Origin of the sequence: Mycobacterium gordonae (assembly GCF_002101675.1) — a bacterium.
Lineage (GTDB): Bacteria > Actinomycetota > Actinomycetes > Mycobacteriales > Mycobacteriaceae > Mycobacterium > Mycobacterium gordonae.
In genome coordinates, this window is record NZ_LQOY01000070.1 from 1 (window position 1) to 57,231 (window position 57,231).

At 71.7% G+C, this 57,231-nt stretch carries 32 protein-coding genes and 1 pseudogene; 18 read left to right on the forward strand and 15 right to left on the reverse strand.

What is annotated here, in order from left to right; genetic code table 11:
* Together AWC08_RS10995 and ilvD are read right to left on the reverse strand one after the other, a co-directional pair.
* Nucleotides 1-746: PE family protein (locus AWC08_RS10995; protein WP_142283518.1), on the reverse strand; the 746-nt coding region annotated here is incomplete at its 3' end.
* 133 nt (nt 747-879) lie between these two features.
* A complete protein-coding gene (ilvD, locus tag AWC08_RS11000) occupies nt 880-2,586 on the reverse strand; it encodes a dihydroxy-acid dehydratase (protein WP_065134303.1) in 1,707 nt (568 codons plus the stop codon).
* Nucleotides 2,587-2,681: 95 nt separating this feature from the next.
* On the opposite strand from ilvD, the gene ricR reads away from it, so the two are divergent.
* The 7 genes from ricR (at nt 2,682) to AWC08_RS11035 (ending at nt 10,928) form a co-directional block, all read left to right on the forward strand.
* Nucleotides 2,682-2,972 (forward strand): copper-sensing transcriptional repressor RicR, encoded by a 291-nt coding sequence (ricR, locus tag AWC08_RS11005; RefSeq protein WP_065134309.1) that lies wholly within the window; start codon nt 2,682-2,684, stop codon nt 2,970-2,972.
* 93 nt (nt 2,973-3,065) lie between these two features.
* A complete protein-coding gene (locus AWC08_RS11010) occupies nt 3,066-4,313 on the forward strand; it encodes an MFS transporter (protein ID WP_065134304.1) in 1,248 nt (415 codons plus the stop codon).
* 132 nt (nt 4,314-4,445) lie between these two features.
* Nucleotides 4,446-5,441, forward strand: coding sequence for a L,D-transpeptidase (locus AWC08_RS11015; RefSeq protein WP_065134305.1), 996 nt, complete (start codon nt 4,446-4,448; stop codon nt 5,439-5,441).
* Between the two features lie 121 nt (nt 5,442-5,562).
* Nucleotides 5,563-6,477 (forward strand): short-chain dehydrogenase/reductase, encoded by a 915-nt coding sequence (locus tag AWC08_RS11020; RefSeq protein ID WP_083271140.1) that lies wholly within the window; start codon nt 5,563-5,565, stop codon nt 6,475-6,477.
* An 80-nt stretch (nt 6,478-6,557) separates the two neighbouring features.
* Entirely contained in the window at nt 6,558-8,006 is a 1,449-nt protein-coding gene (locus AWC08_RS11025; RefSeq protein ID WP_065134306.1) for a WS/DGAT/MGAT family O-acyltransferase, read from the forward strand.
* Between the two features lie 92 nt (nt 8,007-8,098).
* On the forward strand, nt 8,099-8,680 hold the full coding sequence (locus AWC08_RS11030; protein ID WP_065134307.1) for an LmrA/YxaF family transcription factor: 582 nt from the start codon (nt 8,099-8,101) through the stop codon (nt 8,678-8,680).
* Nucleotides 8,673-10,928 (forward strand): molybdopterin-dependent oxidoreductase, encoded by a 2,256-nt coding sequence (locus AWC08_RS11035; protein WP_069433661.1) that lies wholly within the window; start codon nt 8,673-8,675, stop codon nt 10,926-10,928. The genes AWC08_RS11030 and AWC08_RS11035 overlap by 8 nt, the downstream gene beginning before the upstream one ends.
* Nucleotides 10,929-10,965: 37 nt before the next feature.
* On the opposite strand, the gene AWC08_RS11040 is transcribed toward AWC08_RS11035, so the two are convergent.
* Nucleotides 10,966-12,948: a M13 family metallopeptidase gene (locus tag AWC08_RS11040; RefSeq protein ID WP_069433662.1), complete on the reverse strand. Its 1,983-nt coding sequence runs from the start codon at nt 12,946-12,948 to the stop codon at nt 10,966-10,968.
* Between the two features lie 42 nt (nt 12,949-12,990).
* On the opposite strand from AWC08_RS11040, the gene AWC08_RS11045 reads away from it, so the two are divergent.
* On the forward strand, nt 12,991-13,620 hold the full coding sequence (locus tag AWC08_RS11045) for a hypothetical protein (RefSeq protein ID WP_065136273.1): 630 nt from the start codon (nt 12,991-12,993) through the stop codon (nt 13,618-13,620).
* Nucleotides 13,617-14,306, forward strand: coding sequence for a hypothetical protein (locus AWC08_RS11050; protein ID WP_065136274.1), 690 nt, complete (start codon nt 13,617-13,619; stop codon nt 14,304-14,306). The genes AWC08_RS11045 and AWC08_RS11050 overlap by 4 nt, the downstream gene beginning before the upstream one ends.
* A gap of 3 nt (nt 14,307-14,309) precedes the next feature.
* Here AWC08_RS11050 and AWC08_RS11055 read toward each other — a convergent pair whose 3' ends face one another.
* A complete protein-coding gene (locus AWC08_RS11055) occupies nt 14,310-14,801 on the reverse strand; it encodes a hypothetical protein (RefSeq protein WP_065136275.1) in 492 nt (163 codons plus the stop codon).
* Complete coding sequence (locus AWC08_RS11060) at nt 14,798-17,731, reverse strand: MMPL family transporter (RefSeq protein WP_069433663.1); 2,934 nt, start codon at nt 17,729-17,731, stop codon at nt 14,798-14,800. Before AWC08_RS11060 ends, AWC08_RS11055 begins: the two co-directional genes overlap by 4 nt.
* A gap of 249 nt (nt 17,732-17,980) precedes the next feature.
* Here AWC08_RS11060 and AWC08_RS11065 point away from each other — a divergent pair, with 249 nt between their 5' ends.
* Nucleotides 17,981-18,484 carry a hemophore gene (locus AWC08_RS11065; protein WP_069433664.1) on the forward strand — a complete coding sequence of 168 codons (504 nt, stop codon included), beginning with the start codon at nt 17,981-17,983 and terminating at the stop codon, nt 18,482-18,484.
* On the opposite strand, the gene AWC08_RS11070 is transcribed toward AWC08_RS11065, so the two are convergent.
* Nucleotides 18,481-19,656, reverse strand: coding sequence for a lysylphosphatidylglycerol synthase transmembrane domain-containing protein (locus AWC08_RS11070; protein ID WP_069433665.1), 1,176 nt, complete (start codon nt 19,654-19,656; stop codon nt 18,481-18,483). The genes AWC08_RS11065 and AWC08_RS11070 overlap by 4 nt on opposite strands.
* 126 nt (nt 19,657-19,782) lie before the next feature.
* Here AWC08_RS11070 and AWC08_RS11075 point away from each other — a divergent pair, with 126 nt between their 5' ends.
* Nucleotides 19,783-20,919 carry an AI-2E family transporter gene (locus AWC08_RS11075; RefSeq protein WP_069433666.1) on the forward strand — a complete coding sequence of 379 codons (1,137 nt, stop codon included), beginning with the start codon at nt 19,783-19,785 and terminating at the stop codon, nt 20,917-20,919.
* On the opposite strand, the gene AWC08_RS11080 is transcribed toward AWC08_RS11075, so the two are convergent.
* The 4 genes from AWC08_RS11080 to trmB form a co-directional block, all read right to left on the reverse strand.
* Nucleotides 20,916-21,371, reverse strand: a complete 456-nt coding sequence (locus AWC08_RS11080) for an Rv1419 family lectin (RefSeq protein ID WP_065136280.1) — start codon at nt 21,369-21,371, stop codon at nt 20,916-20,918. The genes AWC08_RS11075 and AWC08_RS11080 overlap by 4 nt on opposite strands.
* A gap of 146 nt (nt 21,372-21,517) precedes the next feature.
* Complete coding sequence (gene mmpL3, locus AWC08_RS11085) at nt 21,518-24,334, reverse strand: trehalose monomycolate exporter MmpL3 (RefSeq protein ID WP_069433667.1); 2,817 nt, start codon at nt 24,332-24,334, stop codon at nt 21,518-21,520.
* Between the two features lie 60 nt (nt 24,335-24,394).
* Nucleotides 24,395-25,138 carry an NYN domain-containing protein gene (locus tag AWC08_RS11090; protein WP_065136282.1) on the reverse strand — a complete coding sequence of 248 codons (744 nt, stop codon included), beginning with the start codon at nt 25,136-25,138 and terminating at the stop codon, nt 24,395-24,397.
* Between the two features lie 4 nt (nt 25,139-25,142).
* Nucleotides 25,143-25,898 (reverse strand): tRNA (guanosine(46)-N7)-methyltransferase TrmB, encoded by a 756-nt coding sequence (gene trmB, locus AWC08_RS11095; protein WP_069433668.1) that lies wholly within the window; start codon nt 25,896-25,898, stop codon nt 25,143-25,145.
* A gap of 122 nt (nt 25,899-26,020) precedes the next feature.
* Here trmB and AWC08_RS11100 point away from each other — a divergent pair, with 122 nt between their 5' ends.
* The 3 genes from AWC08_RS11100 (at nt 26,021) to AWC08_RS11110 (ending at nt 30,466) form a co-directional block, all read left to right on the forward strand.
* Nucleotides 26,021-26,977 (forward strand): hypothetical protein, encoded by a 957-nt coding sequence (locus AWC08_RS11100; RefSeq protein ID WP_069433669.1) that lies wholly within the window; start codon nt 26,021-26,023, stop codon nt 26,975-26,977.
* Nucleotides 26,974-28,491 (forward strand): hypothetical protein, encoded by a 1,518-nt coding sequence (locus tag AWC08_RS11105; RefSeq protein WP_174900766.1) that lies wholly within the window; start codon nt 26,974-26,976, stop codon nt 28,489-28,491. The genes AWC08_RS11100 and AWC08_RS11105 overlap by 4 nt, the downstream gene beginning before the upstream one ends.
* Before the next feature lie 145 nt (nt 28,492-28,636).
* Nucleotides 28,637-30,466, forward strand: a complete 1,830-nt coding sequence (locus AWC08_RS11110) for a phosphoenolpyruvate carboxykinase (GTP) (RefSeq protein WP_065136285.1) — start codon at nt 28,637-28,639, stop codon at nt 30,464-30,466.
* Nucleotides 30,467-30,499: 33 nt separating this feature from the next.
* Here AWC08_RS11110 and AWC08_RS35125 read toward each other — a convergent pair whose 3' ends face one another.
* Nucleotides 30,500-30,682 (reverse strand): hypothetical protein, encoded by a 183-nt coding sequence (locus tag AWC08_RS35125; RefSeq protein WP_142283519.1) that lies wholly within the window; start codon nt 30,680-30,682, stop codon nt 30,500-30,502.
* 378 nt (nt 30,683-31,060) lie between these two features.
* Here AWC08_RS35125 and AWC08_RS11120 point away from each other — a divergent pair, with 378 nt between their 5' ends.
* The 3 genes from AWC08_RS11120 to AWC08_RS35135 are packed head-to-tail and all read left to right on the forward strand — an operon-like array spanning nt 31,061 to nt 34,762.
* On the forward strand, nt 31,061-32,281 hold the full coding sequence (locus AWC08_RS11120) for a sodium:proton exchanger (protein WP_069433672.1): 1,221 nt from the start codon (nt 31,061-31,063) through the stop codon (nt 32,279-32,281).
* Nucleotides 32,282-32,297: 16 nt separating this feature from the next.
* Entirely contained in the window at nt 32,298-33,821 is a 1,524-nt protein-coding gene (gene fadD4 / locus AWC08_RS35130; protein WP_069433673.1) for a fatty-acid--CoA ligase FadD4, read from the forward strand.
* The gene (locus AWC08_RS35135) at nt 33,818-34,762 is read left to right on the forward strand and encodes an enoyl-CoA hydratase/isomerase family protein (protein ID WP_372513497.1); all 945 of its coding nucleotides are present in this window, start codon (nt 33,818-33,820) and stop codon (nt 34,760-34,762) included. The genes fadD4 and AWC08_RS35135 overlap by 4 nt, the downstream gene beginning before the upstream one ends.
* Here AWC08_RS35135 and AWC08_RS11130 read toward each other — a convergent pair.
* Both AWC08_RS11130 and AWC08_RS11135 read right to left on the reverse strand, forming a co-directional pair.
* Nucleotides 34,756-35,142, reverse strand: coding sequence for a CD225/dispanin family protein (locus AWC08_RS11130; RefSeq protein WP_065136288.1), 387 nt, complete (start codon nt 35,140-35,142; stop codon nt 34,756-34,758). The two genes, AWC08_RS35135 and AWC08_RS11130, sit on opposite strands and share 7 nt — an antisense overlap.
* Before the next feature lie 104 nt (nt 35,143-35,246).
* A complete protein-coding gene (locus tag AWC08_RS11135; protein ID WP_065136293.1) occupies nt 35,247-36,410 on the reverse strand; it encodes an acyl-CoA dehydrogenase family protein in 1,164 nt (387 codons plus the stop codon).
* A gap of 127 nt (nt 36,411-36,537) precedes the next feature.
* Here AWC08_RS11135 and AWC08_RS11140 point away from each other — a divergent pair, with 127 nt between their 5' ends.
* Nucleotides 36,538-37,533: a MaoC family dehydratase gene (locus AWC08_RS11140; protein WP_069433674.1), complete on the forward strand. Its 996-nt coding sequence runs from the start codon at nt 36,538-36,540 to the stop codon at nt 37,531-37,533.
* Between the two features lie 14 nt (nt 37,534-37,547).
* On the opposite strand, the gene AWC08_RS36410 is transcribed toward AWC08_RS11140, so the two are convergent.
* Nucleotides 37,548-55,460 carry a PE family protein gene (locus AWC08_RS36410; protein WP_159459981.1) on the reverse strand — a complete coding sequence of 5,971 codons (17,913 nt, stop codon included), beginning with the start codon at nt 55,458-55,460 and terminating at the stop codon, nt 37,548-37,550.
* 299 nt (nt 55,461-55,759) lie between these two features.
* A pseudogene (locus AWC08_RS36415) lies at nt 55,760-57,231 on the reverse strand (PE family protein); the annotation flags it as partial.

The following is a 57,231-nucleotide window of genomic DNA, read 5'->3' on the forward strand; positions in this document are numbered from 1 at the left end:
ACCCCGCCTTGCTGACCGGCCAGGCCCTGGCCCCCGTCTCCGCCGCTCCCGCCGGCGCCACCCGCGCCGGCGTAGCCGTGCGTTCCCGCGTTTCCGCCGGCCCCGCCGTTGCCTCCGGCCCCGCCGTTGCCGCCGGCCATGCCGGTGATGCCGGCCCCGCCCATCCCGCCGGCGCCGCCATTGCCGAGCCACGTTCCGCCGCTGCCGCCGGCGCCTCCGGTGCCGCCCGGTCCACCCACACCGCCCACGCCGCCGTTGCCGATGAACCCGGCGGATCCGCCGGAACCGCCCACCGCTCCGGGGTTGGTGCTGGCCCCGCCGCTGCCGCCGTTGCCGTAGAGGAGGCCGCCAGCCCCGCCCGCCGTGCCGACACCGTTGACGGTGGTGCCGTTGGCGCCGTTGCCGATCAGGGGGCGATTGAGCAGCAGCCTGGTGGGTGCGTTGACGAGTCCCAGCAACCCGGTGTTGGCCGCTTCGGCCGACAGATAGGTATCGGAGGCGGCTGTGAGGGCGGCCGTGAACTGGTCATGGAAGGCCGCCGCCTGACCGGCGATCACCTGGTAGCCCTGAGCATGCTGGGAGAACAGCGCCGCGATCGCGGCGGACACCTCGTCGGCCGCCGCGCTGGCCACCGTGGTGGTGGTGGCGGCCGCCGCCGCGTTCTGGTGAGCCAGTTGGGCGCCGATGTTGTGCACGTCGGCGGCCACCGAGGCCACGATCTCCGGTGTGATGGCTACGTACGACATCGGGCACCTCGCTGTGCTCAGGAAGCATGGGGTCGCACGATGTTAACGTCCAGGGCCGACCCTGGTGGCCGATTGGCGATATCGAAAGGCGCACGGCCGCAATTGATCTGGCCGCGCCTGACCGAATGGGATTCTAATTGCAGACGGCGCCGTTTGCGGCCGAGCCGACCAGCTTGACGTATTTCGCCAGCACACCGGTCTTGTAACGCGGCGGCGGGGGAGTGAAACCCGTTCGGCGCGCCGCGAACTCGTCCGGGTCGACCAGCACGTCCAGGGTGTGGTTGGCCACGTCGAGACGGATTTTGTCGCCGTCGCACACGAAGGCGATCGGGCCGGCGTCGACGGCCTCGGGCGCCACATGCCCCACGCACAACCCCGTCGTCCCGCCGGAGAACCGGCCGTCGGTCAGCAGCAGCACGTCCTTACCCAGCCCGGCGCCCTTGATGGCGCCGGTAATGGCGAGCATCTCGCGCATCCCGGGACCACCCTTGGGGCCTTCGTAGCGGATCACCACCGCGTCGCCGTGGGTGATGGTGCCGTCCTCCAGTGCGTCCAGCGCGGCCCGCTCACCGTCGAAAACCCTTGCGGTGCCTTCGAACACGTCGGAATCGAATCCGGCCGACTTGACCACCGCGCCCTCTGGCGCCAGCGATCCGCGCAGGATGGTGATGCCGCCGGTCGGGTGGATCGGGTTGTTCAGCGCGCGTAACACCTTGCCGTCCGGGTCCGGCGGGTCGATGTCGGCCAGGTTCTCCGCAAGGGTCTTGCCGGTCACGGTCAGGCACTGACCGTGCAGCAGGCCGGCATCCAGCAAAGCCTTCATCACCACCGGCACCCCGCCGATGTGGTCGACGTGCGACATCACGTGTCGGCCGAACGGCTTGACGTCGGCCAGGTGCGGCACCCGCTTGCCGATCCGGGTGAAGTCGTCGAGGGATAGTTCGACCTCGGCCTCGCGGGCGATGGCGAGCAGGTGCAGCACCGCGTTGGTCGAACCGCCGAACGCCATCACCACCGCGATGGCGTTCTCGAACGCCTCCCGGGTGAGGATGTCGCGGGCGGTGATGCCCTGGCGGAGCAGTTCGATGACGGCCTGGCCGCTGCGGCGGGCGAAGCCGTCGCGGCGGCGGTCGGTCGCCGGGGGCGCGGCGCTGCCCGGCAGGGACATGCCCAGGGCCTCGGCGGCGCTGGCCATGGTGTTGGCGGTGTACATGCCGCCGCAGGCGCCCTCGCCGGGGCAGATCGCCCGCTCGATGGCGTCGACGTCCTCCCGCGGCATCAGACCGCGGGCGCAGGCGCCCACCGCCTCGAACGCGTCGATGATGGTGACTTCGCGCTCACTGCCGTCCGACAGCTTGGCGACCCCCGGCAGGATCGACCCCGCGTAGAGGAACACCGCGGCCAGATCCAGCCGGGCGGCGGCCATCAGCATGCCGGGCAGCGACTTGTCGCAGCCGGCCAACAGCACCGAGCCGTCCAGGCGCTCGGCCTGCATCACCGTCTCCACGCTGTCCGCGATCACCTCCCGGGACACCAAGGAAAAGTGCATCCCCTCGTGTCCCATCGAGATGCCGTCGGACACCGAGATCGTGCCGAACTCCAGCGGGTATCCGCCGGCGGCGAACACGCCCTCCTTGACGGCCTTGGCCAACCGGTCCAGTGACAGGTTGCACGGGGTGATCTCGTTCCAGGACGAGGCGACCCCGATCTGCGCCTTGGCGAAATCCTCGTCCCCCATCCCTACCGCGCGGAGCATTCCGCGGGCGGCGGCCTTCTCCAGGCCGTCGGTGACGTCGCGGCTGCGTGGCTTGATGTCGGGTGCGTCAGGGGCTGAAACCATGCTGCAAGTATGCGGTGCGACGCGATCCCGCCAAAATCGTTTATCATCCTTGGGAGATACCCCGTCGGGGTATGGCATGGCGTTTGGGAGACTACATGACGGCGGCACAGGGATACGCGCAGCAGAAGGACAACTACGCCAAGCGGCTGCGTCGCATCGAGGGTCAGGTGCGCGGCATCGCGCGGATGATCGAAGAGGACAAGTACTGCATCGACGTGCTCACCCAGATCAGTGCCGTCAACAGCGCGATGCGGTCAGTGGCGCTCAATCTGCTCGACGAGCACTTGAACCATTGCGTCACCCGCGCCGTGACCGAGGGCGGCCCGGAGGCCGAGCAGAAACTGGCCGAAGCGTCGGCCGCCATCGCACGCCTCGTTCGTTCCTGACCCGGGCGTGTTGACACGCGATGTTTGGGTAAAGCCCCGATACGTTGCGTACGGTTGTCACGGCGCACCGCACGATGTGCCACCTCCAACACCATGACCGCCGAATCGGGAACCATCGCCGCAACCGCACGAACGTGGACGCCACGGATCGCGGTTCAACTTGCAGTGCTCGCCGCGGCGGCCTTCATCTATGTGACCGCCGAACTGCTGCCGGTGGGGGCGCTCTCGGCGATCGCGCGCAACCTCGATGTCAGCGTGGTGCTGGTCGGCACGCTGCTGTCGTGGTACGCGTTCGTCGCGGCCCTGACCACCGTCCCGCTGGTGCGCTGGACCGCGCACTGGCCGCGGCGCCGGACGCTGTTGCTCAGCCTGGTGTGTCTGACGATCTCGCAGTTGATCTCGGCGCTGGCGCCCAGCTTCGCGGTGCTCGCCGCCGGCCGGGTGCTGTGCGCCGTGACGCACGGCCTGTTGTGGTCGGTGATCGCCCCGATCGCGACTCGCCTGGTCCCGCCCAGCCACGCCGGACGTGCCACCATGTCGATCTACGTCGGAACCAGCCTGGCGCTGGTCGTCGGGAGCCCACTCACCGCGGCGCTGAGCCTGATGTGGGGCTGGCGTCTGGCGGCGGTGTGTGTCACCGTCGCGGCCGCCGTGGTGACCGTGGCGGCGCGGGTGGTGCTGCCCACCATGACGCTGACCACCGACCAGTTGCAGTACGTGGGCCGACGCTCCACGCATCACCGCAACCGGGCCCTGATCATCGTGAGCCTGATCACCATGGTCGGCGTCACGGGGCACTTCGTCTCCTACACCTACATCGTGGTCATCGTCCGTCAGGTGGTCGGCGTGCACGGGCCCAACGTCGCCTGGCTGCTGGCTGCCTACGGAATTGCTGGAGTGCTGTCGGTCGCGCTGGTGGCACGACCGCTGGACCGCCGCCCCAAGGGCGCGATCATCGTCTGCATGGCGGGCCTGACGGCCGCCCTGGCGCTGCTCAGCGCGTTGGCCTTCGGCTGGCACCGTTCGGGGGTGGCGGCGCTGGTGGTCGGGACCGGGGCGATCGTGCTGTGGGGCGCCATGGCCACGGCGGTGTCGCCGATGCTGCAGTCGGCGGCGATGCGGGCCGGGGCCGACGACCCCGACGGCGCCTCGGGGTTGTATGTGACGGCTTTTCAGGTGGGCATCATGGCCGGCTCGCTGGCGGGCGGATTGTTGTACGAGCGCAGTGTGGCGATGATGCTCACCGCGTCGGCGGGTCTGATGGGCGCCGCCTTGTTGGCGATGGCAGCGATACGCCCGATCGTCGATACGGCAGATTCGGCAATTTCACAGGCCGACTAACGTCGCAGGTCAGCGCCCTGAACTGGGCTCGGTAACGGCCGCGGGAAGTTCCTCGAATGGCAAAGCAGGGGTTCTGCTGTGCCACACTGGGGCCAGTTTGGGTCTTGAGGTATGTGACCGAAGGGAAACAGTATGTCGCGCTCGAAAAGGGGCCGCACGAGGGTTGGCCTCGCCGCCGCTCTCAACGCATTCGGACTGGTCGCGGTGCTCGTGCTGGGTGCCGGCCCCGCGTTGGCCGACCCGGACGAGGCGCCCGGCGACCCCGGCCCGGTGGTCGCGCCTGCCGACCCGCCCGCGCCCGAGCCGGTGGCTCTGCCGCCGTTGACCGACCCGTTCGGTGTGCCCCCGACCGACCCGGCGGCGGTGCCGGTGGCCTCCGGGCCGGTGGCCGGACAGGACCCGACACCGTTCACCGGCGAGCCGCCGTTCCGGCCGCCGTCATTCAACCCGGTCAACGGGGCCATGGTCGGCGTGGCCAAGCCCATCATCATCAACTTCCAGGTGCCGATCGCCGACCAGGCGATGGCCGAACGGGCCGTCCACATCTCGTCGATCCCGCCGGTGCCGGGCAAGTTCTACTGGATGACTCCGTCGCAGTTGCGTTGGCGGCCGCTGAGCTTCTGGCCGGCCAACACTGCGGTGAACATCGACGCGGCCGGCACCAAGTCGAGTTTTCGCACCGGCGATTCGCTGATCGCGACGGCCGACGACGCCACGCACCAGATGACGATCACCCGCAACGGCGTGGTGCAGCAGACCTTCCCGATGTCGATGGGGATGGCCTCCGGCGGCCACCAGACGCCCAACGGCACCTACTACGTGCTGGAGAAGATGCCGACGGTGGTGATGGACTCCTCGACCTACGGGGTGCCGGTCAACTCGCCCAACGGCTACAAGGTGACCGTCTCGGACGCCGTCCGCATCGACAACAGCGGCAACTTCGTGCACAGCGCGCCGTGGTCGGTGGCCGACCAGGGCAAGCGCGATGTCAGCCACGGCTGCATCAACCTGAGTCCGGCCAATGCGAAGTGGTTCTTCGACAACTTCGGCAGCGGTGACCCGATCGTGGTCAAGAACTCCGTCGGCACCTACAACAAGCCCGACGGCGCCTCGGACTGGCAGCTGTAGCTTTTCCACGCCGAGCAGACGCAAAGGCCCCCTTTTCGGTCCCGAAAAGGGGGCCTTTGCGTCTGCTCGCGGGCGGACGGACGGGCCGCTTAGCGCTCGGCAATCCGGCAATACACCGGGGATGATCACCGACACCATTCGGGCTCTGGCCCGAGCGACCTCGCGGCTGCCGAAGGCGCTGCCGCTGGCCAACCGCTTCTTCGGCGGCGGTTCGCGCCAAGACATCGACGGACGCGTCGTCTTCATCACCGGCGCTGCCCGCGGACTCGGCGCCGAAATCGCCCGCCAGGCTTACGCCCGCGGTGCCCAGGTCGCGCTGGTGGGCCGCCGGCTGGATCCGTTGCAGCAGCTGGCCGACGAACTCGGTGAACGCGCCGCCGCTTTTGAGGCCGACGTGACCGATGTCGAGAAGTTGCAGCGCGCCGCCCAAGACGCCGTGTCCACCTTCGGCGGGATCGACGTGGTGGTGGCGAACGCGGGCATCGCGCCACCGTCGGAAACGGTCGCCACCATCGCACCGTCGGAGTTCGAGCGCACCGTCGAGGTGGATCTGCTCGGCCAATGGCGCACCGTCCGCGCCACCCTTCCGGCCCTGGTCCAGCGGCAGGGACACATCCTGTTCGTGGGGTCGATTTATGCGTTCTTCAATGGGGTGCTCGCCGCTCCGTACGCCGTCAGCAAGGCCGGCGTCGAGCAATTGGCTCGTGCGTTGCGTGTCGAGCTGGCACCGCAGGGGCTGACGACCGGCATCGCCTACCTGGGTTTCATCGAGACGGACCTGGCTGCCGACGTCTTCGCCCAGCAGCGCGCAACCCAAGTGCGCCAAGCGATTCCGAGCTTCGTCACGCGGCCGATCCCGGTCGCCGAGGCGGCGCGCGTGGTGCTGGACGGCATCGAGCGGCGAGCGGCACGGATCACCGCGCCCGCCTGGGTGGCACCGATGCTGGCGATGCGCGGCATCACCACGACGGTGATGGACGACCTGCTGCTGAACAATCGTGCCGTCGCAGCGGCAGTGAGTAGCGCGGACGAATGAATCGGTTTCGCCCCGAGCAAACCGGCTAACCTCTCGACGCCCCAGCCCAGCACACTCACGCGGCAAGGATGGCGTCGCTTATGAAACAACTCAGCAGCCTGGACACCCAGTTTCTGGCCATCGAAGACCGGCGCCGCACGGGTCACGTTGCCGGTCTGGCGATACATGATCCGAGCACCGCTCCGGACGGCACCCTGACCTGCGCCTCGATGAGCAAGCTGCTGCGGGAACGAATGCATCTGCTGCCGCCGCTGCGATGGCGACTGATCGAGGTTCCCCTCGGACTGGACTATCCGTACTGGGTCGAGGACGACCGGTTCGACCTGAGCTACCACGTGCGAGAGGCGGCGCTGCCCGCCCCGGGCGATGATAATCAGCTGGCCGAGTTGGTGTCACGGCTGCACGCCCGCCCGTTGGACCGCGACCGGCCGCTGTGGGAGATGTACGTCATCAGCGGCCTGAAGAACAATTACGTCGCGGTGTACACGAAGATCCACCACGCCGTCATCGACGGCGTGTCCGGCGCCGAGATCACCGGCCTGCTGCTGGACGTCAGTCCGGAGTCCCGCCCGCTGTCACCCGCCGACCCTTCGGTGCCCGAGCGGCCGCCGGGCAGCGTCGAGTTGTGGGGCCGCGCCCTGGCCGGAATCCCGCGCTCCTCGGTACGGATGCTGCGGTCGCTACCGCGGGCGCTACCCAACCTCGAGGAGACGACCTTTTCGACAATTCCGTTGGTGGGCCGGACGAGTCGGATGGTCGGGCGCGTGCAAGGCCTGGCCCGGCGAGACCGCGGACGGGTGACTCGCCGCGCGATGACCGCCCCCAGGACGTCGTTCAACCGGCGGGTGTCGCCCCATCGGCGCTTCGCGTTCGGAAGCCTGGAGCTGCAGCGCGTCAAGGACGTCAAGAATGCGTACGGGGTGACCGTCAACGACGTCGTGGTGTCACTTTGTGCGGGCGCGGTGCGCCGGTGGCTGGTGGACCACAACGAACTACCTGATGAGCCGTTGGTGGTGCAGATCCCCGTCTCGGTCCGCACCGAGGACCAGGCGGGGACCTACGGCAATCGCGTATTGATGATGGCCGCGCCGCTGCACACACAGCTCGCCGATCCGGTCGAGCGGCTCAAGGCGACCTCGGCCAGCATGAGTGAGCTCAAGGAACGCCACCGCGCGCTCCCGGCCGACCTGCTCTCGGACGTCAATCACTTCATTCCGCCTGCTCTGTTCAGCCGGGCGGCCCGGGCGACGTTCGCGCTGGCGACCTCGTCGGTCGGCCGCCCGACCTGGAACCTGGTGGTGTCCAACGTCCCCGGACCGCAGTTTCCGCTGTATTGCGGCGGCGCCCGGTTGGTCGCCAACTATCCGGTCTCGGTCATCACCGACGGCATCGGCCTCAATATCACCGTGATGAGCTATGACGGCCGCGTGGACATCGGCATCATCGTCGACCGGGAACAGATTCGAGACGTGTGGAGCTTGCTGGACGGCATCGACGTGTCGCTTGCAGAGCTGGAGGGTGCCCCGTAGTCGCTGAGCAGACGCATAAGCCCCCTTTTCTGCCCTGAAAAGGGGGCTTATGCGTCTGTTCGCGCCGGGAAGTTATGTATAACATCATACATATGCGAAGTCCCCGGGATCGGATGGTGATGTCTGCCGCCCTGTTGATCAGGGAGCGCGGCGCACGGGCCACCGCGATAGCCGACGTGCTGGCGCACAGCGGAGCTCCGCGCGGCTCGGCCTACCACCACTTTCCGGGCGGGCGCACCCAGCTGCTGTGCGAGGCGGTCGATCTGGCCGGTGAGCACATCGCCGCCCTGATCGCCGAAGCGCACAGCGGACTGGAGCTGCTGGACACGCTGATCGACAAGTACCGGGAACAGCTGCTGGCCACCGAGTTCCGCGCGGGTTGCCCGATCGCCGCGGTGTCAGTGGAAGCGGGCTTCGACCAGGACGACCGCGACCGGATGGCGCCGGTGGTGCAGCGGGCGGCCGCGGCGTTCGACCGGTGGTCGGAACTGATCACCCAGCGCTTCGTCGCCGACGGCATCGATTCACAGCGCGCGGGGGAGCTCGCCGAACTGGCGACGGCCACGCTCGAGGGGGCGCTATTGCTGGCGCGGGTACGACGCGACCTGGCGCCGCTGGATCTCGTTCACCGCCAATTGCGTGAGTTGCTGGAAAGGAACCTGCCCCATGAATGACTGGCAGCCCACGGCATGCATCCTGTGCGAGTGCAACTGCGGCATCGTCGTACAGACCGAAGGCCGCACCCTTGCCCGCATCCGGGGCGACAAGGCGCATCCGGCGTCACAGGGGTACACCTGCAACAAGGCGTTGCGGCTGGATCACTACCAGAACGGCCGGGGTCGGCTCACCGCACCGCTGCGCCGGCGCGCCGACGGTAGCTACGAAGAGATCGACTGGGACACAGCGATCGTCGAGATCGCCGAGGGCTTCAAACACATCCGAGACACCTACGGCGGCGACAAGATCTTTTACTACGGCGGCGGCGGGCAGGGCAACCACCTCGGCGGCGCCTACAGTGGCGCGTTCCTCAAGGCGTTGGGCTCGAAGTACCGGTCAAATGCGTTGGCGCAGGAGAAGACCGGCGAAGCCTGGGTTGATGCGCAACTCTACGGCGGCCACACCCGCGGCGAGTTCGAGCATGCCGAGGTATCGGTTTTCGTCGGCAAGAACCCGTGGATGTCGCACAGCTTCCCCCGCGCCCGGGTGGTGCTCAACGAGATCGCGAAGGATCCGCTGCGGTCGATGATCGTGATCGACCCGGTGGTCACCGATACCGCCAAGATGGCCGACTTCCACCTGCGGGTGCGACCGGGAACCGACGCTTGGTGCCTGGCGGCACTGGCTGGCGTGCTGGTACAGGAAAACCTCTGCGACGAAGCATTTCTCGCCGAGCACGTGCACGGTGTGGAAGCCGTTCGGGAGGTGCTGCAGCAAGTCCCGGTCGGCGAGTATGCCGGGCGCTGCGGAGTGGACGAGGAACTGTTGCGCGCGGCGGCGCGCCGCGTCGGGACAGCCGGCAGTGTCGCGGTGTTCGAGGACCTCGGGGTGCAGCAGGCGCCCAACAGCACGGTGTGTTCCTACCTGAACAAGATGTTGTGGATCCTCACCGGCAACTTCGCGAAAAAGGGCGGCCAGCACCTGCATTCGTCGTTCGTGCCGCTGTTCAGCACCGTCTCGGGGCGCACCCCGGTCACCGGCGCACCCATTATCGCCGGGCTGGTTCCGGGCAACGTGGTGCCCGAAGAAATCCTGACCGACCACCCAGACCGGTTCCGGGCGATGATCGTCGAAAGCAGCAACCCGGCACACTCGCTGGCCGACTCGGCCGCGTGTCGCGAGGCGTTCGGGTCGCTGGAACTGCTGGTGGTCGTCGACGTCGCGATGACCGAAACCGCCCGGCTGGCGCACTACGTGTTGCCGGCGGCGACGCAGTTCGAGAAGTGCGAGGCGACCTTCTTCAACCTCGAATTCCCGCACAATGCAATGCAATTGCGCCACCCCCTGTTCGCGCCGTTGCCCGGCACGTTGCCCGAACCCGAGATCTGGGCGAGGCTGGTTCGCGCACTGGGCGTCGTCTCGGATGAGGATCTGCGCCCGCTGCACGAGGCCGCCGCCCAGGGGCGTCAGGCGTATACCGCGGCATTTCTGGGGGCGGTCGCCGGCAATCCGACGCTGGCCCGGGTGCTGCCCTACGTGCTCTATGAGACTCTGGGCCCGACCTTGCCGGACGGGCTGGCCGGGGCGGCAGCGCTGTGGGGGCAGGCGCAGAAGACGGCGATGACATACCCCGACGCCGTGCGGCGCGCCGGGCACGCCGACGGCAACGCGCTGTTCGACGCGATCCTCAACGGTCGATCGGGGATCACGTTCACCGTGCACAACTACGAGGACGACTTCGCGCTGATCGGTCACAGTGACCACAAGATCGCACTGGAAATACCGGAGATGTTAAGCGAGATAAGGGCTTTGGTTACCGGTCCAGATCGGCTTACCAGCGACGAGCTGCCGATCGTGCTGTCGGTGGGGGAGCGGCGCGCCTACACCGCCAACGACATCTTCCGCGATCCGTCCTGGCGTAAACGCGACACCGACGGGGCGCTGCGGGTCAGCGTCGAGGACGCCCAGGCGCTCGGCCTGCGCGACGGCGGCCGGGCGCGGATCACCACGGCGGCGGGTAGCGCGGAAGCCACCGTCGAGATCACCGAGACCATGCTGCCCGGACATGCGGCGCTGCCCAACGGTTTCGGGCTCGACTACATCGGCGAGGACGGTCGCACGGTGGTGCCGGGTGTGGCGCCCAACGCGTTGACGTCGACGAAGTGGCGCGACCGCTACGCGGGTACGCCGTGGCACAAGCACGTGCCCGCCCGGATCGAAGCGTGCCCCGCACCCTCGCGAGCAGACGCGCAGGTACCCGCGTAAGGCCTGTTTCAGGGGCCTTTGCGTCTGCTCGCGAGTGTCAGTTCCAGATGCGGACGCGGCGGTGGGGGTCCAGGAACAGCTCGTCCGACTCGGCCACGTCGAACGCCTCGTAGAAGGCGTCCACGTTGCGGATCACGCCGTTGCAGCGGAACTCCGGCGGCGAGTGCGGGTCCACCGCCAGGCGCCGGATCGCTTCAGCGTCACGGGATTTCGTGCGCCACACCTGGGCCCAGCCGAAGAACACCCGCTGCACGCCGGTGAGGCCGTCGATCACCGGGGCGGGTTCGCCGTTCAGTGACAACTGGTAGGCCAGCAGCGCGATCGACAGACCACCCAGATCGCCGATGTTCTCACCGACGGTGAAGGCACCGTTCACGTGATGACCGTTGTCCAACCCGCGTGGCGTGTAAGCCTCGTACTGTTCGATCAGCGCCTTGGTCCGGGCGCCGAACTCGGTCCGGTCGTCGTCGGTCCACCAGTCGACCAGGTTGCCGTCGCCGTCGTACTTGGCGCCTTGATCGTCGAAGCCGTGCCCGATCTCGTGTCCGATCACCGCGCCGATACCGCCGTAGTTGGCGGCGTCGTCGGCTTCGGCGTCGAAGAACGGCGGCTGCAAAATGGCTGCGGGGAAGACGATTTCGTTCATCCCCGGGTTGTAGTAGGCGTTGACGGTCTGCGGTGTCATGAACCATTCGTCGCGGTCGACGGGTCCGCCGAGCTTGGCAAGTTCCCGGTCGTGGTTGACGGCGTAGCCCCGCTGGAAGTTGCCGTACAGGTCGTCGCGGTCGATGACCAGCGCCGAGTAGTCCCGCCAGGTGACCGGGTAGCCGACCTTGGCGGTGAACTTGTCGAGCTTGGTCAGCGCGCGCCGGCGCGTGTCCGGGGTCATCCAGTCCAGGTCGCTGATGCTGATCCGGTACGCCTCGCGCAAGTTGGTGACCAGCGCATCGATCCGGTCCTTGGCGTCCGGCGGGAAATGCCGTTCCACATAGAGCTTTCCGACGGCGTCGCCCATTAGTGTCTCCACCAGTGCGACCGCCCGCTTCCAGCGGTCCCGGATCTGCTCGGTGCCGGTGAGCCGGCGGCCGTAGAAGTCGAAGTCGGCCTCCACCATCTCGCTGGTCAGCCACGGCGACCGGGCGCGGATCAACCGCCACCGGGCCCAACTCTTCCAGTCGTCGAGGTCTTCACTGCTCCACAGTTCGGCGAACGCGGTGAGGTAATCCGGTTGCCGGACAACCAGTTCCGCGACGGCCTCCGGCGTGGTCCCGAGCCCGGTGACCCAACCCGACCAGTCGAAGCCCGAGGTGCTTTCCAATTCGACGAACGTGCGCAGGTTGTAGGTGAGCTCGGCGTCACGGCGCTTGACGACGTCCCAGTGGGCGGCAGCCAGCTTCGTCTCCAGCGCCACGATCCGGGCGGCGGTGTCGGCGTGGTCGTCGGCGCTGCCACCGAAGACCAGGCTGAACATCGTCGCGATGTGGCCTGGATAGGCGGCGAGCACGGCGGCGTGCTGCTCGTCACGGAAATAGGACTCGTCGGGCAGGCCGATGCCTGATTGCGAGAAGTGCACCAGGTACCGGCTGGAGTTCTTGGAATCGGTGTCGACGTACAGTCCGACGCCGCCGCCCACCCCCGTGCGTTGCAGGGCGCCGACGACGGTGGCCAGCGCGCTGCGATCGGCGGCGCCGTCGATCACGGTCAGTTCGTCGAGCAGCGGTTGCAGGCCGCGGCGCTCCACGGCGGCTTCATCCAGGAAGCTGGCGTACAGGTCGCCGATGCGCTGCTCGTCGGTGCCCGGTGCGCCCTGGCCCTGGCTGGCCTGCACGATCAGGTCGCGCACCTGCTCTTCGGCCCGGTCGAACAGGGTGCGGAAGGCGCCGTCGGTCGCGCGGTCGGCGGGAATTTCGTACTCGGTCAGCCAGCGGCCGTTGACATGCCCGAAGAGGTCGTCTTGGGGGCGGGCGGCTGGGTCGACGTAGCTCAGGTCGATCCCCGAGCGGATGGCCTCTACTGTCACCCCGCCATCCTTCCATCTCTTTTCGGGTGCAACGATCGCACCATGGCTGACCAGGACGCCGAAGACATCCAAGACGTAGAAGACGCTGCCGACACCGACGACACCGACGACGACGAGGCCCGGGTGTTCTCCACCTACGGCATCGCCTCGACCGTGCTGGGGCTGATCTCGGTCGCGGCGCTCGTGCTCGGCGGGCTGATCTGGTTCGGGCATCGCGACGACTCCGCCGAGCGTGTCTACCTGTCCCGGGTGATGGCCGCGGCGGCCGACTGGACGCAAATCCTGATCAACATGAACGTCGGCAACATCGACGCCAGCCTGCAGCGGCTGCACGACGGTACCGTCGGACAGCTCAACACCGACTTCGAGGCCGCGGTCATGGACTACCGGAAAGTGGTGGAGAAGCTGCAGGCCAAGAGCATCGGTCAGATCGAGGCGGTGGCCATCGACAGCGTGCACCGCGACCTGGACACCGTGCCCGGTTCCCCCCGGCCGGTGGTGACGACGAAACTGCCGGCTTTCGCCACCCGGACCGACTCGGTGATGCTGGTGGCGACCTCGGTCAGCGAGAACGCCGGCGCCAAACCGCAGGTGGTGCACTGGAATCTGCGCCTGGACGTGTCCAATGTGGACAACAAGATGATGATCTCCAGGTTGGAGTCCATCCGATGAGAAACGCATGGCGGCTCGCCGCGTTCGATGTGCTGGCGCCGCTGGCGGCGCTGGTCGCGTTGTTCGGGATCGGCGCGGTACTGGATTGGCCGCGCTGGTGGGTGGCGGTGGCCGCCGCGCTGGCGCTGCTGATCGTCGAGGGCGTGGCGATCAACTTCTGGCTGCTGCGCCGCGACCGGGTCACCGTGGGTACCGACGACGACGCGCCCGGGCTGCGGCTGGCGGTGGCGTTCCTGGCGGCGGTGGCCCTGTGTGCGGCGGTGCTGACCGGCTACACGCACTGGACCACCAAGGACGAGGACTTCAAGCGCGACTCGGTGGCCGTGGTGCAGGTCGCCACCGGAGTGGCCGAGGCGGTCGCATCGTTTTCGCCGACCGCGCCGGGGGCCTCCATCGACCGCGCCGCCTCGATGATGGTGCCGGACAAAGCGGGCAAGTTCAAAGAGGAGTACACCAAGACCAGCGCCGACCTGCTGCAGCGCAAGATCACCGCGCAGGCCTCCACGCTGGCGGCCGGTGTGGAGGCGATCGGGCCATCGGCGGCCAGCGTGGCGGTGATCATGCGGGTGACCCAGAACGCCCCCGGCCAGCCCACCAGTCAGGCCGCTCCGGCGGTGCGCGTCACGTTGAGCAAACGCGGCAGCGACTGGCTGGTGCAGGACATCGTCCCGATCAACTCGCGCTGAGGTTTAGTTGGAGTTGGCTGACCGCTCGTTCTTAACCCGGACGAACCGGTCGGACAACCTGCGCATCCGGATCATCAGCGATGCCGACGGGCTGACGCTGCCATCGAGGTAGGTCGCGAGGTCCTCCGGAGCTACCCCGATCCGGGAGGCGAACTCCTGTTGCGCCAGTCCCGACCGGTCCATCAGTAGCTTCACGTGCCGCGCCACCTCGGCGCGCTCATTGGACTCGAGGTGGGTGCGGGCCCGCTCGAGCACCTCCCACAGCGCTTTGGCGATGCCGATCGGGCGCGAGCCCCGCAAGATCTCCTCCACCTGACGTGCGGTCCGGCCGTAGGGGTCGCGTTTGAGGGCGGCCGCGATGCGCTTCCAGGTGGCGATGTCGCCACCCTGCAGGGCGGCGTGGATCGCGGCGGTGGACCAGAATTCCACCGGTTGGTCAGGGTCGGGCCGCCGCACAGCGGAGGCAGCAGGCCGTCGGTCGGCAGCCAACGTCACCTCGCCTCCTCCAGCATTGCTACGGCCACAGCCAGGCAGCGCTGCCTGACCTGCTCCCAGTCTGCCCTCCCGTCGGGTTCGGGCCAATCGTCGTCGAGGTCGGACGGATCGGGATCCGCAAGCCGGCGAAGCAACTGGGTAGCCATCCACTGCGATCGCGAAGACGACCCGGGAGGCTGACAACAGTAATACCTGTCCATCCCGGCCAGCACCACCGCGACGGTCTCCGGATCCATTGCGTCGACCATGTCAGCAAAATCGGCATAATCGCGGCTGCTGTTACGGCTCATGATCAAGTAGCCCTTGAACCGCAGCGTTTCCGCCCCCGTCGGGATCAGCAGCCGGTCACCGGTCGGCAGTTGCACGTTGGTGGTCTCCACCGGGCTGCTGCGCCGGAAGCCGTTCCTGGTGCCTCTGCTGTCCAGCGCGTCCAGCGCGACGGCCAGGCGTCCGCGCCACAGCGTCACGGGATGGATCGGGCGGTCGGCCCATGACATGGCCCGGGCGATGCCGCTGCGGTAGGCGAGGCTGGCCTTCCCGACCGGGCCGGTGGCCAGCGCCACGGTGTCGGCCTCCGCTGATTCCGGCTCGTCCTTGCGCGCGCAGCCGCTGAACGCCAGCGGGTCGGTCACGCAAATGGCATCGGGGGCAAGGTGTTTGAGCTTGGCGGCGGACTTGATCACCACCCGCAGATCGGCGCTGGGGGCGATGGCGGCGGTGATGTCCTCGGGGATGACGACGACGCCGCCGAGATCGACATCGGGCAGCGGCCGGTCGAAGTCGACCGAAGGCAGGAGCCGGCCCAACCAGCCCGGCAGCCACCAGTTCCACTTCGAGAACATCGCCATCAACGCCGGCACCAGCACCAGGCGCACCACCGTGGCGTCGACCGCGATCGCGACGGCGCACGCCACGCCGATCTCGGCCACCAGCGGCATGCCGGCGAAGGCGAATCCGCAGAACACCGCGATCATGATCAGCGCAGCGCTGGTGATGGTGCGCGCACTGGTGCTGACGCCGTAGGCCACCGCGTCGCGGGTGTGACCGGTCTGCAGGAACCGTTCCCGGATGCGGGTGAGCAGGAAGATCTCGTAGTCCATGGACAGCCCGAACGTCATCGCCAGGACCAGCGGGGGCACGGTGCTGTCGATCGACGTCAGGTGCGGGAAGCCGAGCTTCTCGGCCCAGCCCCATTGAAAGACCATCACCAGGCTGCCGTAGGCGGCCGCCACCGAAAGCAGCGTCATCAGCACGCCCTTGAGGGCCAGCAGCACCGAGTGCACCGAGAGCAACAGCATCCCGAAGGCGATCAGCGCGACGAAGCCCAGCACGATGGGCTGAGTCTGCGACACGCGGTCGTCGAAGTCCTTGATCAGCGCGGTCGAGCCGCCGACCGAAACCTGTGCGTCGCCGCCGACCCTGGGTAGCTGGCTGCGCATCCAGTCGACGGTGTGCCGTGCGCGCAGGTCCTCCGGATCAACCGACAGCACCGCGTTGAGCAACGCGCTGGTGTTGTCTGCGGCGTACTGCGGCGGCCCGACGGACGCGACGTTGGGCCCCTGGGCCATCTTCTCGCGGATCGCGGCGAGCTTCTGCGCACGGACCGGGACCGCGTCCTGTCCCTGCGGCCAGTCGGGGAACGTCACCAGAACCTGAACGGGACCCAGCGCCCCCGGGCCGAGCGCCTGTGACGCCGAGGCCACCCCGGCCCGGATTTCGTGGGAGGAGTCGAACTGCCGCAGCAGGCTGTTGCCTAACACCATCGACAACGCCGGTGCGGCCATCAGCAGCAGCACCGCGGAGGCCGCCAGCGCGGAGATCCAGGGCCGGCGCATCACCCAGGTGACCCAGCGTGTCCAGAACCGCGACACCGTACTTTCCGGCCGGCGTGACCAGTGCAGCAGCGGCGACCTCTTGGCGGCAGCCCGGGAGAACGTCGCCAGCAACGCCGGCGTCAACGTCGCCGAGGTCAGCATGGCGACGGCAACCGCGAGGATGGCACCGGTGGCCATGGACCGCAGCGCCGGGGTGTTGATCAGGTAGATGCCGGTCAGCGAGGCGATGACGGTCAAGCCGGACAGCACCACCGCCAGGCCCGAGGTGGCCATCGCCGCGTCGACGGCCTCCTGCGGTTGCCGGCCGGTGCGCAGCTCCTCCCGGAAGCGCATCAGGATGAACAGCGAATAGTCGACGGCCAGCGCGATGCCGAACATCGACACCGTCGAGGTGACGAACACCGACATGGGCGTGTGCATGGACAGCGCATAGACCAGCCCCATGGTCACCACGACCGTGCAGACGCCCAGAGCGAGCGGGATCGCCGCGGCGGCCAGCGAACCGAACACCGCGAGCAGCACGACCAGGATGATCGGCAGGTTCCATTCCTCGGCCTTGGCGATGTCGTGTTTGGTGTTTGCCGCGGCGGCCGCGCTCAGCGCCCCCTGCCCGATGACGTAGAGCCGGACGTGGCCGTTGGGGGTCTGCCCGGACTGGTCGCCCTTGACGCCGACCCGTTCGCGCAGCTTCTTGGCGACGTCGCTGGTGCCGGGATTGCGGGCGTCCAGGCGCAACGTCACCACGTACGGCCGGTCCGGCTGGGGCGGTCGCTGGGTGGGGTTGGGCGCCTCGGCGACGCCCGGCAGCTCGCCGGCGATCCGTTTCAGCTCGGCGACGGCGTCGTTGATGTCCTGATACGTGGCGTCGGCGCGGGGAGCGGCGACCAGCGCCAACGGCGACGCGCCCAGCTCGGGGTATTGCGCGACGAGTTGGTCGTGGACGGCCAGGGACTGCGAGCCGGCAACCTCGAATCCGCCGCCGGTAAGGTTCCCCGACTGCGTCATAGCCAGATAGATCGCCGGAACGAGGGCGAGCAACCAGCCTGCGAAGACGAACCAGCGGAATCTGCGCAGGTTGCGGCTCAGCCGCATCATGAACTGCTGGATTTTCTATCTCCCCGTGTTTCTTGCGCCGCGCGTGTTTGCGAGCCTACCGGAGTGTGCTGTGCCCTACGGCCTGCTTATCGGTTCCTGAGCTGGGACGACACGGGTTTGGCGGGATCGTTGTTAAGTCGTGATCGCCGGTGGCGCTCCATTTCGGTTGGCGACCCGGCTGGGCGGGATGGCAGGATGTCTGTGGCCGCCGAGCGGGGGAGTTCGGGCGGCGAATCGTGAGGAGTCGTTATGCCAAGTACGCCGTTCCTGCGCCGAGGGTTGTTCGCCCTCGTGGCCGCTACCGGGCTGTCGTGCGCCGGGAGCGCCGTTCTGGGGGCGCCTGCGGCGACGGGTTCGACGGACCCGTGCGCGGCTAGCGAGGTGGCCCGCACGATCGGTTCGGTCGCCAAGTCGACCGGGGACTACCTGGACTCCCACCCGGAGACCAACCAGGTGATGACCAGCGCCTTGCAGCAGCAGGCCGGGCCGCAGTCGCTGGGTTCGGTCAAGGCCTACTTCGAGGCGAACCCGAAGGTGGCGCTCGACATGCAGGGGCTGGCCAACCCGCTGAACAAGCTGGGCACCCAGTGCAAGCTGCCGATCTCGCTGCCGCAGGCGCTGAGCATGGTGCAAGCAGCGCAAGGTGGTGGACTGCCGGGGCTGCCGGCCGGGGGGCTGCCCGCGGCGGGAACGCCGGCCGGCCAGCCCAACGGCACCGGGCCGCTGCCGGGGCCGAAACCGGCCAACGGCTAGTCCGGCCGGTCCAGTGGCGGCAGGGGTCCCTGCAACGCCGAGTCGGCCGGGTCGGCCATGGCGCGAAGATCCGGCACCCGTAGTTCGGGATCGGTGGGCGGGTCCTCGTCCTCGCTAGCCCCACTGAGTCTGTCGGTGCGGAACATGAAGAAGAACACCACCCAGCCGATCGCGGCGATGAACAACCAGCTGATCAGCCGGTAGATCAGCATCGCCGAGATCGCATTGGGCAGCCCCATGCCGCTGGACACCAGGCCAGGGACCAGCACCGCTTCCACGACCAGCAGCCCGCCCGGCATCAGCGGGATCGTGCCGACCGCGCGGGCCGCCGCGTAGGCGACCGTCAGCCCGGCGACCGAGGCATGGTCGCCCGCGGCGTAGGCCGCGAAGCCCAGGCATGCGACATCGGCGATCCAGTTGAACAGCGACCAGCTGAACGCCACGGCGAGGTCGCGTCGGCTCAGGCTCACCGACTCGAGCTGCATCAGGATTTCGCGCCACTTGTCCAGACCGGTGTCGGCGGGTTTGCCGCGAATGGAATTCACCCAGGACAAGACCTTGCTGCCGATTCCTTCGATCAGCTCCGGGCGCGACGCCACCGCCTGCGCCAACAGCAGCAGCGCGACGAAACCGCCGAGGGTGAACAGCAACGAGAACGGGTTGTTCTTGGCGCCCAGGAAGAATGCGCCCCCCAAGCCGAGGACGGCCAGACCCACCGCCTGCAGTGCGCCCGACATCACCAGCTGCCACGACGCCACCACCGTGGAGGCGCCCCAGATGCGCTGCTGACGCAGCAGGAACGTTGCCGAGATCACCGGACCGCCGGGCAGGGTGGTGCTCAGCGAATTGGCCGCGTAGAAGGCGGCTTCCGAGCGCAGTTGTTTGACGTGCACGCCCGCGGATCGCAGCAGCGTGCGCTGAATCTGGGCGAAGCTGTGCATCGACGCCGCGGCGGCCGCCATCGCAGCGACCAGCCACCACCAGTTGGCCTCGAACAGACTCGTCCACGCCTTGGCCAGCTGGTCGCGCACCAGAATCACCTCGACGGCGAGCACGATCGCGACGACCGACAGCACCACCCACCGCAGCCACCAGTGCTTGCCGCGCGCCGGCTTCTCGCCCCGGGTGAGGCGTATCCCCGCAAACTTGCGGGCGCCGGCGTCAGACGACATCGCATTAGGGTAGCCGCGCCGGTGTCCGGTGCATCGTTGCACGTCGCCGACGTGTCGGCGTTGTTCTGAGGTCGTGACCGGATCGTGGCGGCCAGGTTTGCCGGGGCCGCCCGCTAGGCTTACTGAATGTCGGCAACTCTGGACGACGAAGCGGTCAGCCCCCTGGTTCGCAAGACTGCGGCGTGGTCCTGGCGACTGCTGGTGATCGTGGCCGCGGCCGTCGCGCTGCTGTGGGTGGTCGACAGGCTTGAAGTGATCGTGGTGCCGGTGTTGCTGGCGCTGATGCTCAGCGCTTTGCTCGTACCGGCGGTCGACTGGTTGGACGAGCACGGTCTGCCGCGCGGCGCCGCGGTGACGGTGGTGTTGCTCAGTGGATTCGCGATCCTGGGCGGCATCTTGGCCTTCGTCATCAGCCAATTCATCGTGGGCGTGCCCGACCTGGTCAAACAGGTGGAGCACAGCATCGACAGCAGCCGTAAATGGCTGATCGAGGGGCCGGCGCACCTGCGCCGCGAGCAGATCGACAACGCGGGTAACGCCGCGATCGAGGCGCTGCGCAACAACCAGGCGAAGTTGACCAGCGGCGCGCTGTCCACCGCCGCGACCATCACCGAACTGGTCACTGCCGCCGTGTTGGTGCTGTTCACGCTGATCTTCTTCTTGTACGGCGGCCGCAATATCTGGCACTACGTGCAGAAGATCTTCCCCGCGCACGTCCGCGACCGGGTGCACCAGGCCGGTCACGCCGGGTACGGCGCGCTGACGGGCTACATCCGGGCCACCTTTCTGGTCGCGCTGACCGACGCCGCCGGCGTCGGCGCCGGATTGGCGATCATGGGTGTCCCGCTGGCATTGCCGCTGGCCTCCATCGTCTTCCTCGGTGCGTTCGTGCCGCTGATCGGTGCCCTGGTGTCGGGTTTGCTGGCGGTGGTGGTGGCCCTGCTGGCCAAGGGCATGCTCTACGCGCTGCTGACACTCGGTCTGCTGATCGTGGTCAATCAACTCGAGGCGCATATCCTGCAGCCACTGGTGATGGGCCGTGCGGTGTCGATCCACCCGCTGGCGGTGGTGCTGGCGATCTCGACGGGCGGCGTGCTGGCCGGCATCGTAGGTGCTTTGCTGGCGGTGCCGACGGTGGCATTTCTCAACAACGCGATGCAGGTGCTGCTGGCCGATGATCCGGAATCGGAGGCGGACGAGCAGGCCAACGACGAAGAGGTGTCGGCGATCCTGCAGGCGAAACCGGACAAGCCCGACGATTAGGGGACCAGATCCCAGCCCTGATCAACCCCGCCACCGCAGAAGCGAGTCGACACCCAAGTGCCGGGATTCGGGCCGCCGAGAACAGTGAGGCACCCGTCGAGCCCGATCGTGATGTGGCCGTTGGGCTGGGCGTTCCATTGCTGGTTAAACCAGTTCAGGCAGGGCCCGAGGTGCGCCGTCCACCGGTCCTCGTTCGGCGAAGTCAGGCAGTTCCCGGGAAAGGCCACGCTCTCCAACTGCGCGCCGTTCTGATTCCAGCGCTGGGAGTCCGTGCCATTGCAGGGGTTGACCACCACCGCGGTCACCCAGCTGCCATCTGGCGCATCCAGGCAGACGTCGCCCATGCGGCTCTTCACCTGTACTGGGCCGTCGGCGTTCGCCGGGCTCGCGCTGAGCAGGGCGATACCCAACGCCGCGACGAGGACACCGCTGAACGATCGAAAGCTGCGCATGGCTAACGATTCTCATCTACCTGAGCGGCGAGGGCGCGCAAATGTACGCCGAACACGGCGTGTCATCGACAACATGCGGACGCTCGCCGCGAGCGAGGAGCGTCCCTGTGCCGAAGTGCACGCTCGGCGCAGGGGACTACAGCCAGCTAGAGCCGGCCCTCACGACGCAGCAGGTCCTGGGCGGACAGACCACCGCCGCCAGTACGCCGCCGACGGGAGGTGTCCACGCTGTCGTCCTGGATCCCGCGGGCGTTGAGCTTCTCGGTGGCCGTTTCGGAGTCGTCGCCCTCAGCCCGCTGAACAGGCAGGGCGGCGGTCTTGTCGGCAATGTCGGATTCCGGCGCAGGTTCTGGGCGGCTGCCCGCAGCCGGCATCTTGTTGGTCTCCCCGGCCGAGGGCGGCGTGGCGTTCTTGGGCGCCGGGCCGCGGCTCGGCGGGCGCGGCGTCGGTCCGTTGCGGGTGGCGCCGGGCGCCGAGAGGCGCGTGGTGGGCGCCTCGGTCGAGGGGGTGGCCCGCACCGGCACCTGCGGAGATGACGTCGCGGGCGCGGGTGCCAGCTCCGGTTGCGCCGCCCGCGTCAACGCGGCCGGGTGCGTCGGGTCGTGCGGTTTGCGCGGGGCTCCCGCGCCGGCGGCAACCAGACCGGCCGTCACCGGCGGCCGTGTCTTGGTGGCGGGCCGCTTGCGCTCGTCGGGAAGTTGGATCTCGCCCAGGCCGATGCGGTTCTGCAGTCGCCGCATCCAGCGCGGCGCCCACCAACAATCGTCACCGAGCAGCTTCATCACCGACGGGACCAGGAACATCCGGACCACGGTCGCGTCCAGCAGCAACGCTGCCATCAGACCGAAGGCCAGATACTTCATCATCACCAGGTCGGAGAACACGAACGAACCCGCTACCACGGCGAGGACCAGCGCGGCCGCGGTGATCAAGCGTCCGGTGGTGGCCGTACCGATCCGGATCGATTCCTGCGTGGACATGCCGTTCTCCCGGGCCTCGACCATGCGGGAGACCAGGAACACCTCATAGTCGGTCGCCAGGCCGTAACCGACAGCGACCACCAGGGCGATGATCACCACCATCAACGGCGTGGGCGTGAAATTGAGCAGTCCGGCGCCGTGGCCTTCGATGAATATCCACGTCAGGATCCCCATGGTGGACCCGAGCGTCAGCACGCTCATCACCGCCGCCTTGATCGGCAACACCACCGACCCGAAGGCCAGGAACATCAGGATCATGGTCGTGCTGATCAGCACCAACACCATCAGCGGTGCCTTGTCCACCAAGCTGTGAATCGAGTCCTGTTCCAGCGCCGGCGTACCGCCCACGAGTATCTCGATGCCCTTGGGTGGCGTGATCGCGCGTAACTCTTCGAGCTTCTTGGACGAGTCGGCGGGATTTTGCAACCCGTTCTGCAGCACCCGAACCGACGGGTCCTTCGAGCCGCCGGGTGCCTGCGGGCGTTCCTGCCACATGTTCGCCGGGTCGTTGTCCTGCTCGATGAACCCGCTGATCTGCATCGCTTTGCTACGGACGTCCGCGACCTGTTGGTCGGTGACGGGCTGATGGTTGGTCGACTCGATCACCAGTGTCAGCGGATTCGTCCGGTAGCCGGGGAACAGCTTGTCGAAGTGTTCCTGCGACTGGCGCGCCGCGTTGTTCGGCGGCAGATACTTTTCGCTCATCCCGCCCAGCGACATGTTCCCCAGCGGGATGATCAGCAAGATCATTCCTACGACGATCGGGATCGCGAATGCCAGCGGGCGCTTCATCACGAAGTTCGTCAGCTTGCCCCAGAAGCCGGCCTCGACCTCTTCGCGGGTCTTGGTCTTCTGCAGGCGGTCGGCCAGCCAGTTCAGGTAAGCGCGCGACACCTTCCAGTTGCGCAGGAAGGGAACCCGGAAGGCGGTCCGGACACCCAGCGCGTCCACGTGCTTGCCGAGAACGCCCAGGCAGGCCGGCAGCAGCGTGATGGACAGGATCGCGGCCAACGAGACAGCCGTGATCAGGGCGTAGGTCAGCGACTTCACAAAACCTTGCGGCAGCAGCAGCAGGCTGGCGCCCGAGGCGGCGATCAATACCGCAGAAAACACCACCGTCCGGCCCGCCGTCATCACCGTGCGTCGTACCGCGGCCTCGGTGTCATAGCCCTCGGCGATCTCCTCCCGGAACCGGCTCACCACGAACAACCCGTAGTCCACCGCGATGCCGAGACCGATCAGCGAGACCACCGGCTGGGCGAAGAAGTGCACCGGTCCGAACATCGCGATCAAGCGCAGGATGCCCAGCGAACCGGCGATGCTCAGACCGCCGACCATGACCGGAAGGCAGGCCGCGACCGCGCCGCCGAACACCAGGAATAGGACGACCGCCACCAGCGGCAGCGCCAGCACCTCCATGCGGCGCTGATCGGTGGCGATGGTGCCGGTCAGCGCGCTGGCGACCGGTTGCAGGCCGGCCAGCTGGACGGTGCCACCGTCGAGCTTCTGCAGTGCCGGCTCGATGTTCTTGTAGTTGGTCAGGATGGTGTCGTCGTCATCGCCCTTGAGCGGGATCGAGACGAACGTGTACTTCTTGTCGTCGGTGGCCATGCCCTTGATGACCGGGCTGGTGCTGTCCGGCGCCCGCAGGTAGCCGGCCCACCCGAAAACCTCTTTGGGATGGTCGGACACGAACTGGTTGAGCTCGTCGCTGATCTTTTTCGACCACGCCGGGTCGGTGACGCTCTTGCCGTCGGGCGCTTTGAAGATCGCCACGACGTGGCCGGTACGGTCGCGGCCGTATACCTGGTCGCCGAGCACCGATGCTTTGACCGATTGGCTGCCGTCGTCGTAGAAACCGCTCTGCGTCACGTGCTTGCCCAGGCTGAGCCCGAAGATGCCACCGCCCAGGCACAGAGCCACCGTGACCCCGATTACGATGTACCGGATCCGGTACACAGTTCGACCCCACCAGGCGAACACTTAAGCTCCTTACTGGATCTTCAAAGCCCTTCTAAAGACCCGCGTTTAGCTGTTTGGTTGTCACACACGCGAGGTCAACAGCGATGACAGCGGCCGGAACGGCTGCAGCCAAGCCCCCTGCTCAGGTAGCGAATCTAGGCCGATTCGCGGCAGTGGCTCCCGGAAAACACCTGCAATGTCTTCCAGGTCGACGAACTCCAAGGTATCCGACGCTAGCGCCCAACTGGCGTGTTCACGAAATCCGAGCACTTGAACTGGGGTTCCGGCGCGGGCCACCGCTTCCAGCGGAAGCCGGAACGCCTGACCGTCGGCCGAGGCCACCACCAGACCCGCGAGCCCTTCGTGAAACCGCTGGTCGATGTGTTCGAGCATGTCGCGGTCGACGTCGCTGTCCTCGTCGATCTTGGGCTTGGCGAAGACGGCGAATCCCACGTTGCGCAACGCGTCCACCCAGGGCCGCACGACTTCGGCGCTGCCCGGCGCGATGTTGGTGAACACCGTCGCCTCCGGCTCCACCCGGACCTCGTCAGGTGCCCCGGTACCGGCGGCGACCTCGGCGGTACGCGCCAGCAGCCAGCGACCCAGCGCGTCGAACCGGGGCCGTTCCACCCCCGTCGGGCGGCGGCCCAGGATTGAGCCCAGCCCCATGTCGAGGTTCGGGGCGTCCCAGACCAGCAACATGCGCTTGACCTGCTTCTGGATCGGCCCGGCGAGGCCGGCCAGCCCGTCTTGCGGCAGGTCGGGCACCAACATGGGCGCCAGCGACTCGGAATCCTGCGCGGCTACTTCTTCGGTAATGCTCATGTGCTCAGATCCGCTTCCATACGAACTCGCAGACGGTGCTGCCCGCTTCTTGAGCCTTCGTCTCGTACTTGGTGGTGGGACGACTGACGGAGATCGGTAGTGATTCGGACTCAGGGTCGACACGGACGAACCGGGAATCTGCGTCCCCGACCGCGCCGATGTGCTCGGCGTAGCCGGGATGGTCGGTCGCGGCGTGCAGCACACCTCCCGGGAGTAGCCGATCGGCGATAAGGGAAACAGTGCCCGGCTGGATGAGCCTTCGTTTGTGGTGGCGCGCCTTCGGCCACGGATCAGGGAAGAAGATCCGCACTCCGGTCAGCGACTGCGACGGCATCAGATCCCGGAGCACGTCGACCCCGTTGCCCCTGATCAGCCGGATGTTGCCGACCTGCTCGGCGTCGATGGCGCACAACAGTTGTGCCAGTCCGCGCCGATAGATCTCCACCGCGATCACGTCGATATCCGGCTCCGCCTGGGCCATGGCCAGTGTCGAGGTGCCGCTGCCGCATCCGATCTCCACCACGAGCGGCGCACTGCGGCCGAACCACGCGTGGGTGTCCAGAGGAGCGTCCCCGGGCTCACCCGGCGGGGTGTCGGCCTGACGGCCGAGCTGGGGCCACAGCCGCTCCCAGGTCTTTCGCTGAGCTTCGGACAGGGCCGAACGACGGGACCGGAAACTCGTGGCAGGCAGATAGCCCCAGGGCGTGTCGGGCCGTAACCCAACCCCGGGTTGCGCATGCATCCGTCCATGGTGGCCCATGAAGGCCGGGTGTAGCCGCCTCTGGTCCAGATTGATACCCAACAGTTGCCTTTGGCTGGTATCAGGGAACACCTGGCTCGCGCGCGGGCGGCGCAGATGCCACCATTCGTTGCGGGGTTCACATCACAGCGAGGGGGCAGCTGATTTTCGCGGACGAGCTGACGCGATTCGCCCGGGGGGCCGGTGACCAGCGGCTGGTGGCGGTAGCCGAACGGGTTGCCGCGCCGCTGCGGGTCGCGGTCCACGGACGCCCGGGGGCCGGCAGCAGCACGGTCGCACGCGCCTTGAGCCGGTGGTTCACGGTGGTGGAACGTGATGCGGAGCTCGATCTGCAGGTGATCGTCGAGGTCGTCAAACCCGAGGACTCCCCGGGCGCACACCTGGTGATCCTTAACAAGGCCGACCTGGCCGGCTTCGGCGGTGACGGACCGATGGCGGCGGCGAGGGCGCGCTGTCCTGAGTTTTCGCGGCTGCTGGGAGCGCCGGTCGTGCCGATGAGCGGATTGCTGGCCGCGGCCGCGTCCGGCGGTGTGGATGCGCGGTGCTGGGCGGCGTTGCGGGTATTGGCCGCCGAGCCCGACTGTCTGGACGGATTTCTCGCGGCGGAAGTGCCGGTCGGACTGCAGGTGCGCCGGCAGCTGATGGCCACCGTGGATCTGTTCGGTATCGCGCTGGCCGTCGCGGCGCTGCGACAGGGGAGCGGGCCTGCCCAGGTGCGGGCACTGTGGCGGCGGGTGAGCGGCGTCGACGACGTGGTCGAGCGTCTCGTGGCCGCCGGCGCCCAGGCGCGCTACCGCCGGGTGCTCGACGCCGTCGCCGAACTGGAGGCGATGGCCATCGGAAACCCGGCCATCGGCAGCTTTCTCGCCGGCGACGACGTCGTGATCGCGCGAATGGCCGCCGCGCTGGACGCCGCACGGGCCGACGGGCTGGAACCCGGGCCCTCAGGGCCGCTGCAGCGGGCGGTGCACTGGCAGCGCTACAGCCGCTGCGCGCCGAACGGTTTGCACCGCGCCTGCGGTGCCGACATCGCCCGTGGTGCGCTGCGCCTGTGGTCGGCCGGTCAGGAGGCAAGGTGACCAGCGGAACCCGGGATGATCCGGTGGCCCGGGTCGACGCCCTGGTGGCGTCCCGGGGGCCGAAGGTGGGTCCGCCGGTCATCGGTCGGCGCGACGTGGTGCTGGTGACGGGACCATGGCTGGCCGGGGTCAGCAGTGTCGCGGCCGCACTGCGGCAACGAATCCCGCAACACACGTTCGTCGAGTCCGGTGAGCTGCGCGCCGGCGACGCCCCGACGGGAGTGGTCTTCGTGGTGTCGGCCGCGGCGCCGATGACGGCATCGGACTGCCTGTTGCTGGACGCCGCGGCCGAGAACACCGACGCCGTGGTGGCGGTGGTGGCCAAGGTCGACGTGCACTTCGGCTGGCGCGACGTGCTCGATACCAACCGCAGGCTGCTCACCGCGCACGCGCCGCGCTACGGCAAGGTGTCGTGGGTCGGTGTCGCCGCCGCACCCGAAGTCGGTGCCCCGCAGGTCGACGACCTGGTGGTCACCGTCGCCGCCCAGCTTGCCGATTCCGACCTGGCCCGCCGCAACCGGCTGCGTGCCTGGGAATCACGGCTGCGGACGGCCGCGCAACGGTTCGACCGGGACGCCGACGGCGCCGGCCGGCGAGCCCGGGTCGAGGCACTGCGCGAGGAGCGCAGCACGACCTTGCGGCAGCGCCGTCAATCGCGCTCCGAGCGGACGATCACGCTGCGCGGCCAGATCCAGCAGGCCCGGGTGCAGCTCTCATACGCGGCGCGCACTCGGGTGGCGGAGCTGCGCGGCGAATTGCAGGAAGACGTCGCGCGGCTGTCGCGCCGGCAGCTGCCCGGGTTCCCGGCCGCCGCCCAGGCTCGGCTCGACGAGGTGGCCGGCGAGATCGCCGCGGGCTGCGACGTGCACCTCGGCGAGGTCGCCGCGGCCATGGGCGTGCCGCTGGACCTGCCCGCGATCACCGCACCGAGCGTGCCGGTGTCAGTCCCCGCCCTGAAATCGCGCCAGCTGGAGATGCGGCTGATGATGGTCTTCGGCGCGGTGTTCGGGCTCGGGGTGGCGCTGACGCTGAGCCGGGTGGTCGCCGGACTGGCTCCAGACCTGCATCCGGGGCTGACGGCTGCCGGGATCGCAGCATGCGTGGGTCTGGGGCTGGCGACGACGGCGTGGGTGGTCTCCGTGCGCAGTCTGCTCAGCGATCGCGCCGTACTGGACCGCTGGGTGGAGGACGCGACGTCGTCGCTGCGCTCGGCCGCCGAGCAGACGGTGGCCAGCCGCGTGCTGGCTGCCGAATCGCTGCTGAGCACGGCGGCCAGCACGCACGACGAAGCGGAGAGCGTCCGGGTGGCCGACCAGGTCAGCGCCATCGACGGCGAATTGCGGGAACACGGCCTCGCCGCGGCGCGGGCAGCGGCGGTGCGCGACCGGGAGATGCCGACGATCCAGGCCGCGCTCGACGCGATACGTGCAGAACTGGGTGAACCGGGTATGCCCGGGCAGGGAGGAATCGCCCGGGCCGAGACCTCGATGCGTTACGACGGCAGATCTTTCTGAATCGGTCTTGTGAGCAGGCTTATACCCTCCTGGGACTTACGCGACAACTGATGCGCGATAATCTGAATAAGAAAGCGTTAAGTGTGCTGAATACGACATGCACTGGAACCGACGACGACCTCGCAGCAGAATTCAGGAGAGTTCGATGACCTCAGCGACCATCCCCGGCCTGGACACCGCACCCACCAACCATCAAGGGCTGCTGTCCTGGGTGCAGGAGGTTGCCGAGCTCACCCAGCCTGAGCGGGTGGTCTTCACCGATGGCTCCGAGGAGGAGTTCCAACGGTTGGCCGACCAATTGGTCGAGGCCGGCACGTTCACCCGGCTGAACCCGGAGAAGCACCACAACTCCTACCTCGCGCTGTCCGACCCGTCCGACGTCGCTCGAGTGGAGTCACGCACCTTCATCTGCTCTGAGCGCGAGATCGACGCCGGGCCGACCAACAACTGGAAAGACCCGAGCGAGATGCGCTCGCTCATGACCGACCTGTACCGCGGCTGCATGCGCGGCCGCACCATGTATGTGGTGCCGTTCTGCATGGGCCCCCTGGGTGCCGAGGACCCCAAGCTCGGTGTCGAGATCACCGACTCGGAGTACGTCGTGGTCTCCATGCGCACCATGACCCGGATGGGCAAGGCCGCCCTGGAGAAGATCGGCGACGACGGCTTCTTCGTGAAGGCGTTGCACTCGGTGGGTGCCCCGCTCGACGAGGGCCAGCAGGACGTTCCGTGGCCCTGCAACGACACCAAATACATCACCCACTTCCCGGAGACCCGCGAGATCTGGAGCTACGGGTCCGGCTACGGCGGCAACGCGCTGCTGGGCAAGAAGTGCTACTCGCTGCGGATCGCCTCGGCGATGGCCCACGACGAGGGCTGGCTGGCCGAGCACATGCTGATCCTCAAGCTGATCTCGCCGGAGAACAAGGCTTACTACTTCGCCGCGGCGTTCCCCTCGGCGTGCGGCAAGACCAACCTGGCGATGCTGCAGCCCACCATCCCCGGCTGGCGCGCCGAGACCCTCGGCGACGACATCGCCTGGATGCGATTCGGCAAGGACGGCCGCCTGTACGCCGTCAACCCCGAGTTCGGTTTCTTCGGGGTGGCACCGGGCACCAACTGGAAGTCCAACCCCAACGCCATGCGCACCATCGCCGGCGGCAACACCGTGTTCACCAACGTCGCGCTGACCGATGACGGCGACGTCTGGTGGGAGGGCCTGGAGGGCGACCCGCAGCACCTGATCGACTGGAAGGGCAACGACTGGTACTTCCGCGAGACGGAGACCAACGCCGCCCACCCCAACTCCCGCTACTGCACCCCGATGTCGCAGTGCCCGATCCTGGCTCCCGAGTGGGACGACCCGCAGGGTGTGCCGATCTCCGGCATCCTGTTCGGCGGTCGCCGCAAGACCACCGTTCCGCTGGTCACCGAGGCCCGCGACTGGCAGCACGGCGTGTTCATCGGCGCCACCCTGGGCAGTGAGCAGACCGCCGCGGCCGAGGGCAAGGTCGGCAACGTGCGCCGCGACCCGATGGCCATGCTGCCGTTCCTGGGCTACAACGTGGGCGACTACTTCCAGCATTGGATCAACCTGGGCAAGAACGCCGACGAGTCCAAGCTGCCGAAGGTGTTCTTCGTCAACTGGTTCCGCCGCAGCCACGACGGCCACTTCCTGTGGCCCGGGTTCGGCGAGAACAGCCGCGTGCTGAAGTGGATCGTCGACCGGATCGAGCATAAGGCCGGCGGGGTGACCACCCCGATCGGCACGGTCCCGAGCGCCGAGGATCTGGATCTGGACGGGTTGGACGTCGAGGTCGCTGATGTGGCAGCGGCGCTGGAAGTCAAGACCGAGGAGTGGCGCGCGGAGCTGCCGCTGATCGAGGAGTGGCTGGAGTTCGTCGGCGAGAAGCTGCCCACGGGCATCCGCGACGAGTTCGACGCGCTCAAGGAGCGGTTGCGCGACGCGGAGTAGCCTGCCGGACGGAGGATTTCGCCCAAACAAGGGTTAGCCGGGGCCGCCGGGGCCGCCGCTACCTCCGGCACCGCCGGTCGTCCCGGTGACATGCTCTCCGGGACCGCCCGCGCCGCCAGCGCCGCCTGCGCCGCTGCCGCCGTGGCCACCATCGCCGATGGTGCCGTTACCGCCGATGCCGGCGAGAAGGGCTTTAAAGTCCGCAAGGTCAACCACGCCGCCTGGGACACCGGCTGCACCCGGGCGGGCGGATGGGGTTTGCCGAATCCATAAATTCGCGCAACCGAAACTTTATTTTCAGCTTGCTGACCAGCAAATATCGGGCGTTGACATTGGAAAACTCGTAGCTTCGCTAAGTTGCCAGGGCCCGCAAATAAGGTTAGCCTCGGTGTAGCGAAGGGGAGTAGTTCCAGATCGTCGGTCCGAAGCCGGCGGCTGCGGATGGTCGACATACTGGCGATTCCGGACTTGGTTCGGACGCCCGGTCATCCACCGGGAAGTTTCCGGCGAGCGAGACCTTCGGCCGACAAGAGTCGGTCCGAAGTCTCGCCGCTGTCGGCGAAACCTCGGATCGCAGGAACCGAAGGACGCTAAATGGCTTTAATTGCCGAACGCCGTCGGACCCGGACCCCCGCGGACGTGCTGCTGCGCTCGCTGCTGACCACCCTGATGTTCATCGCGCCGGCAGTGGTGGTGCGCAGCGTCGGGCTGCACCCCGCGCCCGTGGTGTCGCTCGTCGTCTACGGCGCGGCCGTGGTCGCGGCGAGTTTCCTGCTCGCCTGGGCGGCCGAGACGGCGCAACTTGACGTGTCCGGCGGTCTGGCGATCGCTGTCCTGGCCCTCATCGCCGTGCTGCCCGAATACGCAGTCGACCTCTATTACGCCTACCAGTCCGGCTCGCACGCCGAGTACACCCAGTACGCCGCGGCGAACATGACCGGCTCGAATCGGCTGTTGATGGGCCTCGGCTGGCCGGTGGTGGTGCTGATGGCGCTGTGGGTGGCCCGCAAGACCGGTGGGCCCGGGGCTGCGCTGAAGCTCGAGCCCGGCAACCGGGTGGAGCTGGGCTTCTTGCTGACCGCGGGGATCGTCGCGTTCCTGGTGCCGGCTACGGGCCGCATCCACATCACGCTGGGTGTCGCCCTGCTGGCCTGGTTCGGGTTCTACCTCTACAAACTCAGCCGCGGCGCCGTGGAGGAACCCGAGCTGATCGGTACCGCCGCGGCGCTGGGCGCGCTGCCCGACCGGGCCCGGCGGGTCGCCGTCGTCACGCTGTTCGCCGTCGCTGCCGGGGTGGTGCTGGCCTGCGCAAAACCTTTCGCGGAGAGCCTGATCGGCGCCGGCACCGAGCTGGGTGTCGACCGGTTTCTGCTGGTTCAGTGGCTGGCGCCGCTGGCGTCGGAAGCGCCCGAGTTCGTGATCGCGATCATCTTCGCCAGCCGAGGCAAGGGCACCGCGGCGATCGCGACGCTGATCTCCTCGAAGGTGAATCAGTGGACGCTGCTGGTGGGCTCGTTGCCGATCGCCCACCTGGCCGGCGGCGGCGGCACCGCGCTGGTGCTGGACGGCCGGCAGATCGAGGAGATGCTGCTGACCGCGGCCCAGACCCTGATGGGTGTTGCCCTGATCCTGGCGCTGCGTTTCGACCGCTACACGGCCTGGGCACTGCTGGCGCTGTTCACCGTGCAGTTCCCGATCGCCTCGACCGAGGGGCGGCTGGCGCTGAGCGGGGTGTACGGGGTGCTGGCCGTCGGCGCGCTGCTGGTGCACCGCCGGCATGTGTTGCCCACGCTGCGTGCGCCTTTCATTCGCTGACTCGTAGAGTTCAGCCATGCAGATTCGCCCGCATGCGCTAGCTCACCCCGACAAGCCCGCCGTCATCCTGTACCCGTCGGGCACCGTGGTGACCTTCGGCGAACTGGAGGCGCGCGCCAACCGCCTGGCGCACTACTTCCGCCGGGCGGGGCTGCGGGAGGGCGACGCCGTCGCCATCCTGATGGAGAACAACGAGCACATGCACGCGGTGATGTGGGCGGCCCGGCGCGCCGGCCTGTACTACGTGCCGATCAACACCCATCTGACGGCGGCCGAAGCGGCCTACATCATCGACAACAGCAACGCCAAGGCCATCGTGGGATCGGCCGCCTTGAGCGGCACCTGCGCGGAACTCGGTGAGCACCTTCCGAATGGGTTGCCGCAAGTGTTGCTGCTGGCCGATGGTGACCTGGCGGGCTGGCAGCGGTACCCGCAATGCGTTGCGGATCAACCGGATACCCCGATCGCCGACGAGATCGAGGGCGACTTGCTGCAGTACTCGTCGGGCACCACTGGGCGCCCCAAGGGCATCAAACGCGAATTGCCGCATGTGCCACCGGAAGATGCGCCGGGCATGATGTCGGCGCTGGTGGGTTTCTGGATGGATCCCGACACGGTGTATCTGAGCCCGGCACCGCTCTATCACACCGCGCCGTCGGTGTGGTCGTTGACTGTGCAGGCGGCCGGTCTCACCACGGTGGTGATGGAGAAGTTCGATCCCGAGGGGACGCTGGACGCGATCCAGCGCTACCGGGTCACCCACGGCCAATTCGTTCCGGCCATGTTCGTGCGGATGCTCAAACTCCCCGAAGCCGTACGCAATTCGTACGACGTGTCCAGCTTGAAGCGGGTGATGCACGCGGCCGCGCCGTGCCCGGTGCTGATCAAGAAGCAGATGATCGAGTGGTGGGGGCCGATCGTCGACGAGTATTACGCCTCCTCGGAGGCGATCGGTTCGACGTTGATCACCGCCGAGGACTGGCTTGCCCATCCGGGATCGGTCGGCAAACCGATGATGGGTGCGGTGCACATCCTGGATCGGGACGGCAAGGAGCTGCCGCCTGGTCACCCGGGCGAGATCTACTTCGAGGGCGGGTACTCGTTCGAGTATCTCAACGACCCGTCGAAGACCGCCGCCTCGCGCGACGCGCACGGCTGGATGACGGTGGGGGACATCGGATTTCTCGACGAGGAGGGCTACCTCTACCTCACCGACCGGCGCCACCACATGATCATCTCCGGCGGGGTGAACATCTATCCGCAGGAGACCGAGAACCTCCTGGTCACCCACCCGAAAGTGTTGGATGCGGCCGTTTTCGGCGTTCCGGACGACGAGATGGGCCAGCGGGTGGTGGCGGCCGTGCAGACCGTCGACCCGGCCGACGCCACCGAGGAGTTCGCCGAGGAACTTTCGAGCTGGTTGCGAGAACGTCTGTCGCACTTGAAGTGTCCGCGCTCGATCGCCTTCGAGGCGCAGTTGCCGCGGACCGACACGGGCAAGCTCTACAAGAACGAGTTGATCGAGAAGTATTCGGTGTGACCCTGCGGGTGGTCGATCTGTCCAGCGCGCCGGAGCCCGACGTGGCCGTGCCGCCGGGGGTGATCGTCGCGCACGGCGCACCGCTCGACGAATACTGGCTCGAAGCGGCGACTTTCACGCTCACTGAGGAACCTTGCGCCGATCGCCGGGTGGTCACCGTGGATTCGGTGCCACGTGTGCTGGAGGAGCTGACGCGACGTTGCCGGCAATGGCCGGTCGCCAGCGCGGTCTGTGACGACGTGCTGCGCAGCCTGGACCCCGCCGGTGCCACCCTGGCCGGCCTGGTCACCGAATCACTGGCTTATTCGACGTTGCAGGCCGGGCCGGAGTTCGCCCGCTGGCTCTCGCAGCGCGGGCCCGCCCGAGTTCCGGACAGCGTCAATCCCGTTGCGGTGCAGCGTGACGACCACGTCCTGCGGATCAGTTTCAACCGGCCGGAGCGGCACAACGCCTTCTGCACCGGCACCCGCGCGGCCTTGCTGGAGGCGCTGGCAGTCGCGCAGCTGGATTCGTCGGTGACCGCAATCGTGTTGAGTGGCAACGGTCCGTCGTTCTGCAGCGGGGGAGACCTGGCCGAGTTCGGCACCTTCGCCGACCCGGCCAGCGCTCACCTAGCGCGCACCCGGCACAGCCCGGCCCTGGTGCTCGACGAGCTCACTGCACGCCTGGGGCCGGCGTGCCTGGCGCAGGTGCACGGGCGGGTGCTCGGCAGCGGACTGGAGATGGCCGCGTTCTGCGGGCGCGTGGCGGCGGCGCCGGATTGCGTGCTCGGCCTGCCCGAACTGAGCTTGGGATTGCTACCCGGTGCGGGCGGCACGGTGAGCGTCACCCGGCGGATAGGCCGTTGGCGCACCGCATATCTCGTGCTGTCCGGTCACACCGTCGATGCGGGGACCGCCCTGGCGTGGGGCCTGCTGGACGCGATCGGCTTTGCTCAGTAACCGGAATACGTCGTGTAGGTCGTCTGGATGTGATTGTCGATCGAGACGGCCGCCGCAATCAGAACCACGTAGAGGATGATGCCGATGACCGCGCCGACCGCACCGACGATCGCGCTGATGATGGCCCACTTCTTCGCGTTGGCCGAGGCGGCCTGAGCCTCGCCGTAGCGGCCCTGTGCCCACAAGCCGGAGACTTTGGTGGAGTAGACGATCGACACGATGCCGGCGGGGAGACAGCACAGCACGGTGCTCAGGATCGCCCACACCAGGTAGTTGTCCGGCTCCGGCTGACCCCCGTAGGCCGGCTGCGCGCCGTAGCTCGGCGGCGGCTGGCCCTGCCAACCCGGGTTGGCGCCGTACGGGTCCGACGGGTAACTCATGGCCGCTGCCTTCCCTTGGTCGCCACTTGGCTGGTGTCTCGCGGCGAAAGTCAGGCAAATATAGCGCACCCGACGGCGTGCGGGCAGGCCGAAGCAGACCCCCGTCAAATCCCGCCGCGCGACACCAATTGTGCGGCGATGACGTTGCGCTGGATCTCGTTGGTGCCCTCGCCGACGATCATCAGCGGTGCGTCCCGGAAATACCGTTCCACGTCGTATTCGGTGGAGTAGCCGTAGCCGCCATGGATCCGCACCGCGTTCAGCGCGATCTCCATGGCCACCTCGGAGGCGAACAGCTTGGCCATGCCGGCCTCCATGTCACAGCGCTCCCCGCTGTCGTAACGCTGCGCGGCATAGCGGGTGAGCTGGCGTGCCGCGGTGAGTTTCGTTGCCATGTCGGCCAAGTAGTGGCCCACGGCCTGGTGCTTCCAGATCGGCTGCCCGAAACTCTCGCGCTGCTGCGCGTATTCCAGCGCGTCCGCTAAGGCCGCGGTGGCCACGCCCAGCGCGCGGGCGGCCACCTGTATCCGGCCAGTCTCCAATCCCTTCATCATCTGCGAAAAACCTTGGCCCGTAACGCCTCCCAGCACGGCCGAGACCGGAACCCGGAAGCCGTCGAAGGCCAGCTCGCACGATTCGACGCCCTTGTAGCCCAGCTTGGGCAGATCGCGCGACACCGTCAGGCCCGGTCCGTGCTCGACCAGCAACACCGAGATGCCCTGATGCCGGGGCGTGGCGTTGGGGTCGGTCTTGGCCAGCAGCGCGATGAGCCCGGAGCGGCGCGCATTGCTGATCCAGGTCTTGGAACCGTTCACCACCAACGTATCTGGGTCATCGCGGTTCGGCAGCGCGGTGGTGGTCATGCTCTGCAGATCGGAGCCGCCGCCGGGTTCGGTGAGGGCCATCGTGGCCCGCAATTCGCCGGTAGCCATGGGTGGCAGGTACTTTCGCTTCTGTTCCGGGGTGCCGAACAATGTCAGCAACTTGGCGACGACGGTGTGCCCGCCCATCGCGCCGGCCAGACTCATCCAGCCGCGGGCGAGTTCCTGGGTCACCTCCACGTAGCACGGCATCGAGACCGGTGAACCGCCGTACTCCTCGTCGATGGCCAGGCCATAGATGCCGATGCGCTTCATCTGCTCGATCCACGCCTGCGGATAGGTGTTGGCGTGCTCGACCTCGCGCACGGTGGGCCGCACGTCGCGATCGATGAACGCCCGCACGGTGGCCACCAGCATCGCTTCGTCCTCGCTGAGTGCAGTGCTCATCGTGGCTCCTTCCCGTCGGCCGAGCGTGAACCTGACGACGTCGAACCGGCGTGTCACGTCGTCAAATTCACTTTCGGCGAGGCGCGTGTTTGACCCTCGCTGAGACAGCCTGCCAGCATGACATTCCGTGACTGACGGGTATACGGCGGTGCGTGCGGGCGGGCCCTACTTCGACGACCTGGCCGTGGGGCAGGTATTCGACTGGGCGCCCTCGGTCACCCTGTCGCCCGGTCTGGCCGCGGCCCACCAGGCGATCATCGGCGACCGGCTGCGGTTGGCGCTGGACGCCGATCTGTGTGCCGCCGTGACGGGCGCGCCGGCCGCCCTGGCCCACCCCAGCCTGGTGTGCGACGTGGCGATCGGGCAGTCGACGCTGGCCACCCAGCGGGTCAAGGCCAACCTGTTCTACCGCGGGCTGACGTTCCACCGGTTCCCCGTGATCGGTGACACCCTCTACACCCGAACCGAAGTCGTGGGTCTGCGCGCCAACACGGCCAAGCCCGGCCGGGCGCCCACCGGACTGGCGGCGCTGCGCATGACGACTATCGACCAGGCCGATCGATTGGTGCTGGACTTTCACCGCTGCGCGATGCTGCCCGCCAGCCCCGACTCGGTGGCGGGATCCGGCCGCGATGACGACCTGTCGGTCCTCGAAGCGCCACCTGCGGCGGTGAACCCCACCCAGACGTGGGACGGCGAGGCGTTCCGCGCCAAGGTGCCGGGCCCGCATTTCGACCCCGGCCTGGCGGGTGCGGTGCTGCACAGCACCGGCGACGTCGTCACCAGTGCCCCCGAGCTAGCCCGTCTCACCCTGAATATCGCTGCCACGCACCATGACTCGCGGGTCGGCGGCCAGCGGCTGGTGTACGGGGGACACACCATCGGGCTGGCGTTCGCGCAGGCCAACCGGCTGCTGCCCAACCTGGCCGCGGTGCTGGGCTGGGAATCCTGCGATCACACCGGCCCGGTGTACGAGGGGGACACCCTCTACAGCGAGCTGCACGTCGAGTCGGCCACCCCGAGCTCCAACGGGGGGGTGCTGGGGCTACGGTCGCTGGTCTACGCGGCCGGCGAGCCGGACCGGCAGGTGCTGGACTGGCGTTACCGGGCGCTGCAGTTCTAGACCCGCTGGGCCGGTCAGTTGCCGGCCTTGCCCGTCGACCCGATCGCGCCGGTGAGGCCGTCGGTGCCGGTGCCGTCGCCCTTGCCCCCGGTCCCGCCGCTGCCCGCGCTACCGCCAGCGCCGCCGGTGCCGGCGGTTCCGTTGCCTCCGCCGATGCCGCCGGTGCCGGCCGCGCCGCCGGTGCCCAGGACGCCACCGTCGCCGCCGTCGCCGCCGCTGGGACCCTTGCCGCCGTTGCCGCCGTTGCCGTTGGTTCCGACTGCGGCGTTCCCGCCGACACCGCCGGTCTGCAGCGCCAACGCGCTGCCACCGTTGCCGCCCTTGCCGCCGTTGCCGCCCAGGCCGCCGTTGCCGGAGGTGGCCCCGCCGCTGCCGCCGGCGCCGCCGGCGCCCCCGGCGCCACCTTTGCCTCCGGTGCCGCTGTCGCCGCCGTTGCCGCCGTCGGGGTGCGCCAGGGTTCCGGCCGCCCCGTTGCCGCCGGTGCCGGGTGCGCCGCCGTTGCCGCCGATGCCGCCGTTGCCGCCGATGCCGCCGTTGCCGGCACCGAGGGCGTTGCCGCCCGCTCCGGCCGCGCCGCCGGCTCCGCCGGCGCCGCCGTCGGCGCCCTTGCCGCCTGCACCGTTGGTCACGCCCCCGAAGGTCGGGTCACCGGCCGCGCCGTTGCCACCCGCCCCACCGGTGCCGCCGGTGCCGCCGTTGCCGCCGGCGCCGCCGTTGCCGGCGACGGTGCCGCCCAGACCGCCGGCCCCGCCCTTACCACCGGCTCCACCGGCCTGACCGGTCGAGCCGTTGCCGCCCGGGCTGCTGCCGGCCGCGCCGGCCGTGCCCGCGGTGCCGTTGCCGCCGTTGCCGCCCGCGCCGCCGGTGCCGTACTGGCCGGCGTTGCCGCCGGCTCCGCCGTTACCGCCCGCCTTGCCGGGGTCGGTGGCCGCGTTGTAGCTGAAGCCGGCGCCGCCGTTGCCGCCGTTGCCGGTCTGGGTGGTGGGGGTGGTGCCGGCCGCGCCATCGGCACCGGAGCCGATGCCGCTGCCGTTTAGACCGCCCTTGCCGGCGGCCCCCACGGTGCCCGTGTTGCCGCCGTTGCCGCCCTTGCCGCCGTCGGGGTTGGCGAACGTGCCCGCAGCGCCGTTGCCCCCCGCGCCGCCGGTCCCGGCGGCCCCGCCGTTGCCGCCGTTGCCGCCGTTGCCGTCGGGGCCGTTGGTCCCGGTGCCCAGCGCCGTGCCGCCCTTGCCGCCGGCGCCGCCGTTGCCGCCCGCGCCGCCGTTCGCGCCGTTGTTGCCGTTGGTGCCCGCACCACCGTTCACACCTTGGACGCCGGTGGTGCCGTTCGCGCCGCCGCCGCCGTTGCCGCCGTTGGCACCGGTGCCGCCGGTGCCGCCCGCGCCGCCGTTTCCGGAGATGGTGCCGCCGTTACCGCCTGCTCCGGCATTGCCTCCGCTACCGCCGGCCTGACCGTTGACGCCTGCGCCGCCGTTCGACCCGGCGAAGCCGTTACCGCCGTTGCCGCCCGTGCCGCCGTTGCCGTAGGTCCCGCCGTTGCCGCCGGCCCCGCCGCTGCCGCCGCTGGCGCCAGCCGTGCTGGTCTGGGTGAAGCCGTTGCCACCGTTGCCGCCGTTGCCGACCGGGCCGGCGAAGCCGGCGCCGTCGCTGCCGTTGCTGCCGGTGGTGCCGGTGCCGCCGCTGTTGGAGCCGCCGGTACCGCCCTTGCCGACGATCGCGGTGCCGCCGTCGCCACCCTTGCCACCGTTGGGGTTGGTGGAGGTGCCGTCGGCGCCCTTGCCGCCATCGCCCGGAGTTCCGGCCTTGCCGCCGTTACCGGCGTTGCCGCCGTTGCCGTCGGCACCGTCGGTGCCGGTGCCGAGGGCTTTGCCGCCGAGCCCGGCGTTGCCGCCGTTGCCGCCGGCGCCACCGGTGCCGCCGTTGCCGCCGTTCTGTCCGGCGCCGCCGTTCGTGCCGGCCGTCCCGGCCGAACCGGCCACGCCGTCACCGCCGTTGCCGCCGTTGGCGCCGATACCGCCGGTGCCGCCGTTGCCGCCGTTGCCGAAGCCGCTGCCGCCGGTGCCGCCGGTGCCGCCGTTACCGCCGGCGCCACCGGCCATGCCGTCGGTGCCGCTCGCTCCGGCGCCGACGCCGCCGAGGCCGGCCGTGCCGGCCGAGCCGTTGCCGCCGTTGCCGCCGGCGCCGCCGTTGCCGTGGTTGCCGCCGTTGCCGCCGGCGCCACCGCTGCCGCCGGCCGTGCCGGGGTTGGCCGCGGTCTGGCTGTAGCCGTTGCCGCCGGATCCGCCGCTGCCGATCACACCGCCGACCGTGCCGCCGTCGGTGCCGTTGGTGCCCGCCTTGGTGTTGGAGGTGCCGCCGGTACCGCCCTTGCCCGCCGTCTCGTTGCCGCCGTTGCCGCCGTTGCCGCCGTTGGGGTTGGTCACGGTGCCGGCGGCGCCGTTGCCGCCGTCGCCCGGGGTGCCGGCCTTGCCGCCGTTGCCGCCGTTGCCGCCGGTGCCGTCACTGCCGTTGACGCCGTTGGTGGCCGTGCCGCCGACCCCGCCGTTGCCGCCGTTGCCGCCGGCGCCGCCGGCGCCGCCGTTGCCGCCGTTCTGGCCGCCGCCGATGCCGGTGCCGTACTGGTCGGCATCAGCCACGCCATTGGCGCCGGACACACCGTTGCCGCCGGCCGTGCCGTTGCCGCCGTTGCCGCCGGCTCCTCCTTGGCCTCCGTCGCCGGAGATCGATCCGCCCTTGCCCCCGGCCCCACCGTTGCCGCCGGATCCGCCCGCGCGGCCGTTGACGCCGGAGTCACCGGACTTGGTGCCGTTCGCACCGTTCAGGGAGCTGTCGACACCGTTGCCGCCGGCGCCGCCGTTGCCGCCGTTGCCGATGTTGCCGCCGTTGCCGCCGGCGCCGCCGTTGCCGCCGCTGGCGCCCTTGGTGAGCGGGTTGTATCCGGCGCCGCCCTGGCCACCGTTGCCGGCCGGGGCGGTGACGGAGGCGCCGTTGGCGCCGTTGGTCCCGGGAGTGGACCCGGTGCCGCCGCTGCCGCCGATCCCGGCCTTGCCGGCGTTGCCGCCGTTGCCGCCGTTGCCGCCGTTGGGGTTGCCGACGGTGCCCGCCGCGCCGGTGCCGCCGTTGCCCGGTGTTCCGGCCTTGCCGCCGTTGGCGCCATTGCCGCCGGTGCCGTCGGTGCCGTTGCTGCCGCTGCCGTTGAGCAGCGCGCCGGCCTTGCCGCCGTTGCCGCCGGAGCCGCCATTGCCCCCGTCGCCGCCGCTGCCGCCGTCCTGGCCGGCGCCGCTGTTGACGCCGGGCAGGCCGGACTTGCCGCTGACGCCGTTGCCGCCCCTGCCGCCGGCCGCGCCGTTGCCGGCCGCGCCCCCGCTGCCGGCGTTGCCGGCCAGGGTGCCGCTGTTGCCGCCGGCGCCGCCGCTGCCGCCGGACCCGCCGGCCTGGCCGCTGGTGCCGCTGCTGCCGGCGGCGACGCCGTTGACGCCCACCTTGCCGGCTGTGCCGTTGCCGCCGGCGCCGCCGTTCCCACCGTTGCCGATGGTGCCGCCGTTGCCGCCGGCCCCGCCGTCGCCGCCGGTCTTGCCCGGGTCGGTGAGGGGGTTGTAGCTGAACCCGGTGCCACCCTTGCCGCCGTTGCCGGCGGTACCCGCGGGGACGGTGCCGGCCTTGCCGTCGGCTCCGTTGACGAAGCCGGTGCCGCCCTTGCCGAGCGCGCCGCCGGCGCCGATGTTGCCGCCGTCGCCGCCCTTGCCGCCGTTGGGGTTGCCGTAGGTGCCGTTGCCCCCGTCGCCGCCGTTGCCGCCGACCCCGGTGTTACCGCCGTTGCCGCCGGCACCGCCGTTGCCGGTCTGGTAGCCGGGGGCGGACGGCGCACCGCCGTCGCCGCCCTTGCCGCCGGCGCCGCCGTTGCCGCCGCCACCGCCGTGACCGCCGTTACCGCCGTTGATCCCGCCGCCGCCGTTGCCGCCGGTGCCGCCGGTGCCTCCGTCGCCCGCCGCGCCGCCGTTTCCGCCGTCGCCGGCGATGCTGCCGCCCAGGCCACCCTTGCCGCCGTTGCCGCCATTGCTGGCATTGCCGCCGATGGTGCCGTCGGCGCCCGGTGTGTTGCCGTCACTCCCGGTGGTGCCCTTGGCGCCGCTGCCGCCCTTGCCGCCGGTGCCGCCGGTGCCGTACTGCCCGGCGTTGCCGCCGACGCCGCCGTCGCCTCCGGCCTTGGTCGGGTCGGTGGAGTTCCAGCCGGCCCCGCCGGTGCCGCCGTTGCCGGCAATGGTGGTGGGGGTGGCGCCGTTGGCACCGTTGGCGCCGGGGATGGTACCGCTGCCGCCGGTACCGCCGGTGCCTCCCAGGCCCGGGTTGGCGCCGTTGCCTCCGCTGCCGCCGGTCGGGTTGGCGGCGGTGCCCGCGGCACCGGTGCCGCCGACTCCGCTGACGCCGCCGATACCGCCGTTGCCGCCCGCGCCGCCGTTGCCGACGGTGCCGCTGGTGACGGTTCCGGCATTGCCGCCGGCGGCCCCCTTGCCGCCGGTCCCGCCGTTGCCGGCATCGCCGCCCTTGCCGCCGTTGATGCTGAAGTCGCCGGTGCCGCCCTTGCCACCGACGCCGCCGGCACCGCCGTCGCCGCCCTTGCCGCCGTTGCCGCTGTTGCCGGCGATGGTGCCGCCGTTGCCGCCCTTGCCGGCCGCGCCGCCGTCGCCACCGGTGCCGCCGACGCCGCCGTTCTGGCCTGGGCCGCCGGTGGTGCCGGTCACTCCGGTGCCGCCGGTGAAGCCGTTGCCGCCGTTGCCACCGTTGCCGTAGGCGCCGGCGTCGCCGCCGTCACCGCCGGCGTAACCGGTCTGCCCGGCGCCCGGGGTGCCGAACGCGTTGCCGCCGTCGCCGCCGTTGCCGGTGGGGGAGGTGGGCGTGATGCCGGGTGTGCCGTTGGCACCCGTGCCGCCCGGCCCGGTGCCGGGAACGCCGGCGCTACCGCCGACGCCGGGGTCGCTGCCGTTTCCGCCCTTGCCGCCGCCGAGGAAGCCGTTGCCACCCTTGCCACCGGCGGCGCCCAGGCCGCCGTCGCCGCCGTTGCCGGCGTTGCCGCCCACTCCGACGTTGGTGTCGAGGCCGTTGCCGCCGTTGCCGCCGGCCGCGCCGTTGCCGGCGTTGCCGCCGGCGCCGCCTTTCCCGTTCAGGGTGCCGCTGTTGCCGCCGTCGCCGCCGGCGCCACCGTTGCCGCCGTTCTGGCCAGTGGCGCCGTTGGGATCGGTGGGCGTCCCGTTGGCGCCGGCCTTGCCGGCCGCGCCGCTGCCGCCGTTACCGCCGGCGCCGCCGTCGCCGTACAGGCCGCCGTCGCCGCCCTTGCCGCCCTTGCCGCCGTTGGCGCCGGGGGTGGTCGCGTTGTAGCCGTCGCCCCCGTTGCCGCCGTTGCCGCCGACGCCCGTGGGAGTGGTGCCGTTGGTGCCGTTGGCGCCGTTAAGGCCGGAACCGGTGCCGCTGCCGTTGACGCCGCCGCTACCACCGGTGCCGCCGCTGGCACCGGTACCGGGGTTGCCGCCCTTGCCGCCGGCTCCGCCGTCGGGGTTGGCGAGGGTGCCGGCGGCACCGTTGCCGCCGTTGCCCTGGGTGCCGCCGTTGCCGCCGTTGCCGGCGTTGCCGCCGGCCCCACCGGCGCCCGCCGTGCCGCCCACGCCCGCAGTGCCGCCGGCCCCGCCGACGCCGCCGTTACCGCCGGTGCCGCCGACGCCGCCGTTGCCGCCGTTCTCGCCGCCGCCGATGCCGTTGCCGTACATGTTGGAGTTGGGCAGACCGTCGTGGCCGTCGACGCCGTTGCCGCCGTTGCCGCCGCTGCCGGCGTTGCCTCCGGCGCCGCCCTGGCCGCCGTTGCCGATGGTGGTGCCGCCGGCCCCACCCGCGCCACCGGCGCCGCCGGCGCCGCCCTTGCCACCGTTGATGCCGGAGTCGCCGGTGTTGAGGCCATTGGTGCCGGCCGCACCGTTGGAGCCGCTGCCGCCGGCCCCGCCCTTGCCGCCGTTGCCGTTGCTGCCGCCGCTGCCACCCTGGCCGCCGGCGCCGCCATTGAGGCCGTTGCCCTTGGCATCGGTGGCGTTGGGCGCCCAGCTGTAGCCGACACCGCCGTCACCGCCGTTGCCCGACGGGCCGGTGAAGGCCGCGCCTGCGGTGCCGTCGGCGCCACTGACGTCGCCGCCTCCGTCGAGGCCACCGGTGCCGCCGGCGCCGGCCGACCCGACCTTGCCCGCGTTGCCGCCCGCGCCGCCGGCAGTGCTGCTGGTGATGCCCGCCGCGCCGCTACCGCCACTGCCGGAGCCGCCCGCCGCGCCGCCGTTGCCGGCGTTGCCGCCGGTGCCGACCGTTCCGGCGGTGCCGTACAGCCCGGCCTTGCCGCCGGCGCCGCCTGCTCCGCCGTTGCCGCCTGCCCCGCCGCTGCCGCCATCGCCGCCGTGCTGGCCGCCACCCACACCGTTTTGGTACTCGTTCAGGCCGGAGACGCCGTTGGCGCCGTCCGCGCCGGTGCCGCCGGCACCACCATCTGCGCCGGTGCCGCCATTGCCGCCGGCGCCGCCGTCCCCGAGATTGATGCCGGCGTCACCACCGACGCCGCCCTTGCCGCCGGCTCCGCCCGCCTGACCGGTGCCGCCGTTCTTGCCCGCGCTGGCGCCGTCCTTGCCGAGGGCGCCCGCTACACCGTTGCCGCCGTCACCGCCGGCTCCGCCGCTGCCGTAGTTGCCGCCCTTGCCGCCGGCGCCGCCATCGCCGCCGTTCGCGCCGGCGGCCGTCGAGGTGAATCCGGCGCCACCCTTTCCGCCGTTGCCGACCGGGGTCTGCGGCAACGCGCCGTCGATGCCGTACTTGCCGGTGCCGATTCCGTTGCCGTTGCTGCCGCCGATACCGCCGGCGCCGACCGTGCCGGCGTTGCCGCCGTTGCCGCCGACCCCGCCGTTCGGGCTGGTGGCCGTGCCGGCGGCACCCATGCCGCCGTCGCCAGGTGTCCCGGCGTTGCCGCCGTTACCGGCGTTGCCGCCGGCGCCGGACGCGCCGGCGACGCCCTTCGTTGAGCTGCCGCCCACGCCGCCGGCACCGCCGTTACCGCCGTTCGCCCCGTTGCCGCCGTTGCCGCCGGCCTGCCCCGCGCCGTTGTTGACGCCGGCCACACCGTTCGCGCCATTTTGTCCGGTACCGCCCGTGCCGCCGTCGCCGCCGCTACCGCCGGCGCCACCGGCGCCGCCGTTGCCGAAGTTCACGCCGGCCTTACCGCCGCGGCCGCCGGCGCCGCCGGATCCGCCGGCTTGGCCGTTGCCGCCGCTGTCGCCGGCTTTGGCGCCGGTGCTGCCGTTATTGCCGGCCACACCGTTGCCGCCCTGGCCGCCGTTGCCGCCGTTGCCGTAGTTGCCGCCGTCACCGCCGGCTCCGCCGTTGCCGCCGCTGGCGCCGGCGGCCTGCGGGTTGAACCCACTGCCGCCGTTGCCGCCGTTGCCCACGGGCCCGGCGACGTTGGCGCCGTTGGCGCCGTTCGCCGCGGTGCCGCCGCCACCGTTGGTGCCGCCGGCGCCGCCCTTGCCGACGGCTCCGGCGTTGCCACCGTTGCCGCCGGCACCGCCGTTGACGTTGGTGCTGGTGCCAGCCGCGCCGTTGCCGCCGCTGCCGGGCGTGCCCGCGTTGCCGCCCTTGCCGCCGATGCCGCCACTGCCGTTGGTGCCTGCCGTGGCGCCGGCGCCGCCGGCCGTCCCGCCCTTGCCGCCGTCGCCGCCGGCCCCGCCGGTGCCGCCCGCGCCGCCGTCGCCGCCGGCCTGACCGCCACCGATGCCGTTGTTGTAGTTGTTCTGGTCGCTGACACCGTTGGCCCCGGTGATGCCGGTGCCGCCGCCGCCGGCCGCGCCGCCTGCCCCGCCGTTGCTGGCGTTGCCGCCGCCGGCGTTGGTGCCCGCGGTGCCCGCGGTGCCGCCGTTGGTCGCTCCGGCCGCACCACCGGTGCCGCCGGCTCCACCGTTGCCGCCCTTGCCGCCGGCGCCGCCGTCGCCACCGGCGTAACCGGCGCCGTTGTTGAAGCCGGAGCTTCCGTTGGCGCCGGCCGCGCCGGTTCCACCGTTGCCGGCGGTGCCCGCGTTACCGCCCTTGGCCGCGTTGCCGCCGTTGCCCGCCGTGCCCGCCCCGGCGCTGCCGTTGGCGGCTCCCGCGGCGCCACCTGCCCCGCCGTTGCCGCCGGCGCCACCGTTTCCGGCGTTACCGCCGGCGGTGCCCGAGCCGCCGACACCGGTGGTGGCGACGCCGTTGCTGCCGTCTATGCCGCTGCCGCCGGCGCCGCCGACGCCACCGTTGCCGCCCAGACCGCCGGTGCCGCCCTTGTAGCCGCTGCCCGCGCCCTTGCCTCCGGCGCCTCCGGCGCCGCCGGTGCCGCCCGCGGTGCCGTCGGCGCCGTGGGGGTTGTTCGCGTTGACTCCGTTCGAGCCGGGCGTGCCGGCCGCGCCGTTCCCGCCCGCACCGCCGTTGCCGCCGTTAGCCCCGGTGCCGTTGCCACCGGCGATGCCGCTGCTGCCGCCGGTGCCGCCGGTACCGGCGGTGCCGCCTCCGCCGCCTGTGCCGGTGGCACCGGCGTTGCCGCCCGCCCCACCAGCGCCGCCGTTCGGGTTGGCAGTGGTGCCGCCCACACCGTCCCCGCCGCTACCGGCCGCTCCGGAATTGCCGCCCTTGCCGCCCGCACCGCCGTTGCCGTTCGCGCCCGCCGTCCCGCCGGCACCACCCGTGCCCGCGGTGCCGCCGCCACCACCGGCACCGCCCTTGCCGCCCGTGCCGCCGGCGCCGCCGTCGCCGCCGGCCTGGCCGCCGCCGATCCCGGTGCCGTACTTGTTGACGTCGGCCACCCCGTTGGCACCGGTGATGCCGGTGCCGCCGGATCCGGCCGCGCCGCCGGCGCCGCCGCTGCTGCCGGCGCCGCCGCTGCCGTTGCTGCCCGCGGTGGCGCCGATACCGCCGGCCGCCCCCGCGTTGCCACCCTTGCCGCCCGCGGCGCCGTTACCACCGGCGCCGCCATTGCCGCCGGCGTAGCCGGCGCCGTTGTTGAGTCCGGTGACGCCGTTGGCGCCGTTGGCGCCGAGCCCACCGGCGCCCGCGGTTCCGGCCGCGCCCCCGTTGCCGCCCGCGCCGCCGTTGCCGGAGGTGCCCTTGCTGATGCCGGTGCCGGGCGTGCCCGCGGCGCCGCCGGCGCCACCGGCCCCACCGGCGCCACCGGCGCCGGCGTTACCTCCGGCCTGACCGGCGTTGCCGATGCCGGTGGTTGTCGTGCCGTTGGCCCCGGTCACACCGGAGCCGCCCTTGCCGCCCGCGCCGCCCTGGCCGCCGGCTCCACCGTTACCGGTGGTGGTGCCGACTCCGCTGGCGGTGCCGCCGGCGCCGCCGTCGCCACCCTTACCGCCGCCTGAGCCGGCGGTGCCGCTGTCGCCGGGGTTCACACCGTTGGCGCCGTCGGCGCCGGCCGCGCCGTTACCGCCGGCGCCACCGCTGCCGCCGTTGGCGCCTGCGCCGCTGTTTCCTGCGGTGCCGCTGCCGGCGGGACCGGTGCCCGCCGTGCCGCCCAGGCCTACCGCGCCCGCGTTGCTGCCCTTGCCGCCGGCTCCGCCGTCGACGAGCGCACTGGTGCCGTCGGCGCCGCGACCGCCGTTGCCGGCGGTGCCGGCGTTGCCGCCCTGACCGCCGTTGCCGCCCTTGCCGCTGGCGCCGTTAGTGGCGCCCGCACCGCCGGCTGAGCCGCCGGTGCCGCCAGTCCCGCCGGCCCCGCCCTTGCCGCCTGCCCCGCCATCGCCACCGGCTACTCCGGCGCCGCTGTTGACGCCGGCCACGCCGTTGGCGCCGGTGACCCCCGCGCCGCCGTTACCGGCAGCTCCGCCGGCGCCGCCGTTGCTGGCAGCGCCGCCGTTACCGTTCGCGCCTGCCTTACCGCCGGTCCCGCTGCCGGCGGCTCCGCCGGTGCCACCGTCGCCGCCGTTGGCCCCGTTGCCGCCGGCCCCGCCGTCACCCCCGGCCGTACCGGCGCCACCGTTAACGCCGGCCACGCCGTTGGCGCCGGTCGCGCCTATGCCGCCCTTGCCCGCGAGGCCCGCGTTGCCGCCGGAGCCGGCCGCTCCGCCGCTGCCCGACGAACCCGCGGTACCGCCGCCGGTGCCGGCACCGCCGGCGTCGCCGCCCTTGCCGCCGGCTCCACCGCTTCCGCCCGCACCTGCGTTGCCGCCGGCCACGCCGGTACCGCCGTCGACACCAGACCCGCCGGTGCCACCGATGCCGCCGGTGCCGCCCTGACCACCTGTGCCACCGATGCCCTTGCCGCTGGCGGTCCCGCCGGCGCCACCGTCACCGCCCTTGCCGCCAGCGCTGCCACCCGTGCCGCTGTCACCCGGGTCGACGCCGTCTTTACCGGCCGCTCCGGCCGCGCCGTTACCGCCGGCGCCGCCGTTACCGCCGTTGGCGCCCGCTCCATCGGCGCCGTTGGCGCCGTTGCCGGCAAGCCCACTGCCGCCCTTACCGCCAGCACCGACCGCACCGGCGTCACCGCCCTTGCCGCCGGCCCCGCCGTCGACGAACGTGCTGGTGCCGTCGGCGCCACGGCCACCGGCACCGGCCGTGCCGGCGTTACCGCCCTGGCCACCGTCGCCGCCCTTGCCGTCGGTGCCTGCCGTCGCGCCGATGCCGCCGGCCTTACCGCCGGTTCCACCGGTCCCGCCGTCGCCGCCCTTACCGCCGGCGCCACCGCTGCCGCCGGCCTGACCCGCACCCGCGTTGGACCCGGCCTGGCCGCTGGCGCCGGTGATCCCGGCGCCGCCGGAGCCCGCCGCCCCGCCGGCGCCGCCGCTGCTCGCGGCGCCACCGTTGCCGTTGGCGCCGTTGATGCCGCCGCCAGCGCCGCCCGCTCCACCGACACCGCCGTTGCCGCCGTTGCCGCCGGCGCCGCCGGCCCCGCCGTCACCGCCGGCGTAGCCGGCGCCGTTGTTGACCCCGGCCACACCGTTGGCGCCGGCCGCGCCGATGCCGCCCTTACCCGCCGTGCCGGCCGCGCCGCCGCTGCCGGCCGCACCGCCGTCACCGCCCTTGCCGGCGGTCGGACCACTACCGGCCGCGCCGCCTTTACCGCCGGCTCCGCCGTCGCCGCCGCTGCCGGCGTTGCCGCCCGCCTGGCCCGCGCCGCCGGCGCCCGTGGTGGCGACGCCGTTGTTGCCGTCGACGCCGGAACCGCCCTTGCCGCCCGCGCCGCCGCTACCGCCGGCCCCGCCGTCGCCGCCGATGGTTCCGACTCCGCTGGCCGTGCCGCCGGCCCCGCCGTCGCCACCTTTGCCGCCAGCTTGACCGTTGGTGCCGTTGCCTCCTGCGGTCGCGCCGTTGGCCCCGGCCGCGCCGTTACCGCCGGCGCCACCTTTACCACCGTTGGCGCCGGACCCGGACAGGCCGTCCGCGCCCTTGCCCGCGGGCCCGACACCGCCGGTCCCACCGGCGCCGACCGCGCCGGCGTTGCCGCCCGTACCGCCGGCGCCGCCGTCGACGTAGGTGCTGGTGCCTTCGGCGCCCCGACCGCCGGTGCCGCCGGTGCCGGCGTTGCCGCCCTTGCCGCCGGCTCCGCCGCTACCGTCGACACCCGCGCTGCCGGTGAGGCCACCGGCCTTTCCGCCGGCGCCGCCCGTGCCGCCGGCGCCGCCCGTGCCGCCGGCGCCGCCGTCACCACCGGCTACGCCCGCGCCGTTGTTCAGGCCGGCCACGCCGTTGGCTCCGGCCGCACCCGCACCACCTCGGCCGGCCGCGCCGCCCGCGCCGCCGTTGCTGGCCGCGCCGCCGTTGCCGTCCTTGCCCGCGGCGCCACCGCCGCCGCTGCCGGCTTGACCGCCGGCGCCGCCGTTGCCGCCGTTGGCGCCGTTACCGCCGGCGCCGCCGTCGCCGCCGGCGACACCTGCGCCGTTGTTGATGCCGAGCACACCGTTGGCGCCGCTGGCGCCCGCGCCGCCCTTGCCCGCGGTGCCGGCGTCGCCACCGTTGCCCGCTGCACCGCCGCTGCCCGCCTTGCCCGTGACACCGCCGCCGGTGCCGCCGCCACCGGCGTCCCCGCCCTTGCCGCCGGCCCCGCCGTCACCGCCGCTGCCGGCGTTGCCGCCGGCCTGGCCGGCGCCCACACCGGTGCCGTACACGTCCTCCCCGGCCACCGCATTGCCGCCGTTGAGACCGGAGCCGCCCTTACCGCCCGCGCCGCCCTGACCACCGGCGCCACCGGCGCCGCCGTGTGTCCCCGCGCCGCTGGCCGTGCCGCCGGCACCGCCGTCGCCGCCCTTGCCGCCGGCGCTGCCGTTGGTGCCGCTGTCGCCGGCGTTGAGGCCATTGGCGCCGTTCGCCCCGGCCAGCCCGTTGCCACCGGCACCACCGCTACCGCCGTTGGCGCCGGCTCCGGACCCACCGGCCAACCCGTTCCCGGCCGGCCCGACACCACCACTGCCGCCGACGCCGACCGCGCCGGCGTTGCCGCCCTTGCCTCCGGCGCCGCCGTCCACGGCGCCGGTCACGCCGTCGGCGCCGCGGCCACCGTCACCGGCCGTGCCGGCATTGCCGCCCAGACCACCGGCCCCGCCCTTGCCGTCGGCACCTGCGCTGCCAGTGAGACCGCCGGCCTTGCCGCCGGTACCGCCGCTGCCGCCGTCGCCGCCCTTACCGCCGGCCCCGCCGTCGCCACCGGCGACACCCGCGCCGTCGTTGGTTCCGACCTGGCCGTTGGCGCCGTTGACGCCGGCGCCACCGGCCCCGGCCGCCCCGCCGGCGCCGCCGCTGCTGGCCGTACCGCCGTTGCCGTCCTTGCCCGTGGTGCCACCGCCGCCGCTGCCGGCCTGGCCGCCAACCCCACCGTTGCCGCCGTTGCCGCCCTTGCCGCCGGCGCCGCCGTCGCCGCCGTCGTAGCCGGCCCCGTTGTTGACCCCGGCGGCGCCGTCGTGACCGTGCGCGCCGATGCCGCCCTTGCCGGCAGCGCCCGCCGCGCCGCCGTTTCCGGCATCACCGCCACTGCCTGCCTGACCTGCGATGCCGCCGCCGGTGCCGCCGCTGCCGGCGTCGCCGCCCTTACCGCCCGCGCCGCCGTCACCACCGCTACCGGCATTGCCGCCGGCCTGGCCGGCCTGCCCGGCACCGTCGGTGGCAACCCCGTTGCCCCCGTCGACGCCGCTGCCGCCCTTGCCGCCCTGGCCGCCCTTGCCGCCGGCCCCGCCGCTGCCGCCGTGCGTGCCTGACCCGCTGGCCGTGCCGCCGGCACCGCCGTCGCCGCCCTTGCCACCGGCGAAGCCGTCGGTGCCGCCCTCGCCGGGGTTGACACCGTCGGCGCCGTCAGCCCCGGCCAGGCCGTTGCCGCCGGCACCACCGTTGCCGCCGTCCGCGCCTGCTCCGGCCCCACCGGCCAACCCGTTTCCGGCCGGACCGATTCCGCCGCTACCGCCTAGACCGACCGCGCCGGCGTTGCCGCCTTTACCGCCGGCACCGCCGTCCACGGCACCCGTCACACCATCGGCACCGCGACCGCCGTCGCCGGCCGTGCCGGCGTTGCCGCCCTGGCCGCCGGCCCCGCCCGTTCCGTCGGCACCCACTGTGCCGGTGCCGCCGCCGGCCTTGCCGCCGGTGCCGCCGCTGCCGCCGTCGCCGCCCTTACCGCCGGCCCCGCCGTCGCCGCCGGCGACGCCCGCACCGTTGTTCTGGCCGGGCACACCATTGGCGCCGTTGACGCCGGTACCACCAGAGCCGGCCGCGCCGCCGGCCCCGCCACTGCTGGCCGCGCCGCCGTTGCCGTCCTTGCCGGTGGCGCCGCCGCCGCTGCCGGCCTGGCCGCCGGCGCCGCCGTTGCCACCGTTGGCGCCGTTGCCGCCGGCGCCGCCGTCGCCGCCCGCGTAACCGGCGCCGCTGTTGACACCGGCCAGCCCGTTCGCGCCGTTGGCGCCGTTACCGCCCTTGCCCGCTGTGCCAGCGTCGCCGCCGCTACCGGCCGCACCGCCACTGCCGGCCTGACCTGCGATGCCGCCGCCGGTGCCGCCGCTGCCGGCGTCACCGCCCTTGCCGCCCGCGCCGCCGTCGCCGCCGCTGCCGGCATTGCCGCCGGCCTGACCGGCGCCGCCGGCACCATTGGTGGCAGCGCCAGTGTCACCGTCGACACCTGAGCCGCCCGTGCCGCCGGCGCCACCAACGCCGCCGGCGCCGCCGTCACCGCCGTGCGTGCCGGCACCGCTGGCGGTACCACCAGCACCCCCGTCACCGCCCTTACCGCCGGCCACGCCGTTGCCGCCGCTGGCCCCGGCGCCCACGCCGTTGGCACCGGCCGCCCCGGCCAATCCGTTACCGCCGGCGCCGCCGTCGCCACCGTTGGCACCCAGCCCGCTCAGGCCCGCGGCACCGTTGCCGGCAGGTCCGGTGCCACCGCTACCGCCCAGGCCGACCGCGCCGGCGTTACCGCCCTTGCCGCCGGCTCCGCCGTCCACGGCGCCGGTCACGCCGTCCGCGCCGCGGCCACCGGTCCCGGCGGTACCGGCATTGCCGCCGGCCCCGCCGGCGCCGCCCTTGCCGTCGGCACCCGCAGTGGCTCCTAATCCTCCGGCCTGACCGCCGGTGCCGCCGGTCCCACCTGCGCCGCCCTTGCCACCGGCCCCGCCGTCACCACCGGCGACGCCCGCACCGTCGTTTTGACCGGCCACACCATTGGCGCCGTTGACGCCGGTACCACCAGAGCCGGCCGCGCCGCCGGCGCCACCGCTGCTGGCCGCGCCGCCGTTGCCGTTCGCGCCCGCGCTACCACCACCGCCGCTGCCGGCCACACCGCCGACGCCGCCCTTACCGCCGTTGGCGCCGTTACCGCCGGCCCCGCCGTCACCACCGGCGTAGCCGGCGCCGTCGTTGACCCCGGCCAGACCGTTCGCGCCGGTGGCGCCGCTACCGCCCTTGCCGGCCGCGCCCGCGTCGCCGCCGCCGCCCGCCGCGCCACCGGAGCCCGCCGCGCCTGCCGCACCACCCAGGCCGGTTCCGCCCGCAGCCCCGCCTTTACCGCCATCGCCGCCATCGCCGCCGCTACCGGCATTGCCGCCGGCCTTACCGGCGCCGCCATCGCCTGTGGTCGCGAGGCCGTCGAAGCCGTCGACGCCGCTGCCTCCCTTGCCGCCGGCGCCGCCCTGGCCCCCGGCGCCACCGGCACCACCGTGCGTTCCCGCACCGCCCGCAGCGCCACCAGCTCCACCGTCGCCGCCCTTACCGCCGGCCAGCCCGTCGGTGCCGCTGTCGCCCGCGCTGACGCCGTTGACGCCGGCCTTACCTGCCGCGCCGTTGCCGCCGGCGCCGCCGTTACCGCCGTTGCCGATGTTGCCGCCGTCGCCACCGGCGCCGCCGCTACCGCCATTGCCACCGGCCACGGTCGCGCTGTAACCCGCACCACCGTCGCCGCCGGAGCCCGCCGGACCTACTACGGCCGCGCCGTTGGCGCCATCGACGCCCGTGCCGCTTCCGCTCCCGTTGAGACCACCCTTGCCACCGGTGCCCGCAGTACCGGCGTTACCGCCCTTACCACCCGCAGCTCCGTCGATGTGGTTCGCGTCGCCGGCCGCGCCCACGCCACCGTCGCCGGGTCGCCCGGCCGCGCCGCCGTCGGCACCGGCGCCGCCGGTACCCGCGGCGCCCGCCACGCCCTTGCCGAGCACCGTGCCGGCCTTGCCGCCGGCCCCGCCGCTGCCGCCGGCCCCGCCGTCGCCGCCACTGCCTCCGGCCTGCCCCGCCTGGCCCGCGGCCGCGCCGTTCTTGCCATCGACGCCGATTCCGCCGGCGCCGCCGGCACCACCGTGACCGCCCGCGCCGCCGGCGCCGCTGTTGCCCGAGATTGAACCGCCATTGCCGCCGGCGCCGCCGCTGCCGCCGGATCCGCCGGCGGAGCCGCTGGTACCGCTGTCACCCGGGTTGAGCCCGTTGACGCCCGCCTTGCCGGCCGCACCGTTGCCGCCCGCACCACCGGCCCCACCGTTGCCGTAGTTGCCGCCGTGCCCGCCGCTACCACCGTTGCCGCCACTGGCGCCGGCAACCGAACCCGCGGATGCGTCATAGCCCGCTCCGCCGTTGCCGCCGTTACCGCCGCTTCCGGTGGTCGTGGTGCCCGCCTTGCCGTGCGCCCCGACGACCGAACCCGACCCACCGGTGCCGCCTGCGGCACCGACGCCGTTATTGCCGCCGTTGCCGCCGTTGCCGCCGTTGGGATTGGCGGCGTTGCCCGCCGCGCCGTTGCCGCCGTTGCCACCGAGTCCACCGGTGCCGCCGTCGCCTCCGGCCCCGCCGCGACCGGTTATGCCGGATTCGCCGAACAGCAGGCCGCCCCGGCCGCCGGCGCCGCCGCTGCCGCCGTTACCACCGATGGCGCCGATGCCACCGTCCCCACCGTCGGTGCCGTTGCCGCCGGGGAAGGTTCCGTCAATGCCGTTGGCGCCCTGGGTGCCGATACCGCCCTTGCCGCCGATGCCGCCGTTGCCGCCGTTGCCGCCGTCGCTGAAGAGCAGGCCGCCCCGGCCGCCGGCGCCGCCGTTGCCTCCCGTGCCGCCGTTGACGCCGGTGAGTCCGGCTCCACCGTTGGCGCCGTTGCCGCCCACGCCGCCGTTGCCGTACAACCAGCCGCCGTTGCCGCCGGCGCCGCCGTTACCGCCCGGGTTGCCGGCGCCACTGGCCCCACCGCTGCCGCCGGTGCCACCGGTGCCCAGCAGCCAGCCCGCGTTGCCGCCGATCCCGCCGGTGCCGCCGGCCGCGGCGCCCGCACCACCGGTGCCACCCGCTCCACCGGCGCCGTACAACCCGCCGGCGCCACCGGCGCCACCCAGCCCGCCATTGCCGGTCTGGCCGATGCCACCGGCGCCGCCGGCGCCGCCGGAACCGCCGGACAGCCATCCCGCGTCGCCGCCCGTTCCGCCGCCGCCGCCGGTAGCGCCCATGCCGCCGGCACCACCGGCGCCGCCCGCGCCGGCCAGCAACCCGCCGTGGCCGCCGTGGCCGCCGAACCCGGCCTGGCCGCCCACCGTCGGACCGGCGCCGCCGGATCCGCCGGCACCGCCGTTGCTGAACAGATATGCGTCACCACCGCGGCCGCCGGTGCCGCCAAAGCCGGTCGGACTGGTGTTTCCGCCCCCGGCCCCGCCGGTGCCGCCATCGCCGTAGAGGTACCCGCCGTGGCCGCCGGCCGCGCCCCAGCCGCCGTTAGCGCCGGCGCCGCCGGCTCCGCCGGTGCCTCCGGCACCGATCAACCAGGCCCGGCCGCCGGCGCCCCCGGCGCCGCCGGTTCCCAGGCCGTTCAGGTTGGCGCCGCCCGCGCCACCGATACCACCGCTGCCGTACAGCCAGCCGCCACTGCCGCCGGCGCCACCGGCCCCGCCGTTGCCGGTGGTCGAGGCTCCGCCGGCCCCGCCGACGCCACCGTTGCCAATCAGACCGGCACTCCCGCCGGCCCCGCCGGCCTGTCCGGCCGCGCCCGCCGCGCCGGCACCGCCGTTGCCGTAGAGCAATCCACCCGCGCCGCCGGCCGCACCAGGGGTGCTGCCGTTGGCTCCGTCACCGATCAGCGGGCGTCCGAGCAGCACCTGGGTGGGAGTGTTGATCGCCCCGAGCACCGCCTGCTCGAGTCCGGCCAGCGGTGCCGCGTTAGTGGCCTCGGCGAGGCCGTAGGCACCCGCGCCCGTCGACAGGCTCTGCATGAAGCGGCTGTGGAACTCGGCGGCCTGGGCGCTGATCGCCTGATACGCCTGCCCGTGGTTGCCGAACAGCGCTGCGATCGCCGTCGACACCTCGTCCTGCGCCGCGGCCAGCAGCTCGGTGGTCGAGGCCGCAGCGGCCGCGTTCGCCCGCTCCAGGGTGGCCCCCAGACCGGCGAGATCCGAGGCCGCGGCTGACAGCACATCCGGCGATGCAATTACGTACGACATTGGGAACCGCCCACTAGCTAGGTCACGACCCGAGAGGTCGTTTACATGTCCCCAGGTCATGCTGATCGGCCAGGCCGATACGAACGATAACTGGAAAACCCTGAGACCATACTGACATTTGTCCAAAAACAGGGTAAATCATCTAAATAGTCTCGAAAGAGTGGTATGCGCCACACTTAAGACATTCAAATGGACAGAGACGGGTGGGTATGGACCATCCGTCACGGCAGGGATGACCTAGAGTACCCGCGCTCACTTCGTCAGAAGGATGCTCAGGTCGGTTATCGGATAACTCGTGCTTAGCCGGTCACCCCGGGCTGCCCGAAGAAGCCGCCACGGCCCCCGCTGCCGCCGGTACCGGTGGTGCCCACCGGGGCGCCCACACCGCCGGCGCCGCCGCCGCCGCCGTTTCCGCCGTTGCCGATGAAGGTGGCGTTGCCACCGCCGCCACCGTTGCCGCCGGCCCCGCCGGGCTGCGGGCTCAGGTTGTCGCCGCCCGCGCCGCCGACGCCCCCCGCCCCGCCGTTGCCGAAGATGAACCCGCTGTTGCCCGCGGTACCGCCGTACCCACCGGCCGCACCCGTGCCGACGGGGTTGCTTCCGGCGCCTGCCGCGCCGCCGGCGCCGCCGCCCCCGCCGTTGCCCAACAGGAACGTCGATGCGCCGGCGCCGCCGTTGCCACCCGCACCGCCGGTCGCCCCGATTCCGCCGGCCCCGCCGGATCCGCCGGCCCCGCCGAACGCGCCGTTGCCGTAGATGAATCCGCTACCGCCGGCATTGCCGCCCTGACCGCCGGCCCCGGCGGCCGTGCTGACATTGTGGTCGCCCCCGCTGCCTCCGGCGCCGCCATTGCCGCCGGTGCCGAAGATGCGCGCGGTGCCGCCGCTGCCGCCGGCACCTCCATGGCCGCCGGTCGCGAGGAAGGTGCCGCTGCCGCCCGCGCCGCCCGTCCCGCCGTCGCCGCCTACGCCCCAGATCCATCCGGCGTCACCGCCGGTGCCGCCGGCGCCGCCGTTGCCGGACCCGGCGACGGTGACCAGCCCGGCACCGCCGCTGCCGCCGTTGCCGCCGAAGCCGAACAGCAGTCCCGCGGCGCCGCCGTTGCCGCCGGCCCAGCCGTTGCCGTCCGCGACGGTGCTGACCCCGTCGCTGCCGGCACCGCCGTGACCGCCGCTGCCCAGCAGCCAGGACCGGCCGCCGGCACCCCCGCCGGAGGGCAGTTCGACACCGCCGCTGCCGCCGTTGCCGCCGTCGCCGAACAGCAGGCCACCGTTGGCGCCGGCACGCCCGGTGCCGCCGTCTCCGCCGTTTCCGATCAGGAACCCGGCCCGGCCGGCGGTGCCGCCGATCGCGCCGTTGCCGCCGTGACCGCCGTTGCCCAGCAGCCACGAGTTTCCGCCGCCGCCGCCGATGCCGTCGCCCGCTCCGCCGGCTCCGCCGCTGCCGCCGGCGGCGCCGTTGCCGAGCAGGAACCCGGCGTTGCCGCCGGCCGCCCCGTTGCCGCCGATTCCGCTGGTGCTGCTGCCGCCGGTGCCGCCGATGCCGCCCCGGCCGAACAGCCAGGCGTTGCCCGCCGTACCGCCATTGCCGGCGGCGCCGCCCAGGAATGTCGTCGATCCGCCGTGCCCACCGGATCCTCCGGTCCCGATCAGGAAGCCGCCGTTGGCGCCCGCGCCGCCCGCACCGCCGACCCCGCTCACGCTGCTGGCCCCCGAACCGCCGGAGCCGCCCTCGCCCAGTAACCAGGCGTTGCCGCCGGCGGCAGCGGCGG

Coding starts and splice junctions, on each gene's coding strand:
- ilvD (WP_065134303.1), bottom strand. CDS start 2,586: ATGGTTTCAGCCCCTGACGCACCCGACATCAAGCCACGCAGCCGCGAC.
- ricR (WP_065134309.1), top strand. CDS start 2,682: ATGACGGCGGCACAGGGATACGCGCAGCAGAAGGACAACTACGCCAAG.
- AWC08_RS11010 (WP_065134304.1), top strand. CDS start 3,066: ATGACCGCCGAATCGGGAACCATCGCCGCAACCGCACGAACGTGGACG.
- AWC08_RS11015 (WP_065134305.1), top strand. CDS start 4,446: ATGTCGCGCTCGAAAAGGGGCCGCACGAGGGTTGGCCTCGCCGCCGCT.
- AWC08_RS11020 (WP_083271140.1), top strand. CDS start 5,563: ATGATCACCGACACCATTCGGGCTCTGGCCCGAGCGACCTCGCGGCTG.
- AWC08_RS11025 (WP_065134306.1), top strand. CDS start 6,558: ATGAAACAACTCAGCAGCCTGGACACCCAGTTTCTGGCCATCGAAGAC.
- AWC08_RS11030 (WP_065134307.1), top strand. CDS start 8,099: ATGCGAAGTCCCCGGGATCGGATGGTGATGTCTGCCGCCCTGTTGATC.
- AWC08_RS11035 (WP_069433661.1), top strand. CDS start 8,673: ATGAATGACTGGCAGCCCACGGCATGCATCCTGTGCGAGTGCAACTGC.
- AWC08_RS11045 (WP_065136273.1), top strand. CDS start 12,991: ATGGCTGACCAGGACGCCGAAGACATCCAAGACGTAGAAGACGCTGCC.
- AWC08_RS11050 (WP_065136274.1), top strand. CDS start 13,617: ATGAGAAACGCATGGCGGCTCGCCGCGTTCGATGTGCTGGCGCCGCTG.
- AWC08_RS11060 (WP_069433663.1), bottom strand. CDS start 17,731: ATGATGCGGCTGAGCCGCAACCTGCGCAGATTCCGCTGGTTCGTCTTC.
- AWC08_RS11065 (WP_069433664.1), top strand. CDS start 17,981: ATGCCAAGTACGCCGTTCCTGCGCCGAGGGTTGTTCGCCCTCGTGGCC.
- AWC08_RS11070 (WP_069433665.1), bottom strand. CDS start 19,656: ATGTCGTCTGACGCCGGCGCCCGCAAGTTTGCGGGGATACGCCTCACC.
- AWC08_RS11075 (WP_069433666.1), top strand. CDS start 19,783: ATGTCGGCAACTCTGGACGACGAAGCGGTCAGCCCCCTGGTTCGCAAG.
- AWC08_RS11080 (WP_065136280.1), bottom strand. CDS start 21,371: ATGCGCAGCTTTCGATCGTTCAGCGGTGTCCTCGTCGCGGCGTTGGGT.
- AWC08_RS11090 (WP_065136282.1), bottom strand. CDS start 25,138: ATGAGCATTACCGAAGAAGTAGCCGCGCAGGATTCCGAGTCGCTGGCG.
- trmB (WP_069433668.1), bottom strand. CDS start 25,898: ATGGGCCACCATGGACGGATGCATGCGCAACCCGGGGTTGGGTTACGG.
- AWC08_RS11110 (WP_065136285.1), top strand. CDS start 28,637: ATGACCTCAGCGACCATCCCCGGCCTGGACACCGCACCCACCAACCAT.
- AWC08_RS11120 (WP_069433672.1), top strand. CDS start 31,061: ATGGCTTTAATTGCCGAACGCCGTCGGACCCGGACCCCCGCGGACGTG.
- fadD4 (WP_069433673.1), top strand. CDS start 32,298: ATGCAGATTCGCCCGCATGCGCTAGCTCACCCCGACAAGCCCGCCGTC.
- AWC08_RS11130 (WP_065136288.1), bottom strand. CDS start 35,142: ATGAGTTACCCGTCGGACCCGTACGGCGCCAACCCGGGTTGGCAGGGC.
- AWC08_RS11135 (WP_065136293.1), bottom strand. CDS start 36,410: ATGAGCACTGCACTCAGCGAGGACGAAGCGATGCTGGTGGCCACCGTG.
- AWC08_RS36410 (WP_159459981.1), bottom strand. CDS start 55,460: ATGTCGTACGTAATTGCATCGCCGGATGTGCTGTCAGCCGCGGCCTCG.